54 protein-coding genes (1 of these 54 cut by a window edge) are annotated in these 57,671 nt (G+C 40.6%); 15 read left to right on the top strand and 39 right to left on the bottom strand.

Annotated features, from left to right (window positions below; all coding sequences use genetic code 11):
• Nucleotides 1-87: 87 nt before the first annotated feature.
• A complete protein-coding gene (locus HY035_10920; GenBank protein MBI3378891.1) occupies nucleotides 88-753 on the bottom strand; it encodes a SurA N-terminal domain-containing protein in 666 nt (221 codons plus the stop codon).
• 359 nt (nucleotides 754-1,112) lie between these two features.
• Between HY035_10920 and rfaQ the strand changes: the two genes are divergently transcribed.
• The 15 genes from rfaQ (at nucleotide 1,113) to HY035_10845 (ending at nucleotide 17,203) form a co-directional block, all read left to right on the top strand.
• On the top strand, nucleotides 1,113-2,402 hold the full coding sequence (rfaQ, locus tag HY035_10915) for a putative lipopolysaccharide heptosyltransferase III (GenBank protein ID MBI3378890.1): 1,290 nt from the start codon (nucleotides 1,113-1,115) through the stop codon (nucleotides 2,400-2,402).
• Between the two features lie 22 nt (nucleotides 2,403-2,424).
• A complete protein-coding gene (locus HY035_10910) occupies nucleotides 2,425-3,117 on the top strand; it encodes a class I SAM-dependent methyltransferase (protein MBI3378889.1) in 693 nt (230 codons plus the stop codon).
• The gene (locus HY035_10905; GenBank protein ID MBI3378888.1) at nucleotides 3,107-4,213 is read left to right on the top strand and encodes a glycosyltransferase family 4 protein; all 1,107 of its coding nucleotides are present in this window, start codon (nucleotides 3,107-3,109) and stop codon (nucleotides 4,211-4,213) included. Before HY035_10910 ends, HY035_10905 begins: the two co-directional genes overlap by 11 nt.
• A complete protein-coding gene (locus tag HY035_10900; GenBank protein MBI3378887.1) occupies nucleotides 4,201-5,010 on the top strand; it encodes a polysaccharide deacetylase family protein in 810 nt (269 codons plus the stop codon). Before HY035_10905 ends, HY035_10900 begins: the two co-directional genes overlap by 13 nt.
• Nucleotides 5,007-6,143 (top strand): glycosyltransferase family 9 protein, encoded by a 1,137-nt coding sequence (locus tag HY035_10895; GenBank protein MBI3378886.1) that lies wholly within the window; start codon nucleotides 5,007-5,009, stop codon nucleotides 6,141-6,143. Before HY035_10900 ends, HY035_10895 begins: the two co-directional genes overlap by 4 nt.
• Complete coding sequence (locus HY035_10890; protein MBI3378885.1) at nucleotides 6,130-7,071, top strand: class I SAM-dependent methyltransferase; 942 nt, start codon at nucleotides 6,130-6,132, stop codon at nucleotides 7,069-7,071. The genes HY035_10895 and HY035_10890 overlap by 14 nt, the downstream gene beginning before the upstream one ends.
• Complete coding sequence (locus tag HY035_10885; protein ID MBI3378884.1) at nucleotides 7,068-8,174, top strand: glycosyltransferase family 1 protein; 1,107 nt, start codon at nucleotides 7,068-7,070, stop codon at nucleotides 8,172-8,174. The genes HY035_10890 and HY035_10885 overlap by 4 nt, the downstream gene beginning before the upstream one ends.
• 11 nt (nucleotides 8,175-8,185) lie before the next feature.
• Nucleotides 8,186-9,394 carry a glycosyltransferase gene (locus HY035_10880; protein MBI3378883.1) on the top strand — a complete coding sequence of 403 codons (1,209 nt, stop codon included), beginning with the start codon at nucleotides 8,186-8,188 and terminating at the stop codon, nucleotides 9,392-9,394.
• Entirely contained in the window at nucleotides 9,391-10,521 is a 1,131-nt protein-coding gene (locus HY035_10875) for a glycosyltransferase family 9 protein (protein ID MBI3378882.1), read from the top strand. Before HY035_10880 ends, HY035_10875 begins: the two co-directional genes overlap by 4 nt.
• Complete coding sequence (locus HY035_10870; GenBank protein MBI3378881.1) at nucleotides 10,518-11,807, top strand: O-antigen ligase family protein; 1,290 nt, start codon at nucleotides 10,518-10,520, stop codon at nucleotides 11,805-11,807. Before HY035_10875 ends, HY035_10870 begins: the two co-directional genes overlap by 4 nt.
• A complete protein-coding gene (locus HY035_10865; protein MBI3378880.1) occupies nucleotides 11,804-12,826 on the top strand; it encodes a glycosyltransferase family 9 protein in 1,023 nt (340 codons plus the stop codon). Before HY035_10870 ends, HY035_10865 begins: the two co-directional genes overlap by 4 nt.
• Before the next feature lie 105 nt (nucleotides 12,827-12,931).
• A complete protein-coding gene (locus HY035_10860; protein ID MBI3378879.1) occupies nucleotides 12,932-13,651 on the top strand; it encodes a type 1 glutamine amidotransferase in 720 nt (239 codons plus the stop codon).
• A gap of 95 nt (nucleotides 13,652-13,746) precedes the next feature.
• Nucleotides 13,747-14,085, top strand: coding sequence for a P-II family nitrogen regulator (locus HY035_10855; protein ID MBI3378878.1), 339 nt, complete (start codon nucleotides 13,747-13,749; stop codon nucleotides 14,083-14,085).
• Between the two features lie 90 nt (nucleotides 14,086-14,175).
• Nucleotides 14,176-15,588: a type I glutamate--ammonia ligase gene (gene glnA, locus HY035_10850; GenBank protein MBI3378877.1), complete on the top strand. Its 1,413-nt coding sequence runs from the start codon at nucleotides 14,176-14,178 to the stop codon at nucleotides 15,586-15,588.
• Between the two features lie 307 nt (nucleotides 15,589-15,895).
• Complete coding sequence (locus tag HY035_10845; protein MBI3378876.1) at nucleotides 15,896-17,203, top strand: nucleotide sugar dehydrogenase; 1,308 nt, start codon at nucleotides 15,896-15,898, stop codon at nucleotides 17,201-17,203.
• Nucleotides 17,204-17,212: 9 nt separating this feature from the next.
• On the opposite strand, the gene HY035_10840 is transcribed toward HY035_10845, so the two are convergent.
• The 38 genes from HY035_10840 to HY035_10655 form a co-directional block, all read right to left on the bottom strand.
• Nucleotides 17,213-18,232 (bottom strand): undecaprenyl/decaprenyl-phosphate alpha-N-acetylglucosaminyl 1-phosphate transferase, encoded by a 1,020-nt coding sequence (locus HY035_10840; protein ID MBI3378875.1) that lies wholly within the window; start codon nucleotides 18,230-18,232, stop codon nucleotides 17,213-17,215.
• Nucleotides 18,216-18,779, bottom strand: coding sequence for an SIS domain-containing protein (locus HY035_10835; GenBank protein MBI3378874.1), 564 nt, complete (start codon nucleotides 18,777-18,779; stop codon nucleotides 18,216-18,218). The genes HY035_10840 and HY035_10835 overlap by 17 nt, the downstream gene beginning before the upstream one ends.
• 12 nt (nucleotides 18,780-18,791) lie before the next feature.
• Complete coding sequence (locus HY035_10830) at nucleotides 18,792-19,760, bottom strand: GHMP kinase (GenBank protein ID MBI3378873.1); 969 nt, start codon at nucleotides 19,758-19,760, stop codon at nucleotides 18,792-18,794.
• Entirely contained in the window at nucleotides 19,757-21,061 is a 1,305-nt protein-coding gene (locus HY035_10825; GenBank protein MBI3378872.1) for an HAD-IIIA family hydrolase, read from the bottom strand. The genes HY035_10830 and HY035_10825 overlap by 4 nt, the downstream gene beginning before the upstream one ends.
• A gap of 2 nt (nucleotides 21,062-21,063) precedes the next feature.
• Complete coding sequence (locus HY035_10820; protein MBI3378871.1) at nucleotides 21,064-21,906, bottom strand: glycosyltransferase; 843 nt, start codon at nucleotides 21,904-21,906, stop codon at nucleotides 21,064-21,066.
• A 4-nt stretch (nucleotides 21,907-21,910) separates the two neighbouring features.
• Entirely contained in the window at nucleotides 21,911-23,404 is a 1,494-nt protein-coding gene (locus HY035_10815; protein ID MBI3378870.1) for a radical SAM protein, read from the bottom strand.
• Between the two features lie 2 nt (nucleotides 23,405-23,406).
• On the bottom strand, nucleotides 23,407-24,201 hold the full coding sequence (locus tag HY035_10810; GenBank protein ID MBI3378869.1) for a YdcF family protein: 795 nt from the start codon (nucleotides 24,199-24,201) through the stop codon (nucleotides 23,407-23,409).
• A 2-nt stretch (nucleotides 24,202-24,203) separates the two neighbouring features.
• Nucleotides 24,204-25,415 carry a glycosyltransferase gene (locus HY035_10805; GenBank protein MBI3378868.1) on the bottom strand — a complete coding sequence of 404 codons (1,212 nt, stop codon included), beginning with the start codon at nucleotides 25,413-25,415 and terminating at the stop codon, nucleotides 24,204-24,206.
• Nucleotides 25,396-26,826 (bottom strand): radical SAM protein, encoded by a 1,431-nt coding sequence (locus HY035_10800; protein ID MBI3378867.1) that lies wholly within the window; start codon nucleotides 26,824-26,826, stop codon nucleotides 25,396-25,398. The genes HY035_10805 and HY035_10800 overlap by 20 nt, the downstream gene beginning before the upstream one ends.
• A 31-nt stretch (nucleotides 26,827-26,857) precedes the next feature.
• Complete coding sequence (locus HY035_10795) at nucleotides 26,858-28,306, bottom strand: B12-binding domain-containing radical SAM protein (GenBank protein MBI3378866.1); 1,449 nt, start codon at nucleotides 28,304-28,306, stop codon at nucleotides 26,858-26,860.
• The gene (locus HY035_10790) at nucleotides 28,307-29,806 is read right to left on the bottom strand and encodes a B12-binding domain-containing radical SAM protein (GenBank protein MBI3378865.1); all 1,500 of its coding nucleotides are present in this window, start codon (nucleotides 29,804-29,806) and stop codon (nucleotides 28,307-28,309) included.
• A 36-nt stretch (nucleotides 29,807-29,842) separates the two neighbouring features.
• Nucleotides 29,843-31,168, bottom strand: a complete 1,326-nt coding sequence (locus HY035_10785) for a hypothetical protein (protein ID MBI3378864.1) — start codon at nucleotides 31,166-31,168, stop codon at nucleotides 29,843-29,845.
• Nucleotides 31,169-31,196: 28 nt separating this feature from the next.
• A complete protein-coding gene (locus HY035_10780) occupies nucleotides 31,197-32,126 on the bottom strand; it encodes a glycosyltransferase (protein MBI3378863.1) in 930 nt (309 codons plus the stop codon).
• A gap of 10 nt (nucleotides 32,127-32,136) precedes the next feature.
• Nucleotides 32,137-32,586, bottom strand: a complete 450-nt coding sequence (locus tag HY035_10775; GenBank protein ID MBI3378862.1) for a dTDP-4-dehydrorhamnose 3,5-epimerase family protein — start codon at nucleotides 32,584-32,586, stop codon at nucleotides 32,137-32,139.
• Complete coding sequence (locus HY035_10770; GenBank protein MBI3378861.1) at nucleotides 32,586-33,698, bottom strand: radical SAM protein; 1,113 nt, start codon at nucleotides 33,696-33,698, stop codon at nucleotides 32,586-32,588. Before HY035_10770 ends, HY035_10775 begins: the two co-directional genes overlap by 1 nt.
• Before the next feature lie 22 nt (nucleotides 33,699-33,720).
• Nucleotides 33,721-35,637 (bottom strand): hypothetical protein, encoded by a 1,917-nt coding sequence (locus HY035_10765; protein MBI3378860.1) that lies wholly within the window; start codon nucleotides 35,635-35,637, stop codon nucleotides 33,721-33,723.
• A 14-nt stretch (nucleotides 35,638-35,651) separates the two neighbouring features.
• Complete coding sequence (locus tag HY035_10760; GenBank protein MBI3378859.1) at nucleotides 35,652-36,644, bottom strand: GDP-mannose 4,6-dehydratase; 993 nt, start codon at nucleotides 36,642-36,644, stop codon at nucleotides 35,652-35,654.
• Between the two features lie 30 nt (nucleotides 36,645-36,674).
• Nucleotides 36,675-38,114: a cobalamin B12-binding domain-containing protein gene (locus tag HY035_10755; protein ID MBI3378858.1), complete on the bottom strand. Its 1,440-nt coding sequence runs from the start codon at nucleotides 38,112-38,114 to the stop codon at nucleotides 36,675-36,677.
• Nucleotide 38,115: 1 nt separating this feature from the next.
• Entirely contained in the window at nucleotides 38,116-38,874 is a 759-nt protein-coding gene (locus tag HY035_10750) for a glycosyltransferase family 2 protein (GenBank protein MBI3378857.1), read from the bottom strand.
• Nucleotides 38,871-39,599 (bottom strand): class I SAM-dependent methyltransferase, encoded by a 729-nt coding sequence (locus HY035_10745; GenBank protein MBI3378856.1) that lies wholly within the window; start codon nucleotides 39,597-39,599, stop codon nucleotides 38,871-38,873. The genes HY035_10750 and HY035_10745 overlap by 4 nt, the downstream gene beginning before the upstream one ends.
• Nucleotides 39,600-39,653: 54 nt before the next feature.
• Nucleotides 39,654-40,010, bottom strand: coding sequence for a hypothetical protein (locus tag HY035_10740; GenBank protein MBI3378855.1), 357 nt, complete (start codon nucleotides 40,008-40,010; stop codon nucleotides 39,654-39,656).
• 66 nt (nucleotides 40,011-40,076) lie between these two features.
• Nucleotides 40,077-41,180, bottom strand: coding sequence for a DegT/DnrJ/EryC1/StrS family aminotransferase (locus tag HY035_10735; GenBank protein MBI3378854.1), 1,104 nt, complete (start codon nucleotides 41,178-41,180; stop codon nucleotides 40,077-40,079).
• Nucleotides 41,164-42,180, bottom strand: coding sequence for an NAD-dependent epimerase/dehydratase family protein (locus tag HY035_10730; protein MBI3378853.1), 1,017 nt, complete (start codon nucleotides 42,178-42,180; stop codon nucleotides 41,164-41,166). Before HY035_10730 ends, HY035_10735 begins: the two co-directional genes overlap by 17 nt.
• Nucleotides 42,177-42,878: an NTP transferase domain-containing protein gene (locus HY035_10725; protein ID MBI3378852.1), complete on the bottom strand. Its 702-nt coding sequence runs from the start codon at nucleotides 42,876-42,878 to the stop codon at nucleotides 42,177-42,179. The genes HY035_10730 and HY035_10725 overlap by 4 nt, the downstream gene beginning before the upstream one ends.
• Before the next feature lie 53 nt (nucleotides 42,879-42,931).
• Complete coding sequence (gene rfbF, locus HY035_10720; GenBank protein ID MBI3378851.1) at nucleotides 42,932-43,708, bottom strand: glucose-1-phosphate cytidylyltransferase; 777 nt, start codon at nucleotides 43,706-43,708, stop codon at nucleotides 42,932-42,934.
• A 49-nt stretch (nucleotides 43,709-43,757) separates the two neighbouring features.
• Complete coding sequence (locus tag HY035_10715) at nucleotides 43,758-44,687, bottom strand: NAD-dependent epimerase/dehydratase family protein (GenBank protein MBI3378850.1); 930 nt, start codon at nucleotides 44,685-44,687, stop codon at nucleotides 43,758-43,760.
• Nucleotides 44,688-44,699: 12 nt separating this feature from the next.
• The gene (locus HY035_10710) at nucleotides 44,700-45,866 is read right to left on the bottom strand and encodes a hypothetical protein (GenBank protein ID MBI3378849.1); all 1,167 of its coding nucleotides are present in this window, start codon (nucleotides 45,864-45,866) and stop codon (nucleotides 44,700-44,702) included.
• A gap of 321 nt (nucleotides 45,867-46,187) precedes the next feature.
• Complete coding sequence (locus tag HY035_10705; protein MBI3378848.1) at nucleotides 46,188-47,789, bottom strand: B12-binding domain-containing radical SAM protein; 1,602 nt, start codon at nucleotides 47,787-47,789, stop codon at nucleotides 46,188-46,190.
• Nucleotides 47,789-48,403 carry an HAD family hydrolase gene (locus HY035_10700; GenBank protein ID MBI3378847.1) on the bottom strand — a complete coding sequence of 205 codons (615 nt, stop codon included), beginning with the start codon at nucleotides 48,401-48,403 and terminating at the stop codon, nucleotides 47,789-47,791. The genes HY035_10705 and HY035_10700 overlap by 1 nt, the downstream gene beginning before the upstream one ends.
• Nucleotides 48,400-49,137, bottom strand: coding sequence for a 3-deoxy-manno-octulosonate cytidylyltransferase (gene kdsB, locus HY035_10695; protein MBI3378846.1), 738 nt, complete (start codon nucleotides 49,135-49,137; stop codon nucleotides 48,400-48,402). The genes HY035_10700 and kdsB overlap by 4 nt, the downstream gene beginning before the upstream one ends.
• A 22-nt stretch (nucleotides 49,138-49,159) precedes the next feature.
• Nucleotides 49,160-50,530 (bottom strand): hypothetical protein, encoded by a 1,371-nt coding sequence (locus HY035_10690; protein MBI3378845.1) that lies wholly within the window; start codon nucleotides 50,528-50,530, stop codon nucleotides 49,160-49,162.
• A 550-nt stretch (nucleotides 50,531-51,080) separates the two neighbouring features.
• Nucleotides 51,081-52,415: a glycosyltransferase gene (locus HY035_10685; protein ID MBI3378844.1), complete on the bottom strand. Its 1,335-nt coding sequence runs from the start codon at nucleotides 52,413-52,415 to the stop codon at nucleotides 51,081-51,083.
• A gap of 2 nt (nucleotides 52,416-52,417) precedes the next feature.
• Nucleotides 52,418-53,155 carry a hypothetical protein gene (locus HY035_10680; GenBank protein MBI3378843.1) on the bottom strand — a complete coding sequence of 246 codons (738 nt, stop codon included), beginning with the start codon at nucleotides 53,153-53,155 and terminating at the stop codon, nucleotides 52,418-52,420.
• Between the two features lie 23 nt (nucleotides 53,156-53,178).
• Complete coding sequence (locus tag HY035_10675; protein MBI3378842.1) at nucleotides 53,179-54,231, bottom strand: Ldh family oxidoreductase; 1,053 nt, start codon at nucleotides 54,229-54,231, stop codon at nucleotides 53,179-53,181.
• Nucleotides 54,232-54,245: 14 nt separating this feature from the next.
• Nucleotides 54,246-55,469 carry a Gfo/Idh/MocA family oxidoreductase gene (locus HY035_10670; GenBank protein MBI3378841.1) on the bottom strand — a complete coding sequence of 408 codons (1,224 nt, stop codon included), beginning with the start codon at nucleotides 55,467-55,469 and terminating at the stop codon, nucleotides 54,246-54,248.
• Between the two features lie 4 nt (nucleotides 55,470-55,473).
• Nucleotides 55,474-55,929 carry a YhcH/YjgK/YiaL family protein gene (locus HY035_10665; GenBank protein ID MBI3378840.1) on the bottom strand — a complete coding sequence of 152 codons (456 nt, stop codon included), beginning with the start codon at nucleotides 55,927-55,929 and terminating at the stop codon, nucleotides 55,474-55,476.
• A 301-nt stretch (nucleotides 55,930-56,230) separates the two neighbouring features.
• The gene (locus HY035_10660) at nucleotides 56,231-57,445 is read right to left on the bottom strand and encodes a B12-binding domain-containing radical SAM protein (GenBank protein MBI3378839.1); all 1,215 of its coding nucleotides are present in this window, start codon (nucleotides 57,443-57,445) and stop codon (nucleotides 56,231-56,233) included.
• Between the two features lie 79 nt (nucleotides 57,446-57,524).
• Nucleotides 57,525-57,671: the 3' end of an acyltransferase gene (locus HY035_10655; protein MBI3378838.1), read on the bottom strand. 246 nt of this gene lie beyond the right edge of the window; 147 of the gene's 393 nt are visible here — the last part of the coding sequence; its start codon lies off the right edge, out of view; it ends in the stop codon at nucleotides 57,525-57,527.

Genomic DNA, 57,671 nt, shown 5'->3' with positions numbered 1-57,671 from the left:
GCATAGTATAACCAAACCGGAGTTAATATTACAAATAGACTCAAGGGGTTATGGGAAGTCTTACCCTGCTATTTTCTGCGGCATATTTCAGGATATCAGGCTGGTATTAACTTTAATTTTTATCTGTTTCTTAATGCCTTCCACATAGGATTTCACGGCCTTTTGTCTCTTGTCAAATAAAAGCGCCTGCCTGAAAGCCTTTGCCGTCTGCTCATCTCCGGTTATCTGCCGGCTCTCATCCTCTGTGAGGTCAAAAGCCTCACCGATAAGCCTCTTCATTTTGACAAGCATCAATTCGTATCTCTTTATATTCTCGAAATATTCCGGTGTGATCCTGTTAATCTGTAATACCCTCATATATATATCCCGGTCAAAGGCACCATTTCTTGTAAAACCGGGCTCATTCCTTATTGCCTCTTCAAGCTCTTCATCGCTCACAGTCATGCCAATACTCCCGGCTGCAACCAGTAGCGCTCTTTCATCTATCAGAGAATCCAGCACCCCTTCTCTGAGTTTAAGTTTTTTCTCCAGCTCGTCATTGAATTTTTCCTTATATATATCCCTGTAAAAGCCTACTGCTCTGTCATACGCGCGTCCGTATTCCTCAACTGTTATCTTTTCCTTCCCAATCTCTGCCACAGGAACCGCTGTTGACTTATCAACTGTCCCGACACCCCAGAATATGAACGAGAGGATTACAATAAAAAACAACACATAGAAAAACTTTGCGTGTTTGCGCATCGCCCTTAGCATGTCAGCGCCCCCTTCTAAGCTGGTTCAGACAGTTATCCTGAAGATTCCGGTTTTTGCCTGAATCAGCCGTGATATTTTCCCTTTGCATGTATCTACCTTAAAAGATTTTCTCTAATAATTCAAGCCTATAGCCGAAAAATAGACATAGAAATTCCTTAAACTCCCTCTCCCTTGATGGGAGAGGGATAGGGTGAGGGTGAAAATGACCCAGAAGGTTACCCCTCCCCTCTGTCCCCTCACACAAGGGGAGGGGAGTTATGAGAAAGGAACATTTTCTAAATCGGGATTCGGCCATAGCGTGACAGTATAATTTTACCTCTGGAATGTGATACTATAAACATATTTCCTTTATTAAATCCATGAATTTCAGCGGCATAAAAAAAATCCTTGTCATAAAACTCCGCCATATCGGCGATGTCCTTCTGAGTGTTCCCGTATTCAGGGCATTAAGAGAAAATTTTCCGGCGGCTCATATTGCCGCCCTCGTGAATTCAGGCACGGAAGAGGCCTTAGAATCAAGTCCCTTTATTAACGAAATAATAGCCTTTGACAGAAGCATCAAGAAAATGAACTTTCCACAAAAATGTACAAAAGAAATATCATTCTTAAGAATGATACGCGGGAAAGGCTTTGACATGGCAGTTGACCTCACAGGCGGTGACCGGGCTGCGATAATATCCTTTGTCTCAGGCGCTTCATACAGGTTTGCGCATAACATCAGAGCTGGTTTTTGGGGGAAAAGACATTTTTATACCCACCTTGCCGTAAGAAACGATAACCAGCACACAGTACTGCAAAACCTTGATGTCGTGTACCAGTTCGGCATTAAAACAGACAATCTCTCCGTGGATATATCTATCCCTGAAGACGCAAGAATGTTTGCTAACCGTATCATGGAAAAGAACAGGATAGATAAAAATACCCCTGTTGTTCATGTCCATCCGACATCGCGATGGCTTTTCAAATGCTGGAAGGATGAATACATGGCAGCGGTTATAAACTGGATGACCGGAAAAGGCATAACCGTAATCGTTACATCAGCTCCTGACAAACGGGAAATGGAAAAGGCGAAAAAGATATTATCCATGGTCAGAACTTCAGGGGACTGTCCCAGATTTACGGGCGAAGCCGTAGAATCGGGACTGTCCCCGCGACTGAACTGTGGAGGAGTAGTTGACCTTTGCGGCAAAACAAACATTAAACAGCTTGCTGCAATATCAGAAGTGTCGGATTTATTCTTTGGCGTAGACTCCGCTCCTATGCATATTGCCGCAGCAGCCGGCACGCCTGTCGTTGCCCTATTCGGGCCAAGCGGCGCCTTTCACTGGGGGCCGTGGGATAATAAAAGCTCAAAGTTAAGCGCTAAGAGTTTAGAGTTTAAAACTCCTCGAGGGGACTGTCCCAGATTTACGGACGGAGCAAAGCGAAGTCGTAGAATCGGGACTGTCCCCGTGGGTCAAACAGAAGAGACTCCCTATCCAAAAAGGAATGGAATACAGACATTTGGAATTCATACAGTAATTCAACAAGACTGGAAGTGCATTCCATGCGGTAAAGATGGATGTGGCGGTAGCAAAACCAGCAGGTGCCTTGAGGAGATAAAAACGGAAGAGGTTATAAATATTTTAAAAGGTAAACTGGATATATAAAAATCCGGATGGTAAATTACAAATGAAAAACATGCATCAAGCTATATATGAATTACTGAGAGACAAGAAAAGCGGATATCTGCTGGATGCAGCCTGCGGCAATGGAGAGCTTGGGGCAGCGCTTGAAAAAGCAGGGCATCAGGTCTTTTGTATGGATAAATACGCCAATCCTCATAACATACAGCGATTTGTAAATGCTGACCTGAATGGTTTTTTCCCGTATAAGAATGAACAATTTGACTTTGTGGTCTGCGCTGAATCACTGCAATATTTAGAAAATCATGAGAAACTTTTCAGGGAATTCAGAAGGGTATTAAAGACAGGCGGAAGCCTTATAATCAGTTTCCCCAACATACTTACAGTATTTTCACGGTTGTACTTTTTGAGAAGGGGATATTTCCAGCACTTCAAACCGTTCAGGACCAAGCAGCACAAAGAATGGGACCATTTCATCTACAATATCCCATCATTTGTAGAAGTCTTTGAGCTTATAAGAAAGAACAGTTTTGAGTTAAGGGATGTCATTGCTCTTGACGTAAAACTGAAGAATTTATTGTTATATCCTTTTCTAAAAGCTTTATACCTTCCGGGTGTGTTCTTTGATAAAAATAGAAATACTGAAAAAGCAGAGATGATTAAGCGGCTGGCTTCCAGAGAGCTCCTGACAGGCAACCGGCTTGTAATAAGCTGTGTAAAGGTGAATCATGATATTTAGCATACTTCATACAGAGTCATCAACAGGCTGGGGAGGGCAGGAAAACAGGACGCTTCAGGAGTGCATCGGCTTGAAAAAAAGAGGAGCAAGAGTAATCATTCTGTGCCAGCCTGAAAGCAGGTTGAATAAACGCGCATTGGCAGAAGGCATTGAAGTGAGAACATGCAGAATGAAGAAGAGTTATGACATCTTAGCAATAAGTCATATACTTAAACTGATAAAAAGCGAAAATATTGACATAATAAGCACTCACAGCGGAAGGGACAGTCTCCTTGCAGGCATAGCAGGAAGGCTTTCAAGAAAAAAACCGGTAATAGTCAGAACAAGGCATCTGGCGCTTCCCATAACCTCAAGGTTTACATACAACCTGCTGGCCAATAAAGTTGTAACTGTAAGTGAATATGTAAAGCAGTATTTGATAGGTAGCGGCATTGCGCCAGAAAAGGTAGCGGCCATACCGACAGGCATAGATACAGATAAATTTAATCCCGAGAGAGTTAATGACAGCTTGAGGCAGGAACTGGGATTGCAAAAAGATATTCCTCTTATAGGCACAATAGCGATTTTAAGGAAAAAGAAAGGACATCATATCATCCTTGATGCCATTCCGTCAGTCCTTAAAGAAATACCGGATGCCGTTTTTGTATTTGCAGGGGATGGCCCGCAAAGGGATAATATTTTAAATAAGATAAAGGCGTCAGGATTATCCGAAAAAGTCTTCATGCTCGGATTGAGAAAGGACATTCCTGAGATATTGAAATCCATTGATGTCTTTGCACTGCCAACACTTCAGGAGGCGCTCGGAACATCATTTATAGAGGCAATGGCAATGGGCAAGCCGGTGATAGGAGCAGATGTGGGCGGCGTCGGTGAAGTGATTAAAAACGGGATAAACGGCTATCTTGTAAAACCGGATAATCCGCATGCGCTTGCAGAGGCAATTATAAAGATGTTGAAGGATAAAGAGACGGCAAGATTAATGGGAATGGAAGGAAGAAAGATAGTGGAAAAGGATTATACAGTGGAAAAGATGTGTGAAAGGATGTATGCCCTTTATCTGTCTCTCATAAAGGAGAATACTCAATGTCCTCAATGAGACCGATTCCGGTTTTAATGTACCATCACACCAACCACCATAAAGGGGATATGGTCACTATAACTCCGAAGGTCTTTGAAGGGCAAATGGAATACTTGCATAAAGCAGGCTATAGGACATTAAAGATAGGCGAACTCATTTCTTACATAAACGGAGAACTGACCTTAACTCAGAAAGCTGTAGTTGTCACCTTTGACGACGGCTGGCTTGATAATTATATGTATGCCTTTCCCATACTCAAAAAATACAAAATCAACGCAACTGTTTTCTTAATTACAAACAGAGTGGAAAATGCGTCTTTAAAAAATTCAAAATTCAAAATTCAAAATTCAAAACTGTTAATACCCACTCATAATGAATCAAAAATTCTTATAGAAAAAGGAGAAGCGCATAAGGTTGTGATAAACTGGGAACTTATTAAGGAAATGTCAAACAGCGGCCTTATCGAGTTTTATTCGCATACAAAAAGCCATGCTAAATGCAACAGCCTGTCTGAAAAAGAACTCATGGAAGAACTGAAAGAATCACGGGAGATTATTGAAAAACAGCTTGGCAGTCCAGGCCCCTACTTCTGCTGGCCTTACGGCAAATATAATGGCCTTGCCGTAAATGTTGCAAAAAAAACCGGATATAAAGCCCTATTTACCACAAATCACGGGGTCGTTGAAGCAGGCTCTGACCCGTTTGCAATAAACAGGATAATAGTTAAGGACAGCGTTGCCTGGTTTAAGAAAAGAATGGTAGTATATACAAACACAATCCTTTCAAAGTTATACCTCAAGATAAAGAAAAAATGAGAAACAATCCCATTGATGTCCTGCTGTTTTTGCTGCTAAAGATCGTAAAATTCTTTGATGGAAGGCAAACGGATTTAAAATATTTTGATCCCGAAGCGGTTAAAAACATTTTAGTTGTCTCATCAACGGCAATAGGAGATACATTACTTTCAACGCCGGCAATAAGAGCTGTCCGCGAGAGATACCCTCAGGCAAGGATAGTTGCTCATTTTAATATTAAAAACATGGGGCTTTTTGAAAATAACCCATACATAGATGAGATAATTCCTTATCATGGCGGATATAAAAAAATTTTCAGGACCATTATGAAATCCCGCAGACATAAATTTGACCTCGCATTGATATTTCACGGCAACGAACCTCAGGCAACTCCAATGGCATATCTTTCAGGGGCAAGATTCATCGTCAAAGTGCCAAGTACGAGTGAATACAGATTCCTGCTGTCCAACATAAATCAGACTTTGCTATGGGAAGACTTAACCCATGGTGTAGAGCAGCGGCTTAAAGTGGCGGAGCTTGCTGGCTGCAGGATTTCAGATAAGAGAATGGTTCTACCTATAGAAAAAGATGGAGAATCTGCTGTCAATGAGTTTTTAGAAAATAGCGGAATCAGAGATACAGATTCAATCATAGGCTTTCAGGCAGGCGCATCAACTCTCAGCAGGATGTGGTTTCCTGACAGATTTGCCGAATTGGGCAAAAGGCTTATTAATTCGTATTCTGAATTAAAAATAGTAATTACTGGTTCCCCGCAGGAATACAATTATTGTAAAAATATTGCAGATGAAATAGGAGAAAAAGCGATTGTGTCAGCAGGGAAGATTCCTCTAAAATACATTCCGGCACTGCTTAAAAGATTCAAGGCTTTAGTGACCGGAGACACAGGGGTCATGCATATTGCAGTTGCAGTCGGGACACCGGTTGTGGCGCTGTTTGCAGTAGCAGACCCAAAAAAATCAGGGCCTTATTATGATATGGAAAAGCATATTGTCATACAAAAAGAAAGGACATGCGAGCCGTGTGCAAGCAAAAAATGTAAACACCAAACCTGCATGGAAAATATAAGTATTGATGAGGTATTTGAGTCCATTGTTTCTTATCTAAAATCGGAGACAGGTAATGCACGATATTAATCTTAGAAATTGCCTATTGTGCGGTCAGAAAACAGTATTATTGTCCTCTGAAAACGATACTCTTCTTAAATGTATGGGCTGCGGCGTGGTCTTTGATGAATCAAGTATGCTCGGGGAAAGCTATTATGAAAATGAAAGAGTTCCCCATGTTGACGAAAAAAAAATAAAATCAAGAAGAAGAAATGCAAAGCAGCGCGTAAAACTTATCTGTAAGATGCTAAAAAAAGAATCATCTTTAATCGATATTGGTTGTGGAGAAGGACTTTTTCTGCAAGATGCAAAAAAATATGTAAACAATATTTATGGCATCGAGCCTACCAAGGCTTATGCTGCTTATGCAAAAGAAACCATGAATCTTGATGTACATCAGGGAACATTAGAAAGCTTTGAATGTCCTGATAATTCTTTTGATATGGTAACGATGTTTCATGTCTTAGAGCACCTTTCCTCGCCCTCTCAGGCATTAGGCAAAATTTATTCATGGCTTAAGAAGAATGGGCACATTGTTATAGAAGTCCCCAACATAGAAAGCCCCACTGCTCAATATAAGGGCTTAAACTGGGAGCTAATATATCCGGAACACAGATTTTACTTTTCGCCAACTTCTTTGCAGCATCTCCTTAAAAAGAATAATTTTGAAATTGTATCTATGAGATTCCGTGATTTTGACCAATATAGGACAGGAATAGGAACAAACCTAAGAAAATTGGGAATTACATTTGGTGTTAGAAAGAATAAAAAGCAAATAAAGGCTGCTGAAAAGCAAACGCAACCCCATGCTACCCAAAAACCTAAGGATTCTGTATTAAAGGGTATTCGCAAGACAATACAATTGCCGTTGAGAGCCTTTTTAGGCTGGCTGGTAATGAAACTAAAAAGAAGCGATTACATTTTAATAATTGCCAGAAAAATGGAGAAAAATCAATGAAGGCAGGGTTAGACGAACAGCATTCAAATCAACATAAAACCCTGAAAAAGGTTTTGTTAGTTTATTCTTCAAAACCTCCAATCATGCAATACCTTGCTTCTGCTTTTAGCCGTAAAGGGATATCCACGGAAATGGTTTATGCGGATGCGAACCATTGGTTTGATCGTCATATAATACATCCTGCCAATAAGATACTTCATAACTTACGCATACTTCCAAAGGATAAAAATGTTTTTTCTGATCATCCTCTCTCTCACAAAAATTATAGGAGTTCCAATCTGAGAAAAACATATCAACACTTTAATCCTGATCTGGTTCTCATTATCCGTGGAATCGGTTTTCAGAACGATGTATTAAATGAAATCAGGAGGAATACTCCCCTTTTTTGCTGGTGGATAGAAAAAGAAGAGCGTATAGAAGAAGCGCTCGGGGAAATAAATTTATTTGACTGGTATTTTTTTATAAACTCATCATGTGTTGATATGGGAATACAAAAGGGGTTTTCAAACATCAGTCTGCTCCATCATTCAGTCGATCCTGATACGTTTTATCCGATGGATAATATAGACAAGGAGATAGATATATGTTTTGTCGGCAATTGGTCCCCAAAGAGACAGCAGGTTATTGAAGCTCTGCTCGACGTTACTGACAATATTGTTATCTATGGCAGAAAATGGATAAAGAAGAATTTTCTAAACTCCGGAATAAAACAATGTGTTAAAGGTAAATATATTGATGGCTCTGCGTTGGTAACGTTATATAATAAAAGCAGGATTGTAGTGAACATTACAAACTGGGGCTTTGGGGAAGGCAAAAAACGCAGCGGGATGAATATGAGGGTGCTGGAGGTGCCTGCAACAGGCGCTTTTTTGCTTACAGACGGCTCGCGGGATATGGAGGCTGTTGCAACACCAGGCAAGCACATGGCAGTTTATGGAAGCATAGAGGATTGTGTAATATTGGCTAAGTATTATCTTAGCAATGCTTCTGAAAGAGAAGCGATAGCCAAGGAAAGTTGCCTGCATATCCGCACTAATTATACTTACGCCAATGTAGTTAACCGCATTATAGATACATATAACAGACTAATAAAACATCAATAATTGATTTTATTATGAAAAAGAAAATTCTTATCCTTGACACAGGCAAAGAATGGGGCGGAGGCACTAACAGTCTTCTTGAACTTCTCAAGAGAATTGATAAGACCAGATACAGCTTCACTTTACTGTTCTACAACAATTACAAGAAAGGAACCGATTCCGACATAAGGACAGAGGCAGAAAAACTCGGAGTAAGATTTCTGCTTTTAGAACAGGAGAAACAGCCTGTCTTTGTTAAGATAGCCAAAGAACTTTCAAGACTGACATTTTTTTTCAGCGGACAGTTAAAAAGATATTCCGTATTCTTCATTGATTATCACTTCAGAACTAAACAGAATGCAGAAAAAATCTCAGAACTTTTGAAAAATCTCAGGATAGACCTGCTTTATATGAACAATCAGCCGTCATCAAACTTAGAGGGGATTATAGCCGCTAAAATAACAGGCATACCAACGATACAGCACAGCCGGACTGAGGCCACGCTTAACTCCTTTGAAGTTAGGGCTGTTAACCAGTGGCTTAAAAAAATGATATGCGTCTCTGAGGGGGTGAAAAACAGTTTTATCAGGCAGGGTGTCGATAAATCAAAATGCGCAGTAGTTTATAATGGTATAGCTATTGAAACAGTCCCTAACGCATCGCGTCAGGACATAAGAAAAACATGGGGGATAGCTGACAAAGACATTTTAATAGGAACTGTGGGCTCTCTTATTAAAAGAAAGCGTTTCAGAGATTTAATAGAGGCATTTTCTGTCATTACAAAAAAGACCGAACATCCTGTTAAATGCATGATTATCGGGAAAGGCCCGGAAAAAGAAAACCTAATGACTAAAGTAAAAGAAAGAAATCTTGACAGCAGTATTATCTTTACTGATTTCCAATCAGATGCAATCTCACATATAAATGCATTGGATATTTTTGTCTTGACTTCCAAAAGCGAGGGATTGCCGCGGGTTATCCTTGAGGCAATGCTTATGGGAAAACCCGTTATAGCCTCAAATGTTACAGGATGCAATGAACTTGTTATTGATGGTGAGACAGGGTTTCTTGTGCCTGTGGGAAAGACAGGAGCAATTGCCGCCGCAGTCCTCGGGCTGATAGAAAACCCTGCATTGAGAAAACAGATGGGAGAAAATGCAAAGGAACGGATAATCAGAAACTTTTCTATTGAAAGATATGTTTCGGGTGTTGAAAAGGTTTTTGAAGAGGTGTTAGGGCATTGATATATATGATTTTAACCTATATCTTTTCGCCTCTGATATATATATTAATTGCCGCAAGAAAGAAGAATCCTGTTTCGCGGATTTTAGTGGTTCAGACAGCAAAAATAGGGGATTTAATCTGTTCAACGCCGGTTTTTAGAGAGGCAAGAAAGAAATATCCTGATGCGCATATCAGTGTGATAGCAAATCCTGTTACAAAAGAATTGTTGGAATATAATCCGAATATTAACGAAATCATAACTGTAAAAAAAACAGATTATAAAGGACTGTCGGGGAAACTTAAATTATCCGGCCTGATACGAAAAGGTAAATACGATATAGGAATCTGTCTCAACCCTAACATTCCGTTTGCAATTGCCCTATTCTGGGGTCTTGTTCCAATCAGGCTTTCTGTAATGCCGGACTTTTCAGGGTTCACATTTAAACTCGCATCAGTATTTTTCACACACCTTGAAAAACATGCAAGCGGAAGAATGGTTATAGAAACTTATATGCAAATGCTGAAAGCCATTGGAATTTCAAGCAATGACATTTCAAAAGAAGTCTACAAATCAAAAAATGCAGATGCAAAAGCTGAACAAATCATAGGCAAGATTGATAAACCCCTGATAGGAATTGCAGTCAGCAGTGGGAATAAACTTAAAGAACTGGGAGTAGATAAAATTGCCGGCATCGTTAATATGATACTTGATGATATTGACGCTGATATCGTGCTTGTCGGTTCCGAACACGAAATAAAGACTGCAGACGCGGTTTTACAGGCAGTTGGCAAGAAAGACAGAATTATAAATACCTTGGGCAAACTGCATCTGAAAGAACTTCCGGCGCTCATTGAGCGGCTGTCGCTTTTTATCGGTGTGGACACAGGAATAACATACATGGCTGATGCGCTCTCAATCCCTCTTATTAACATTGCAGGGCCTTCAGACATGAAAGACCAGAGGCCCACAGGAAAGAGTGCTGTAATAATACAAAAATCAGACTTGCCATGTGTCCCATGTTCTCATACCTTTAAGAGTCCTTATTATTGTAAAATAAATACCAGAGGATGCATAGAATCCATTGAGGCAGAGGACATATTTAACAGAGTAAAAGAATTTCTCCTATCACAAAAATATAATTTATGAATATACAAAAAAAAGTTCTTCAGATTGACTATGCAATATTATTTTGCTTAAGCCTCCTGATTTTTGTCCTTCCCATTGCTCACACAGCAACTATCCGCTCTTTTGCGCTTTTCACTCCTGCGGCGCTGCTCATATTCAGGTATTATTTCACAAAAGACTTCAGATGGATTAAGACATCTTTTGAGTTGCCGTTCATGGCATTCTTAATAGCTGCCGCAGCTTCTCTGATGACCTCTGTCGATTTCCGTGAAAGCTTAAAGGAGATAAGGGGTGAACTCCTTACGCCTATCCTGCTCTTTTATATCTCTTACTTGGCAGTAAAAAAGGACAGTGACGGGATACTGCTCACACGGGTTCTTTTCATTGGAAGTCTTGTATTCAGCATTGCTTCTTTCTATGCCCTGTATATGAAAGGCGGCTCGTTATTTGAGGCAACTTACCGCGCCGGAGGCTTGAGAGACCCCGGCGGCGGAGAAATAGCCGGTTTATACCACACAATGGTAATTCCATTTCTATTTTGGGGGATGTTCTATTTCAGAAAGGCATCGCAACGCATAGCTCTTTACGCATTATTTGCAATAAACCTTGCAGGCTTGCATGTTACTTTCACAAGAGCGGCATATCTCGCATTAACCGTCCAGGCAATTTTAGCCGGCATTTTATTGCTCAGGAAAAGACGCTGGCTACTGAGTTCCGTTATTTTTTTCGTCATTTTTTTGACTGGGTTTGCATATATAGAAAACAAGTTGATACGAAATCAGGACAATTTGAACAAAATGCCGTCATTAGAAGAGTATTCGAAAATGTCACCTGAAGAAATAGAAAAAGGGTATTCTGCAGATATGGGCGCCGGACACCGTCTGGCAATGTGGAAGACCGCAGCAGATGAGATATTGAAAAACCCCTTCTATCCTCATGGCTACAGCAGGTTCCTCTTCGGGAAAGCGGTAAGAACTGCCCAGAACAAACATTTCATCTATCCGCAAGTTCATAATACATTTATAGGGGTAACATTTGAGCTTGGCATCCAGGGGCTGGTGGTTTTTTTATGGATGATAGGCGCATTCGCTTGGGCCTGCTGGCGATACTGGGTTACCGCCAAGGAAGACATGCCTCAGTATTTCTCAGCATCGTTGATTACCATGATGGCAGGTTACTGGGTTAATAATTTTTTTGGGAGTTTCGACGGTGACGACAGCAAATTGCTTTTTATGATGCTGCTTGGGATAGGAATGGCTGTTATGCACAAACTTCCAAAAGAAAAAAGCATTGATAAAAAGGCATGATAACAAAAATCCTTTTTATACGCCGCGACAACATAGGAGACCTTGTCTGCACAACTCCGTCTATCCATGCTGTTAGAGAAAAATACCCTGACACAAAAATAGGTATTCTGGTAAACACTTATAATGCGGACGCTGTAATCAACAATCCGGATATAGACGAACTCTACATATACGAAAAAGCAAAACATGCCCCTGACAAGAACAAGTTTTCTGTGTGGTTAAATAATCTGAGGGTCTTACAGAAAATAAGGAAAGAAAGATATGACATTGCCATAGGCTGCGGTGCATATTCTCCACGGCTCGCAAGATATACGCTGCTTACCGGCGCAAAAACAAGAATAGGATACTTAAAAAAAGGCATGGAAAAATCAAAGTGCTATAGTATGCCTCTGTATGAACCCGGGGGAATACTCCATGAGGTTCAGAAGACCTATAATCTGTTGACTCCCCTCGGCATAAACGGTCAGCCTTCTGGATTAAGGATGTTTCCTGAAACCACAGAGGTAAATAAAGTTAAGGATTTCTTGAACTCATCAGGCTTTCTGAAAGAAAAGCCTGTCATCGCCTTTCATATAAGCAGCAGACGTCCTGAGAACAGATGGCCTGTTCAGAGATTTGTAGAACTTGCAAATCTTATATCTACAAATTACGCTGCTGCTATACTTCTCCTATGGTCGCCCGGCAGTGAAAAGAATGTATACCACCCCGGAGATGATGAAAAGGCAGAGATTATTAAAAATTCCTTAAAACCAGAACCTGCTGCATACAAAACCTCTCATATCAGAGAGCTTATTGCCGCCTTGAGCGTGAGCAGTCTTGTTGTCTGCTGCGACGGAGGAGCAATGCACATTGCTGCAGCTTTGGGAAAACCTGTTGTGACAATATGGGGTTCAACCAATCCTGATAGTTGGGCGCCATGGGGCACAAAACATGTCATCCTGAAAAAAAACAGAAATGCAGCTGACATTTCTGTTGAAGACGCCTTTGCTGCCGTAACCACACTTATAAAACAACAGTAAAAAACAAGATGTTCTGCTTATTAATTAATCACATATGCCTAAAAATAAGGCACTCATGCATCTTTAAGTCAAGAAAACCTTACAAATCAATGTATCGCTGCTGGCATGATTGTTGATGCATTAAGGCTGATGTCTGTTTTGATTTTAAAGAATGTAAAGACAGAAGGCCCTGGAACCATAGAGGACTTTCTCATAGAAGCAAACATTCATTATAATATTGTAGAACTTGAAACTGAGGCTGTTCCGGAGACAAACAACTTCGATATACTTGTAATGATGGGAGGCCCGATGAGCGTGAATGAGGGTGACATCTATACTTACATCAGCAAGGAAGAAGAGCTAACAAGAGAATTTATAAAAAAAGGCAGGAAAGTCCTCGGCATATGCCTTGGCGCGCAGATAATGGCAAGGGCTCTTGGAGCAAATGTCTATAAGGGAAAAGAACCTGAGATAGGCTGGTATAATATAGAGCTTACAGAGTCAGGGATAAAAGACAATATTATGAAAAAACTTGCATTACATCCGAAGGCAGGAGATTTCTGGAAAAAATTCAGCGTATTTCACTGGCATGGGGAAACCTTTGACATGCCGGAAGGCGCTGTGAGGCTCGCAAAATCAGGCCTCTATCCTAATCAGGCATTTAAATACAACGACAATGCCTATGCGTTTCAGTTTCACATAGAAGTTTCAAAAGAGATGGTTTATGACTGGCTTAAAAACGAGCCTGTGGACTTAAATAAAATAAAAGCAGAGACTGAAAAACTTTACGAGATATACCATGGCAGGGCCGTGAATTTTTATAAGGCATTTTTTGCGAAAAGTTAAGAGTTGAGAGTTAAAAGTTAGGAGTTAACGAATTAAAGACTTTTGACTTTTAACTTTTAATTTCTAACTTTTAACTCAGATACAGGAGGTGATATATGAAAAAGGTTGAGGCGATAATAAAACCCTTTAAGCTTGACGAAGTGAAAGATGCTCTGAACGAAATCGGCATACAGGGCATGACTGTCACAGAGGTTAAGGGTTTTGGCAGACAGAAGGGACACACCGAACTCTACAGAAGCGCTGAATATGTCGTTGACTTTATCCCGAAGATAAAGATAGAGGTGGTCACATCCGACAGCCTTGCACAAAAAGTGGTCGCTGTAATAGAAAAAACAGCGAAGACAGGAAAGATAGGCGACGGAAAGATATTCGTTTATCCTGTGGAAAATGTAGTAAGGATAAGAACAGGAGAGCAAGGAGAAGCAGCAGTATAATCAGTGTCAGTTATTAGTGTGAGTGTCAGAGAGTCTTTACTTGCTGACACTAAGCACTGGCACTAAAAACTAAATAAAAGGAGGAGAAAAATGACACCGAAAGACGTAATCAAAATGGCTCAGGAAAACAAGGCAGTCATGGCAAATTTCAAGTTCCTTGATTTTCCCGGAATCTGGCAGCATTTCGCAGTGCCGATTTCTGAATTAAAAGAAGAAATATTTGAAGAAGGCCTTGGTTTTGACGGCTCTTCAATAAGGGGATGGCAGGCGATTCACACATCGGATATGCTTATAATTCCTGACCCTGCAACAGCGTTTATGGACCCATTCATGGAGTATCCGACAATAAGCCTTATATGCAACATCGTAGACCCTATCACAAAGGAATTCTACACAAGGGACCCGCGTTATATCGCACAGAAGGCAGAGGCCTATCTTAAGTCATTAGGCATCGGCGATACAGCATATTTCGGCCCTGAGGCTGAGTTCTTCATTTTTGATGATATTAGATTCAACCAGACCTCTAACAGCGGTTATTACTTTATTGACTCTGTTGAAGGCATCTGGAATTCAGGCAAGGATGAGAAGCCAAACCTCGGATATAAGCCGAGACACAAGGAAGGTTATTTTCCCGTGCCTCCGACAGACAGTCAGGTAAATCTCAGGACAGAGATGGTCATGGAGATGCAGAAGTGCGGCATCTATATTGAGAGGGAGCACCATGAAGTTGCAACAGCAGGCCAGGCAGAGATAGACATGCGATTCGACTCTCTGGTCAGGATGGCTGATAAGCTGATGCTCTTCAAATACATCGTTAAGAATGTTGCAAAAAGGCACGGCAAGACAGTGACTTTTATGCCGAAACCTTTATTCGGTGACAACGGCTCCGGAATGCACTGCCACCAGAGTATTTGGAAGAAGGACAAACCTCTTTTTGCGGGCAACGGCTATGCAGGGCTGAGCGAGCTTGCGCTGTATTATATCGGCGGCATTCTTAAGCATGCGCCAGCGCTTGCTGCAATCACAAACCCGACTACGAATTCTTATAAAAGGCTTACGCCGGGCTTTGAGGCTCCTGTTAATCTCGCATATTCAGCAAGAAACCGTTCAGCATGCATAAGGATTCCGACCTATTCTCCAAGTCCGAAAGCAAAGAGGGCTGAAGTCAGGTTCCCTGATCCGTCATGCAATGGATACCTGGCATTTGCAGCAATGCTCATGGCAGGGCTGGACGGCATAGAGAACAAGATACACCCGGGCGAACCATTGGATAAAGACATTTATGATCTGGGGCCTGAAGAACTGGCGTCTGTTCCGACAATGCCTGCAAGCCTTGAAGAGGCCTTGGATAATCTTGAGGCTGACAATGAATTCCTCAGGAAGGGGAATGTATTCACAGAGGATGCCTTAGACACATGGATAAGCTACAAGAGGTCAAAAGAGGTTGACGCACTAAGGCTGAGACCGCATCCCTACGAGTTTTTCCTGTACTACGATATTTAAACCAGCTAAACCAAAGGAAGAACCCTGCAGCAACATGCTGGGTTCTTCCTTTGCAGATATCCACCGCATATTACTAATCAGTTCATAAGTAAAGACACATAAAATTTTATCTGTCATGCCCGAAGTTTTTAATCGGGCATCCAGTTCCTTAACTGTCTGGATTCCCGCTTACTGACTGCGGGAATGACAACTGTCCAGCCATTTCTTGATTTTCCTACAGCTATATATTAAAATTCAGTGCGATACCAAAGGTAATTCAGAAGGGATAACAGCTTGTTCTATTTTTTGGAGCTGAGTTAATTAGAAAATGATTGACCAAATACTTAAAGGTGAAAAGGCAATTGCCATTGTGGGCCTTGGATACGTAGGCACGCCTCTGGCTGTTGAATTTGGGAAGGTAGTTGGAAAAGTCATAGGCTTTGACATCAAAAAGCAGCGGACAGAGGAACTTTCAAACAGTAATGACATAACAGGTGAAATTACAGCAGAAGATTTAAAGAACAGCCGTATAGATTTCACATCGGACCCCAAAAGGCTCAGAGAGGCATCTGTAATCATAATTGCTGTTCCTACACCTATCGACAAATACAAGATACCTGACTTGAAGCCTCTCGAATCAGCATCACGGATCGTCGGAGAAAATATTCAGCGAGGCTCTGTTGTAGTATACGAATCCACGGTGTATCCCGGAGTAACAGAGGATATCTGTGTGCCCATCATTGAACAATATTCCGGAATGAAATGCGGAAAAGACTTCAGAATTGGCTATTCTCCGGAAAGGATAAACCCCGGAGACAAAGACCACAATCTGACCAATATAATAAAAGTCGTAGCCGGAGGGGACAAAGAAACAACAGAACTACTTGCAAAGATATATGGACTTGTCGTAAAGGCAGGCATTCACAAAGCCCCTGATATCAGGACTGCCGAGGCTGCAAAGGTCATAGAAAACATACAGAGGGACCTCAATATCGCCCTCATTAATGAACTCGCCATTATATTCCACAAACTCGGGTTGGATACCAGAGCTGTTCTGGATGCCGCATCAACAAAATGGAATTTTCTAAGGTTTGAGCCAGGGCTCGTAGGCGGCCATTGTATAGGTGTTGATCCGTATTATCTGACTTTCAAGGCACAGTCTATCGGTTATCACCCGGAGGTAATCCTGTCAGGAAGGCGCATCAATGACGGCATGGGGAAATATATAGCAGAACAGGCAATAAAACATCTCATAAAATCAAATAAGGCGGTGAAAGGCAGCAAAATCCTCATTCTCGGATTTACATTCAAAGATAATGTGAAAGACATAAGAAACACGCGTGTAATAGATATCTATAACGAACTGAGGGAATACGGCGTTGAGCCTCACGTCCACGACCCTCATGCCAGTCCTGATGATGTGTCAGGAGAATATGGCATCAAGCTCATGCAAACCCCTGAAGAGAAACGCCCGTTTGACGGAATAATTGTTGCCGTCAAACACAAGGAATACACCGATTATTCTATGGAATATCTTAAGGGCCTGTGCAACAGTAATGCATCCCTTATAGATGTTAAAGGAATATACGGGAAGGATGAGGCATTGAAGGCAGGACTAAACTACTGGAGGCTTTAATCAGAACAATTACTGTCTTCTCCTTACAAGCGAGTCAGCAAAAAAGCTAAACAATAGAGACACCAACAGCGTTACAACCAGATATGAAGTGGATGTCCTTCTTATCAGTAAAATTGCATACCCTCCAAGAAATGCACTTAATGTCCATAAAAAAATAACTGCACTTACCGGAGACACTCCTCTTCTAACAAGTAAATGATGAACATGGGTTTTGTCTGCCTTAAATGGATTCTTAATACTGAACACCCTTACAAAAACAACTCTCAGGGTGTCAAATATCGGAATAAAGAGCACCAAGACAGGAAACATCGGCTCTATAGGAAATTTTGCATTTTGTGTAAGGAAAACAGAAAATACCGCGAGTGAAAATCCGAGGAAAAGACTTCCTGAGTCTCCCATAAATATCCTTGCCTTCGGAAAATTGTACCATAAAAAACCTCCAAGGGCGCCGACAAATGCAAGAGAAATAACTGCCAGCATATAATTACCTGAAAGATATGCTGCAATGCCGATAAAAATAAATGCTATTAAAGATACGCCGCCTGCAAGTCCATGTAATCCATCAATAAGATTTATTGCATTGGTAACTCCTGCAATACCCAAATACGTAAAAGGGATGCTCAATATCCCAAGCTCAACTTTTCCATAAGAACCATACGTCCCTATAGAATTTATAACTACACCTCCGCCAAAGATAACAATAGTGATAGCTGTAATTATTCCCAAAAACTTTACCTTCCAGCCAACCTGCCTCCAGTCATCTATCCCACCCATAGTTATAAGAAGAAGCGAGGCCGTCAGATAAGCCGCAATCTGTCTGTCAATCTGCAAAAAAAGAAACACAGGCAGAATACCTATAAAAAATGCTATGCCGCCCCATCTCGGAGTAGGATATTTGTGAATTCTTCTTTTGCCGGGCTTATCAATGCAGTCAAACCTTACAGCGAGACGGATTACCACAGGGGTAACGAAAAGGGTTAAGAGGAACGGGATTAAGAAATATATGTAGGACTTATCTATTAATTGCATTGAACCACTGCATTACGCAGTGCAAAATTATTAAATGTGCGTCTTCCACCTTCTGCATATCCTTACTGTTAACAACAAGAGATTTCTGTGCTGTGCCTTTTAACCTGCCTCCGCCGTAACCGCAGATACCGAATGTCTTTCCCCCCTTTTCATTGGCATATCTGACAGCATTGAGTACATTCCCTGAGTTGCCGCTTCCCGAAATTCCGATGAGCAAATCCCCTGCATTCATAAAATTTTTAAGCTGCTCCACAAAAATACTGTCATAGGAGACATCGTTAGAATAAGCCATTATTGTCGGAATGCTGTCATTCAGGCAGATCACTCTGAATCTTTTCTCCTTGCCAAAACTCACGCCTTTGTTGATATCACATGCAAAATGAGATGCAGTAGCAGCGCTGCCGCCATTGCCGCAGATGAATATATTTGACTGTTTTTCATATGCGCCGGCAAGCTCGCCGACAAGGCTTTCAAACTCCTTTGCATCAATCATATTAATGATGCCTGTAAGTTCTAAAAGGTAATTTTTCAAAAATACCGATGGCATAAAATATCCTTTTTACTCATAAAAAATTATCTTTGTGCCTTCCCTGTCAATATTAAACGGCAATCCTTTGCATCCAATATGTTTTTTCAGGTTCTCATGGCTATTTGTATAGAATAACAAAAAACCAGCGCCTCCTGCACCAAGAAGCTTTCCGCCGGATGCGCCATGCTCCACTGCTTTATCGTATAAAGCATCTATATCTTCATTTGAGATCCCTCTCGCAAGCTCCTTTTTATACAGCCATCCTTTATGCAACAAACCTCCTAATGAGTCTATATTCTCCTTATTCAATACAGCTCTCAGTTCATCTGCAAGCATAACCATTTTTCTTAAATTCTGGAATTTTTCTTCGTCCAGCATATTCCTTTTCTGCTCATTGAGTATATCACCTGCTTTCCTTTTACCGCCAATATAGTAGAGACAAAGCCTGTCCTCAAGTTTCTCCCTTGCCTGTTCTGTTAATAATATCGGTGAGACATCCACTGTTTCATCTTTATTGAATTTTATGTAGTTTATATTCCCGTATGCAACGGCATACTGGTCCTGTTTCCCAATAGGCTCTTTCAGTATATCTATTTCTATCTCACAGGCCTCTGCTGCAAGCCTCTCTTTTGGTACAACTTTCCCTTTATACGCATACAAAGCATTCAAGAGACCTACTGTAAAAGCGCTGGATGAGCCAAGCCCAGTGCCTGCAGGGACATCGGCAAAACTCGCAATTTCAACCCCTTTTTCAAGCTTCACCTTTCTCAGACACTCCCTGACTATCGGGTGCTGTATCTCATCAACATTTTCTACATCCTCTGTCTTTGAATATTTCAGGCGTATCTTGTCATGAAAATATGGATGTATGACGATATACATATATTTGTTAATAGCAGCGCTGACAACAGCGCCGTAGCCGTTCTTTGAATAAAACTCCTTTAGATCGCTTCCGCCTCCGGCAAAGCTCACTCTAAATGGCGTTCTTGTGATAATCATGATGATATCTCTTTTTTACTTAAGATAAAATCTACTGCATCTCCAATATTATCAAATATATAATCAGAACTGACTTCAAATTTCCCGTCTTTCCCGGCATTGCCTGTCCTTACAAGTATTGTCTTCATGCCTGCATTCTTACCTGTCTGAATATCGGCAGTCCTATCTCCTATAAACCAGGATGACTCAACATCAACATTATACTCTTTTACAGCTTTGCTTATCATGCCTGTTTTTGGCTTCCTGCAATCGCAGTCAATCTTGAAATCAGGATTTTCACCCGGATAGCCCTTATCGGGATGGTGCGGACAAAAGTAAATATCATTAAGATATGCCCCTTCCCTGCCGAGCAAAGTCTCAAGTTTATTGTGGATTTGCGCTATTACCGAAGTATCGCAAAGGTTTCTGGCGACAACAGGCTGGTTTGTGATAAGAAAACTCAGGTAGTCAGAGCTATTTATTTTCTTAATTGCCGAGGCCGAAAAAGGCAGCAGCTCAAGGTCTTCAACTCTGTGAAGCAAGTCAACCTCCTTTACAATAGTTCCATCCCTGTCAATAAAAATAGCCGGCCTTTTATTCTTTTTTGAAAACATCTTAACCTTACCGCCCATTATGTCCCTGCTTACCTTCCCAAGTCTTTCTATGGTTCCTATATCCTTTATGTACTCAGCGGTCTTATACACACTGATCACTTCTCCTGACTGTAAAACTGGGGGAAAAACGTCTTTTCCGAAATCCGAGGGTTTATCCTGAGGAATGTAATCAAAGATGTCAGGGCTTAAAATATACACAGCAGCGTTAACCAGATTTCTGTAATACTGCTTTTTATCATGGGGCTTTGAATAAAAAGCCGTGACTATGTTGTCGTCGTCAATCTCTACAAGGTCACTGTCGTGGGGATGGTCATTAGGATGTACAATTATGTCTGCTATAGAATGAGTCTTCACATCAAAATCCATAAAGGACTTCAAATCAATATCTAAAAATACATCCCCATAAAACACCATAAACCTTTCGTTGAGCCTGTTTTCAAGTTGTTTAACAGCGCCGGCTGTGCCTAAGGGAGACTTCTCTATTACATGGGTGATATTAACCCCGAATTTTCTGCCGTCACCAAAATAATCAGCAATAACCTCTGACAGATGGCCTGACAGTATATAGATATTTTTTATTGCATATTGTCTTGCGAGGTTAATCTGATGCTCCAGCAAGGGCTTGCCTCCGACCTCAACCATGGGTTTGGGTGTATCCTTAAGCCCGAGGCGAGTCCCCTTACCGCCCGCTATGATGACTAAGTCCATAATCATAGCTCCCTATCACCAAGTTTGGGTTTTATATGCTTTATCCTCTCCGCAATCTTCAAATTCAACAAATAATCCAGAAAGACATCAGGGAGACGGCTGACCAAAAAAAAGAGAAGCAGGCTCAAAAATCTAAGGTGCAAGGGCCATATGAGTCTGCTGTATCGCTTTCTTGCAATATAATTGTTTCTCCAGTGCATATGGCCCCTCTTCTCGTTATGTAACGCCGGCATTCTGTAATAAATTAGATTTTCCTGAAGATTATGCATCTTTTTGTTATGAGCCAGAAACCTGAGCCATAACTCAAAATCTTCCGACTTGTAGAGCCTGTCATCAAAGAGACCAACTTCATCAATATCTTTTTTCCTGAACATAACAGATGGATTTGCGACAGCCATTGTAAGCAGAAAGCTTCTTTGTATCTTACTGTGAAACTCAGGATATTTTCTTTCTCCTGTTATATTATCGTCCTTGTCAAGCAAATACATATTGGAGCCCGCAACACTCACATCAGGATTATCCCCAAAAAAACCTAATTGTTTTTCAAATCTGTCCGGGGCACAATAATCATCGCTGTCCATAAGGGCAATGTATTTCCCTGAACTCTCAAGGATTGCCCTGTTGCGGGAACCCGCAACACCCAGCCTTGTCTCATTCTTCAGGATTCTCACCCTGTTGTCCGAACTTTCGACACCTGATAGAAATCCCATGTTTTTCTCCTGCGGCTCCACTACTATTATAAATTCAAAGTTTCTGAACGTCTGGTTTAATATGCTGTTGATGCACGCCTTTAAAAAAATAGGGTTTTCATTATAAGTCGCCATTACAACTGACAGGTCATGCATAAATTTATTTCCCGGGAATAAGAAACCTCAAAAATCTCTTCGCTGCTTTAAACGTTCTCCTTATCTCTGACGGATGGCGCATCTGCTGAAACAGCTTATATAAGATATATCTGGGCCTCAAATAATATCTCCGCCTTGCATAATCACACCATTTCGTTATTTCATCAGAATCCATATCAGGCATTCTCAGCACACTGTTGTGACAGCCGTCTTCAGTCACATAATCAGAAAAATCTTTAATCGTAAGCAGTCCCTCGCTCTTTGCCCATTCATAATCCTTTGTGCCCGGATACACCATCAATGGGAAAAACTGCATAGTGTCATCCATCATTTTCAATGCCGCCTGCAAACTCTCTTCGAGAGTTTCTCTTGTCTCGCCCCTGTTGCCGGCCATAAAACAGCCATGCACCAGAAGCCCTGCCTTCCTTGTGTTTCGTGAAAATTCAAGTATCATCTCAGGAGTAATCCTTTTATTTATATTTTTCAGAATATCCTTGTTAGCGCTCTCATATCCTACTGTCACAAGCACACAGCCTGCCTTTTTCATCCATTCCATAGTCTCGTATCTTAAATCTACTCTCACATTGCAATACCATTTAAGCCTGATACCTCTCTTTATCATCTCCTTGCATAACTCAATTGCACGGCTCTGACTTCCCGTAAACGTATCGTCTTCCATCCCTACTTCTCTTGCTTCCGGCATATTCTCCTTTATCCACTGGAATTCATCGGCAATACTCTGCGGTGAACGCATGCGGTATTTAAGCCCATGGATTGTTTGCGGATAAACACAGAAAGTGCACTGTGCAATGCAGCCGCGCGCAGTCATTATCTGCACTTCAGGATAATCGCTTGCCGCAAAAAAATACTTCGTTGAATCAAGATGTTTCTTATACACCTTGCTTACAAAAGGGAGTGCGTCAAGATTTGCGATAAGCTCCCTTCTTTTGTTTACATGGACACTGCTGTCAACTCTGTAGGCAATACCATCTATGGAACTTAAAATGTTATTCCTGTATGCAGCATCAGACTGAACAGTGCGCAGATTTGCCTGTGATAGTTTCTGCGCCAGTTCTTTTACCGTATAATCAGCCTCTCCCACTGCAACGGCATCAATTGCATAATTTAATTGCAATGTATCTTCCGGCAAGGCGCTCGGATGAGTCCCCATTAATACTACAAAAGAACCAGGCAATATTTTTTTTATCTCCGCTCCTGTTTTTACATCACTGTATATGCTTGGCGTACTCGTATCAATGACAACCATCTCTGGCTTAAATTCAGCAACAATCCTAAGAGTGGCTTCAAGGTCATATCCATAGGCGCAACTGTCAATCACCTTTACTTCATGCCCTGCATCTTCAAGCACACCTGCGGCGTAGCATAACCATATAGGATAATAGATAGTACCGCTCCTGGTTATAGCAGGACTTCTTGACGTCCTTGAAAAGCGTCCGTATTCTGTTTTGAAAGGCGGGTTAAGACAGAGGATTTTCACTTTCAGTTAACCTGTTCCGGAAACACGGAATCAGTATATCCCTTCAATCTGTAGGCAACTAAGCCTGTCCATTCATGAAAAGCAACGTTAAAACTGCCTATATTCCCCAATGTGGGCAAAAATGAAGTTAAAGTTAAAGCATTATCCAGTTTAGTTTTGTAATCAACAGGATACGGGATAACATTTATCCCCTCTTTCTTAAAACATCCTAATGAACGCGGCATATGAAAAGCAGAAGTAATAAGCACCCATTGTCCCTTCTTATCAGGCAGCATCTTAGCCATTGCGACTGCATGTTCGTGCGTGTTTCTTGAGTTTCGTTCAATCAGTATTCTCTCTTTATTTACACCAAGCGATATTGCCAGTTTTTTCAGATAATCTGCTTCCTTAAGATTTTCGCCTTGGTTTAAAGATCCGCTTCCACCGGTTATAATCAGCTTTGCTTCGGGATATTTCTGAAGCAGGATAATTCCTTCTATTATCCGGTCAGACTGCTCCGTGAGTTCAATAAGCCCTTTTCTCGAAGATTCCATATTAACCATGCCTGCCAGAACAATGACACCGTTTATTTTTGAAGGAATTGCGCCTGCAGGAATTCTATTTTCAAGTGAGCGCATCATAATGCCTGGCAAGAGACCTGACCCGGCCACAAATATTATCAGCAGCCCCAGCCCAATCAGCTTCTTTCCAGCTGAAGGCTTTTTGAAAAGCAGCAGCCATCCCAATACAAGCAATATCAGTATCACATTGAATGGATTTACTATAAACCAGAGAACTTTAGATAACCAGAAGAACATAATCAAATCTCCAACAATGAAAGAAAAACATCTTCTGTCTTCCTGACATTCTGCTCTACAGTAAACTTCTCAAGAACCCTCACTCTTCCATTTTTACCCATTTGCAATCTTATTCCAGGATTTTGAATTAGAAGCTTTATCGCCTCACAAAGAGCATTAACATTTCCGGGAGGAATTATGATTCCTGTTTTACCATCATCCACCACCTCGGGAATTCCTCCAATACTGGTGGCAATTACAGGCACCTCCATTGCCATGGCTTCTACAGCAGCCATTGAAAAGGATTCTATCGTTAAAGACATTAACGCAAGGATATCCAATACTTTTAATACCTTTGGAATATCATCCCTAAACCCTAAAAATAAAACCTCCCTATCCAGCCCCTTAGCGCGCACAAGCTCTTTAAGGTCTGCTTCCTGAGGCCCGGTCCCGCATATAACACAAACTACATTGGTGATGCCCTCAGCCTTAAGTCTTGCAAGCGCTTCAACTAAATATCTATGCCCCTTATCCTTCTCAATGACGCCAATGCTGCCTATAACAATATTCTCTTTTTTCAATCCCAGCTCATTTCTGATATCTTCGGATACATTCTGAGGATTGAAGATATCAGCATCAATTCCGTTATAAACTGTTATTGCTTTCTGAAATCCCCTCTTATTTACAGCAAAAAACTTTTTTACCTTGTCCGATACAGTCAATATCCTGTCAAGGAGCATTAAATAGAACATCCTCATTGTCTTTCCCAGCGTATCTTCTTTAAAATCATCATGACAGTGCGCTACAACTTTCACTCCGGCCATTTTCCCGGTAATCCCCCCTATGAATTTGGATATGTTGTCTGCGCAGTATATCAGGTGGATATTATTTTCTTTTAAAATTTTATTTAATTTAAAAATACTGCCGCCCAAAGCCAAATGCCAGAGGAATGATATTACAAAAAAAGGGCTGTGAAGGCTTATCTCTCTTGGATAAATATTTGCGATCTTACTGCTTAATGGGATTTGAACATTGTCTATGCCCGCCTCCTTTAATCGCCGGACAATTACGCCCTCATGCGCATAAACCAGAAGCGGACGGAATATGTCCCTTCTCAGATGCGTAATCAGGTAAAGCGTCAAAAACTCCCCGCCTCTTGGCGGTTTTGCTCCATTCATAAGGAAGAGAATGTTGTATTTTAAAACGTCTTTGTTATTAATGTTTTGATATGACATATCGCTTCATAAACCCTATAAAATTACGGAAATAAGCCGCTGCTTCAGAAATACTTCTTATTGATTTCAGCCTGCTGAAAATATATTTAGGCCTGAGATAGAACTTGCGAAGTCCCTGTTTTGAATAATATGCGATTTCATCCGACGTAAGCCATGGATAACTGAAAACTGGTTTCTTCATTGGATCATAAAGGCTCCAGTCCTTTGTTAAAAGATAATTATTCTCCTCAACATACTTATAAAAGTCAGTGCCCGGCGCAGGCACCGCTATGCCAAGCGTTATAAAGGTTGTATCAAGGGTTGTTAAAAATGAAGTGGTCTTTTCTATGCTTTCTCTGGTCTCTCCGGGAAATCCCACAACACAGAAAACAATCGTATCCATGCCATGATTTTTAATCATGGATACCGCATCCCTTATCTGTTCTGCAGATATATTCTTCCTTATGTTCTTAAGCACAGCAGGGTCCACGCTTTCCATGCCGATTGCGATAGTATGACAGCCTGCCCTCTTCATCATCTCAAGAATTTCAGCATTAACACGGTCAGCCCTTGTCGAACAATTCCATGTAAGATCAATGTTGCTTCTTATCATCCCTTCAAACAATGCCGTTGCCCATTCCATATCAGCAGTCAGGGTAGCGTCATTGAACATGACCTCTCTAAAACCAAGACTTTGAACCCATCTGAGTTCCTTCAGAAAGTGCTCAACAGACCTCTTTCTGAGTACAGGCGCTCCAAAGAATGCCGGCTGACAGCAGAAACTGCAGTTGTTAATACATGCCTTCTGCCCCATCACCATCGTCTTGGGAAACCGCTTTGCTGTAGGATCCCTGTATAATTCCTTCTCTAATTTATCATGCGCCGGGAAACCCAGATCATCGAGATTCTGCATTGGAGGCTGAATATCCGTTTTTATAATTTTGCCATCAGGTTTTCTGAAAAATATTCCCTTTGCATTTTCAAGACTTGTCAGATTCCCTGCTATATTCAATGCCGCTTGTTCCCACTCATTTGAATAGATAATAGCGTCCAGATATTCAGACTCTTTAAAAGTATCTTCAGGCAATGCCATCACATGCGTGCCCAAAGCAACCGTTACTACTGACGGATTAACCTCCTTTGCAGCTTTTGCTACCAGTAAATCTTTGTAAATTGTGCACGTAGATGTAGAAAAGAAAACAACATCTGGAGATTCTTTTTTTATGATTTCTCTTATATCATCTATAGTTTTCCTTGACGCATTCGCATCTATAAGGACATTGTCAAACCCTTCTTTTCTCAGATAGCCTGAAATCATCATGAGGTCCAGAGGCGGTTTGCGGAAATCACTCTTATTGCTTCCGTTACCCCCGAATATCCTCTGGTTTCCAAACTTCGAAACAGCCGGCGGCTCAATTATCAATATCTTCATACAATATGCTCAAATGCTGTAAGCGGAATCTTTATTTAGAAATAATCGCAAGATAACGCCTCAAGGCTCTCCATTTATCAAAAATGCTAAAACGAACCCTCGGATAAAACCTCGAATTACTGTAAAGCCTGTAGGCGCTGTCGATAATTTTTAAAAGCGGCCCCGGCAATCTCTTTAACAGGGGAGCAATCATTGCAATATTTTTCTTTTGCGCCATAAGCGGGAAAAGCGCTTTAAAGGGATACAGAAATCTCTTTACATCATCCGGATATTTCATTTCACTGGTATGATGACTTGACTTGGGCGAGGTAAAATGTTTATCTAACAATCCACTTTCAATAGCATAGTTTGTCAAATCAACGCCGGGAAGCGGCATGAATAAATTTGCAGACACATGTTCCGGCTTACAAGCCCTATTTAAGTTTAACGTTTCCTGCATATTCTCAATTGTTTCTGTTGGCAATCCAAGAATATTAATAGTTCCGACTTTAAGACCTGCGTCATGGAGAATCTGACAGCTCTTCAGAATTTGCTCGTCGGTTAGATTTCTTTTTAAAATCTTGTTCCTGAGGTCTTGGTTGCCGCACTCCACAGCTACACGGACAGAATAACATCCCGATGACTTAAGCAATCCTGCAATCTCGACAGTAACAAGATTGGGCCTGACATAGCACATATAAGGGAGTCCTATTTCCCATGGATACTTCTCAGCAAACTCTGCCAGCCATTCCTTATTAATTATAAAGATATCGTCTTCAAAGATGATCCCTTCCAGAGGATATTCTTTTCTGCTTTGACGGATTTCTTCCAGAAAATAATCTACCGACTTATGACGGACAATGTGTCCCTTGCCTCTGTACATACTGTTGTATTTATGGTTGAAGCAATAAGTACACTGATAGGGGCAGCCTCTGCCGGACATAAACATCTTGATTTTAGAATTCCTGAGAAAATCGTCCTTGTCATATATAATTTTTCTGTCAGGGAAAGGCAATTGGTCTAACGGGTCAATAAGGTCAAGCAGCTCTCCTCTCGAATGCCCTCCGTTTCCAGATCTCGTAACGAAATTGTGCAATGGCATTGGGTTTCCTGAGCTGTTGTATTTGTTTACAAAATTGACAATAGACAAGTCCCCCTCGCCTATGCAAACTGCATCAAACGGGTTATCATTAAAATTACACAGGTTCGGGTCAAATGTTGCAGCAGGCCCGCCGATAACTATCGGGGCGCTGATATGCTGTTTGATATAGCCGGACAGATCAATGTAATGTTCCTTTACACATGACATAAAGCTAAGCGCTATAAAATCAGGGCTTTCTCTTTTAAGCGCCTGTACAATTTTGTCTTTATTTAACGGGTCGTTCTGAAAGAATACCAATGAGGTCTCGTGCCCGGCATTTTTCAGGGAAGCGCTCAGAGCCATAATAGAGAGCTGTTCGTGAAGTCTTGCCTCGGAAATGACAAAGGTTACTTTCTTCATTTATTTCACCCGCTTAGTAGTTAGAGCTGTCGGTGGAGAAGGGATAATCCATCTAAAAATTATTTTTACCCTCTCGGCAAGATTTTTTGATGCAATCACTTTCCTCATTATACGATTTACAATAGGAAGCATCATTACAGATGACGGCGTTGAATAGAGCGCTTTTAAAAATATTTCTGCTGCATATCCATGCAGCATTCTGTAAAGTTTAGCGATTATATTTATTGTCAGTACAGTAAAATATATTCTATTCCGTTGGGCAAAACTGAACTTCAAAATACTTTCATGCGTATATTCAAGCAAGTACCGCTCGTCTTTTATAAGTCCTCCATTAACTACGGTATCATATAGCACAGTATGCCTGTAAGGATAGAAGACTGAACACTGCATTTTATCAATATTCAATCGTGCATTTAACCTAACAGTATCTAATAATTCTTTTTTTGTTTCACCAGGTAATCCAACCATATTGAAACTATATACGTAAATCTTTTTCCTTTTCAAAAGCGATACGGCATTTACAAGTACTTGTTCGCTAACATTCCTTTTTAAAACTTTATTACGCATGACTTCGTTGCCGCTTTCTATCCCTATCCCGGCACGTACGCATCCTGATTCAACAAACGCATCGACTATCTCTTCATCCACCAAATTAGGCCTGATGTTGCACCAATACGGCTTATTTATTTCGTTCTTATATCTGGAGGCAAAATATAGAAACCACTGTTTTTTTAGCGGTAAAATGTCATCGTCAAAATATAGGGTATGTATTTCAGGGAATTTATTTACAAAATTTTTAATCTCGGATATTGACTTTTCAACGCTTTTGAACCGAATATAACCTGCCTTGTTCTCTTTATAAATACTTGAAAGCTTATGATTACAGCAGTATGAACACTGATACGGGCATCCCCTTGAAAGCATCAGGCCTCCTATGCCCTGCGAGCCTTCGTCTAACTTCATATAATTAAAAATATCCCAGTCAGGGTCAGGGAGTAAATCCAGATCCGCTACCGTGGCTATACCATTGCTAATTACTGTGTCATCTTTTCTATACCATATTCCTCTTTCATGCGCTATTACGCCACGCTCTGTCCATGCATTTATCAGCGCCTCCATGGGATATTCTCCATCCCCGCAGACAACAACGTCACTTTCCGATGACAGCAAGGCATCTTCCGGGTTGATGGTCACATGAATTCCCCCGCATACTGTCAGGATGTCTCTGTTGAATTTCTTTGTCCACGCAACCATCTTTTGAACCAACGGGAAGCTGTGCGTAGTTGATGTAAAACCAACTATCGCCGGACGAAACTTTTTTATCTTCTCATTAAAATCAGCTTGGCTTAAATTTTTATCGCGGACCGTCAATAGAGATACTTCAACATCTTGGACATTCTGCTTAAGATAGGATGCAATATGCGCCAATCCATAATGAAAATAACCTTTATGCCACGACCTTTCTGAAATGTCAGGAAATACTAATAAAACCTTCTTCATTTTTTTGCCCCGCGACAGCATATAGATTGTGCCGGCTCATGACAGTTTTGCGGCAGCCCGGCGTTCCGTCTCGCAGTTTCTTGCCCATGCCGCTTCAAAACCGAACCACAGCCAGTAATTATTGACAAAGGCTGGCATGAACATTTGCTCAACAGTATAACTGAAAAATATCGCTATTAATACTATCCCTAAATCTTTTGAAGGTGCGTCCTTGTAGAGTCCCTTATGCAATATCTCACTGGAGTTGCGATAAATAGAAAGGATAAAAAACATGAGTGGAACTAATAAAACCAATCCTCCCAGTGTTAATACGTCAACAAACATAATATGACTGCGAATGCCGGAAAAACCTAAACCGAAAACAGGATTAACACGTTGAATAGCGTGTGCCAAAAGCATACCCCTATTTTTTTCCTCCCAGATATCATCTACGGCGTATCCTCCATAATGTCCTTTTTCTATAAGACTGCCTATAACATCCCACTCGCCTATGGAAGGAATAAATTGATTTACTGTAGACAACAGTCTTAATAACAGTCCTGTACTAAAAGAAAAAATAAATATAATTAACAGGGCAATCGAAATAGCAAAAAGAGGCCTTTTATATTTAAACCAACCTTTTACAAAAAGATATATCATACCGCTCAAGAGCGATACAACGGCCCCTCTTGTTGAGGTTATTATAATATTGTAAAACAGAAAAAGAGATGCGAAGGCATAAAAATACCTGACCTTTCCACCGCTATTCTTAAAAAAATAAATGCCCGCCAATATCAAGGGGATAAGCATTGAAGGGAAATTAGTCGGTCCCACGCCCGGGACTGAAAATCTTGACAGCCATGTTGCCGAGTTTCCCGCCCACATTTTCCCATCTATACTGAAGACATCATAAAAACCTTCAATATCAGCCATTATTTTAATATGTAACACCGTAGCATAAGCAGAAAAAATAATGCCTAATAAAAATAAAACAAATACGGTTTTTTTAATATCTTCATTATCTCTGAATATGGCAAATACGCTTAAAGACAGCATTATCGGTATGAATAAATAGAAAGAATATTTTATTACCATCAAAAAACCAGAATCCAGCTCATGCAATAGCACCGTAAAAATACTGGCGACAAAATACAAGAATGCCGTAACAGCCAACTGTTTGCCGGTTTTAGATATTTTTTCCCCATGTTCGGTTTTTATTGAAACGACTAATTGATATATTGCGGCAATATAAAATAACGGCAATAAAAATACATAATTAATTTTTGGACTATATATATCCAGACCTAACAATCTTAAAAACCAGAAATGGTCATAAATATAAAAATGAATTATAGCAATCAATACGATTATTGCAATACTCATAATATTTTTTTAAAAAAAGTGTAGATTATTACCTGATTCTCAGGAGATTCCTGAAAAAACTCACCGCTTTATATGGGAAAAATGATAAAAAATACACTAAAACAAAGGAACGCACACTCGCTAAATGTTTCAGCGCTAATTTCCTCGACTCATGCCCATTCTCTGATTTCCATTTAGCAACAGCGAGGCCTTTTTGCAGCCTCATCCTAAGCTCTATAAGCTCCATCTCATATTCCTTCCTGAAGTCTCTATAGAGCCCGGCTAATTTCCCGATTATATATTCAAGTTCCACAGGAATATCCGCCGCAAACTTCAGAGAGCGATTTTCCCCATGCTCTCTATACCTTGCGGTAACAACAGGCAAATATTTCACATTCCAATTATGCGCTATTCTCAGAAACAAATCCGTATCTCCCGAGTGATTCAGCAAACCGTCAAACCATTCATTTAAAGAGTAAAGCGCCGCCCTCGAAATCATCGCCGTCTGCAAGTTAATGCTATAATGCCTAAGCAGCTGCCTGAAAACATTTCCACTCGGCTGAATATTACTCATTCTTCTTATATTGTTATTCCCTTCTAATATCTCAACATTTGTATGAACTAAACCGACCTTTTCGTCTATTTCAAACTCGGCGACCTGCCATTCAAGCTTCCGGGGCAGCCACATGTCATCACAATCAAGAAATGCTATGTATTTGCCATTTGCCTGCTGCACCGCATAGTTCCTGGCTTCATAAAGGGGAACTGTCTTCTCTCCCTTGAAGTATCTCAGCCGCTCATCGTAACTCTTAGCAATGTCCGGGCTATTATCGGCAGAGGCATTATCCCAGAAGATTATCTCCCAGTCCTTATAGGTCTGTGAATAAATACTGTCGATAGCCTCAGCAAGATATTTCGAACCGTTAAGACAGTTCATTATCACGCTTACCGTAGGATTTTTCATCGTTTTATTAGCCAATTTCTTAGGGTCAACCGTGTTTCAGGTTCCAGTCATAAGGTATCTTTTTGTCAAATGGACTTAGGCGCTCAATTTCTTGAGGGTCGTGCGGAAGTGTAGCGCAGTTTGCAATTACTGAGGTCCCCTCTGCTATGCCCTTAACTCCATTCCAAACAAGCGGGGGAATTGTGATTAATTGATAATTTTCAGAGCCTGTAAAAATCTCCATCAACTCTCCCCGCGTCGGAGAGTCATGTCTGTCGTCATAAAGAACTAATTTAATCTTCCCAACCGGCACAGCATAATTGAGAGTCATCTTCTTATGTATATGCCATCCCTTTATCGCCCCGCAATGAACAAATGAAAAATAAATTTCGCCAAATTTTTCAAAATGAGAAGCATCGCAGCGAAGCATATGCATAACCTTGCCCCGCTCATCAAGTATCTGCCTTAAAGGTGTAATTTTCACTCCTTCTATCATTATATTCCCCCTTTCCATTCCGGAGCAAATTTTTGCCCCTTTTGAAGAAACGACGACTTTCTGTTCCAGTTTGCATGAGAGGACTGATAGCAGCGCTTACATTCATCCCACATAGCCTGCGGGTCATTTACAGCAGAGCGAAAGTCCGCAAACTCAGCTGAGTTCCAGGCATCTTCAAATTTTTCATATTTTAAGACGTGAAACATCTTTCTTGATATGGATTGACATGGCCTGACATACCCGTCACAGCCAACAAAAAAATCACGCCACCCTACAAAACAGTCTTTATGAAATTTGTCGCCGGCAATATCTTCACCCTCGATATAGGGCAGTTTAATCTTAACCCCTAATTCATTGCCTCTCCTTATTGTTTCTGCAAAAACACTTCTAACCTCTACCGCGCTGTCCCGGAGTACCTCTTTTTCAAGGTTTTCACCAAAGGCAGTAAGATATACCGCCTTTACTTCTTCTATACCTATATCGTGAGCAAGCCCAACCATATCGGGCAGTTCGTGAAGATTGCTTTTCATCAGCGTGAAAACAAAATTTATATACGGATAGCTCACTTTCTTCTTTTTCCTCTGTTGAACTATCGCTTTAAGGTCAGAAACAATATTATTAAAGTTTGAGTTCCTCCTGATCCTGTCATTGGTTCCCGCAACAGCGCCATCAAGACTTACAGCCATAATATCAATTTTATAGTCAAATAAATAATCCGTAATTCTTTTTAAAGTAGTGCCGTTAGTAACAAAATATTTTCGCACCGGATAGTTATTAAGAAAACTTACAATATCCTTAAACTTGGGGTGGAGGGTCGGCTCCCCCCATCCGAATAAAGTAACCTCTTCTATGCATTCAAAAATCTCTTTAAATCTATTCAGATATTCTATATTCAAAAAATTATAAGAAAAGTTTTCCTCGTCTCTCCCGCACATAATGCAGTTTAGGTTGCATGCATTTGTAAGCTCTAACACAAGTCTGCGCGGATAGGAACGCAGCTTAACGGCATTGGCCTTAATTTCAGAAAGATTTGTTTCGCTGTTTTTCTTTTGAATAGCGGTTAATCCCTCATGCCTGAATAAATCTATAGTTTTAGCCCTTAAAACAGTCAAGCGCCTGCTACCTCTAATCCTGTCATGAGTTCACCTGATAAAGATATGCTCTATAGCCCTCTATCTCTCCCTCCAGACGATAGCGCCTACCGTTGATGGTTGCTACAGGGATTATTTTTTTAATGTGCAGCAATGAATCCACCGTGTCTTTATACTGTTCGTTTCTCTGAGCGTCTGTAAACAATATCATATCTCCCTTGTTCAGAGCTGTCACCAGCCTGTCAGGACTTCTGCATATCTTGAATTCCAGGCGCTGGTATCCGATTTTATTCCGGTCTATCGGGAAATCTCTCTGGCAAAAGAACAGCGTTTTATCCTTATCAAACTGATTGCCCTTATTTACAGCATCCAGTAATTGTATATTCAAATCTTTTACGCTATCAGCGAAGCCATATCTATATGTATACAATGAGTATACCGAAGGAGACACCGATCTGACATTCTGCCATATTATCTGCGACAAGCTGAACAATAAAACCAAGGCGATAAAAATCTTTTTTCTGTAGCCCGAGAGATAATTCAAAAAACAAGAGAGATTAAACAGTACAAAGAGTATCATTAATGCAAAAATCATTGCCTGAACAGCGGCCGCCTTTCGCGTTACGAATAAGAATAAGAAAGACAGCAAAAAAATAAGATAGGTTGATAATACGTGTGTGATAAATTTGCCCTTGTCTCTCTTTAGCTTCTTAAAGTAGGCATATATTGAAAATAATATCCCGCCGACTGTAAAAAATGACAATAAATTGTTCGCTATAAGGTTATTTATCCATTCTCCTGCATTCAGCAAAAATCCGACATTCCTGCTGGAAACTGAACTGCGAAGGCCTAAATTCAAACTCTGCGAAAAATCGTACACCGAGTGCACAAGCTGATTGCTTGTCAAAAACGGCATATCAAATATTAGGAAAAAAAACATAAAGATAGGGGATAACCGTGCAAACTGAAACAGATAATCCATTAAAACACCCTGTCCTTGATCACTTCGCGAAAATTTTTGCTTTATCCGGAATAAAAATTTTATTGCCGCACAATATAAAACTATTCCGGCAATCGCAAGGATTAGACTGACAGCAATTCCGGATTTTTGATTTAAGAACAAAACAATTTCGTATGCCCTCTTCTTCAAGGCAGGCAGTCCGCTGATAAAAACCGGGTCAAAAATCGGCTCGCCATTCTCAATTAATATAGCAATGGCGTTTCTTATCGCTAAAAGCTGCACGAAATATAATATAACGACAGAACCGATAACTGCCCAAAATGTATATTTTAAATTTAATAACTCACCCTCAATTTCTTTTCCTTTGAGCATCACTGCATATGTTATGGGAAACAGCATAAAGGCGCTCCACCATTTTACTGCAGCTCCCAGAGCAGCGGCTGTCAATGCAACCAACAGCCATCTCCTGTTTGCCGTCTCATAAAATAAACACGCAGCAGAAAGAGAAATAAGAATGCACAACAAAACAACATTCGGGTCAGGTTTAATAAATGAAAAATACTGAACAAAAAGAGGCGAACTCATCATTATAAGAATAAACAATGAGGCCCCCGCAGAATTGCCGGTATACCGTTTAAATAGAAATCTTATCACAACAAATGAGGATAGCCCGCATAATAAATGAATAATTACAAGAAAATAATAAGCATGAATCGGATTTGGGTTTGATAAAAATAATTCATATACCTTAAAGAACGGTATTAAGAGCCAAAGTTCGCTTCCGTAGTCTGCATGCCCGCTGTTGAGCATCTCTATGCCGGTATAGTTTAAGTTCAGCAGAAATCTCTCAACCTGGTAGATTAAATCATGATGAAAAAAAGCAAGCCAGTTAAAATCCCTGAATGGGAATATCCATGAATACAATTGCAAACCAAAAACAACTATTAATAAAACAAAAAATAATACCGGTTCTATATATCTTAAAGCGCTCTCCTTCATGCAATATCTTTCAGCTACATGTTATATATTGCCGACTTGTACAGCCTCAGGTTTTCCTTCAGCGAGAACCATCCGACAGTTTCTCTGAGCCCCTGCTCTAAAGTCACAGCCGGCGACCATTTGGTGAGGGATTTGATTTTTGTGTTATCGCCAAGTAATCGTTCCACTTCGCTTTTCCCCGGCCTGACCCTGTGATTTTCCTTCAATATCGCGGCGCCAGGGTTAATCATCTCTATAAGTTTCCCTGCAATATCGGCTATGGATATCTCTGTCTGCGTTGCAATATTGATTTCTTCGCCTATGACATTATCTGATTTCGCTATTTCGATAAATCCTTCAACAGTATCCTTAACAAAAACGAAGTCTCTCGTCGGATGCAGCGCCCCGAGTTTTATCTCTCTCTGGCCGTTCAGAAGCTGTATGATGACTGTTGGGATGACAGCCCTGGCAGATTGCCTGGGCCCGTATGTATTAAAGGGCCTTGCAATGACAAGCGGCAAATTAAAACTCCGGTGAAACGATTCAGCCAATGCGTCGGCAGCAATCTTAGTGGCTGAATAAGGGGATTGCGCCTGTTTGGGATGGTTTTCGTCTATCGGCACGTATCTGGCCGTCCCGTATACTTCGCTTGTTGAGGTGTGAATGAGTTTTTGACATCCGCTTTCAACAGCGGCATGACAGATATTCAGCGTGCCCTTGATATTGGTATCAACATAACTGCCGCATGCCTGATACGAATAGGGGATTGCTATTAAAGCGGCAAGATGAAATACTACATCTACATTTTTAAGAATGCCCATACAATAATGAGGGTCCCTCACATCCCCCTTAAGAACTTCAATATCATTCAGGCAGTCAATGCTCTCAAGCCATCCCCAGTAATTAAAAGAATTATATTGAGACAATGCTTTGACCTTTCCGCATTCCCGAACGAGTCTTTCGGTTAAATGCGAACCTATAAAGCCGTCCGCTCCTGTTATCAGAACCGTTTTTGAATTTAAATCCATAAACCTATCTCCGTCATCAGCGTATTTTTTCTATTTTTTATGAAACAACTCTTTAATTTTCCAGCCAATTAGGGTTAGCCCGCCTATCATGATTACTTTCAGTTCCTGCAGACTGCGAATCTGGGTAAGATATTTAAAAATGATTCTTGGCCGTAGATAGAAGCTCCAAAATGCTTTTTTATTCCATTGTATCAATTCTTCCTTGGTGAGGCCGTGGGGAATAAAAATCGGTTCTCTGAACACACTCATCTTCTTCCAGTCTCTATCAAATGTACCGTATTTCTCGGCAATTTGATACAGCTCGGTACCGGGGAATGGAATCATAAACTGGGTTTTAAAATCATCCACCTTTATTTTTTTATTGAACTTGATAGTCTCCTTAATAGTCTCTATGGTTTCAAGGGGATGCCCTATTATATTAAAAGAAATAGTTTTAATCCCGGCTTTTCTGGTTATCTTTACAGCCTGCTCTATCTTTTCAAGCGTCACCTTTTTTTTCTCAAAATCATGAATCTTTTGCGAGCCCGTTTCAACACCAAAGGCAATGGACCAGCAGCCTGCTTTTTTCATCAGACGGAGAGAATCAGGGTCAATCGAATCAACTCTTGCCAGACAAGACCATGTAATGGGTAATTTCTCCTCTATGATTTGATTGCATATCTCCCTCAGCCTTCCTTTGTGTCCGATAAAATTGTCATCTGCTATCCTGAAATGACAGATACCATATTTAAAATGCATCGTCTTTATCATGTCCAGAACATAACCAGCGCTATGGAGTCTCATTTTATTGCCAAAGACCTTTCTATCACAATAGATACATTGGAAAGGACATCCGCGCGAAGTAATAATAGTGGCGGTTCTCCCGCTGTGCATAGTCCAAGGCGGGGCAAAATAGTATTTTCTTATATCAGGAAGCAGATCCCATGCCGGAAGCGGCAGGGTATCGATATCCATAATAAAATCCCTGCGTTGAGTAACGGTGACTTTATCACCATCACGGTAAGCGAGGCCCTGAAGACCTGAGAGTCCCGTCATGCCGCTCTTTCCAAGTGAATTCAACAGGTCTATTATAGTACTCTCGCCTTCTCCTATAACACCAATATCTATAGCAGGGAATAGCTCCATTGTTTCGAGAGGGACCGCAGTTATATGAGGGCCTCCTAAAATAGTGATAATATCAGGCCTGACACTTTTTACTTTTTGAGCTAAATCTGAAGCTCCAAAAATATCTAAAGTGCACGCTGTTATTCCGACATACTTCGGATTCTTCTCTTTTATCAGTGCAATAACATCATCATTGCTTAATCGCAGGGCAAGGGCATCTATGATTTCCGCATTATAACCATTTTGTTTGACAACCGCCGCAAGCCAGCATAACCCGTTTGTCAATTCAATATAACCGAATTTTGACAAATAGCCGAATTCTTCATCCAGCGAATGATAAATCCTTATAAAAACAACATCCGTCATTCTAATCCGCCTCTCGCCTGCTTTTAACGGCCTTTTTGTATTTTAACATTTCATATACCATATGAACTGGAGTATATAAACTCACCGTAGATTTCCCCGCAGTTCTATCAATATATTCAATAGGCATTTCAACAGGCAAGATGCCTTTTCTCCTCAGTTCCAATATTATCTCTGCATCAATAAACCATCCATTTGAGATTAAATCTAATTCTTGGATATGACTTCGCTTGAAAATCTTAAAAGAAAAATTTACATCCCGCACATCTAAGCCAAAAAAAACCTTTAAAAGTAACTTATAGCCTATATGATATAGCTGCCTGATGAATGCCCCTTTTTTGTTCATATTATAATACGACCATCTGAATTTTCTTTCTTTTGCGCCAATTCTATATCCTATCACACAGTCGTTTTCCAAAAGTATAGGAATAGCCTTCCTGAAATATTCAGTATCAAACGGGCTGTCGGCTTCCAGATGACATATCAAATCCTTCCGGCATTTGGCATAACCCAATCTTAGGGCTGAGCCCATGCCTTCTCTTCTTTCCTGATGAAATGCATAAACATTTCCCCGGTCTTTTATAATCTCGTTAATCCTCTGCCATGTCCCGTCTGTGCTGCCGCTCTCAATTATTATTATTTCGTAATTCATCAAAAGCTTTTTAAATACATCCTCAGCCCGGCTGATAATTTCTGCGACATTATCCTCTTCGTTATACATGGGGATAATGCAGGATATTGACAATTCGCTATCTATTTTCATTTCCTGCCCACTATAATTACGGATGGCCCAAAAGGCAAATTTATGTATTTTAACAGGAACGCCTCAAGATATAAATATGCCTTTAAAATACTATTGAGAGTCTTGGGAATACCTGCCAACTTTGCATATTGTCTCATGAATTTATTCTCTAACTTTACAACTAAATAAAACACAGGCAACATAATCATATTCCAATAAGAAGCCTTCAAAATCTCGAAACCGCATTTCTTACATTTATTAATCAATTGACTGCGCCTATATCTCCTAACCCCGCCTACGCTGATATTATGTTTTGACTGTAAAAAATTGAACGCTGCTTCGTCAATAATAATAATGCCTCCTTTTTTTAGCACTCTGTACGATTCCATTATGGCTGCATCATCACTCTTGACACCCTCGTTGTATAAGACACCTAATGTTGTTATCAGGTCAAAGGATTCATCTTTGAAGGGCAGGTTACATACGTCGGCGCAGAGCAAGTTCTGATGTCCTCTCGTCTTGGTGAGAGTTATTGCAATTTCCGAAGCATCTATACCCACGGGCACAGCATGTTCCCTAATATCGTTCAGGACAATTCCCGTTCCACATCCGATATCTAAAGCAATTGCACTATCCGTTTTCTTAAAAAACTTGGCAATAAGATTACGAACAATTTTCCTCCTTCCAAGAAACCACCAGTAAAACTGTTCATACAAAAAATTATCTTCTAAACTTTTCTTATCCAAAGATAAACCATACCGTAATTGACATGCGGATTAAGGAGGCAAAAACTCAACATTCTATTTCATCGCAATTAAAAATATGCCTGCTAAACATAAGGCTATGCCGATTACATGCTGCAGACTGAGGGATTCCTGCAGGACAAAAAAACTTCCGGCAATTGAAACGACAAAAAAAAGCGATTGCGCAATCGGAAGAGCCACATTGAGTTTATACTTTGACAAAATGTAAATCCAGAGCAGGAATCCCAAAACATATAATGACATGCCGGCTATAAATTTGAATTCAAAGATAATCTGAAATGCCCCTTCAAAACTTATTTTTTTATCTGTGAGCGCTGATTTCAAAATTACCATGCCTGCCGCACTGAGCAGGACATGCACTGAAAAAATCATTATGGTAAATAAATTATTCATAACTTCACCTCAACAGTTGATTTATCTTATCTATTGACCTCAAACCACAGGCATAACTCAATTTAATCAAGATTTATCTACAAACAGGTTTATAGTTCTTATAACCTTTTTAACAGCTTGTTCGGTCAGTTCCGGATACATAGGCAATGCGATTATCTCGCTGCACAATTTCTCGGTCTTCGGCAAATTGCCGCGCGAATAACCTAAATATCTATTTGCTTCCTGCAGATGCAAGGGGACATGGTAATATACATTAGTCTGTATTTTGCATTTCTCCAGATAATCCATCATCTCATCTCTTCTGCCGCCTATGCACATTGAAAACACATGGTAATTACAAAACACATTATCAGGGATATGTTGAAAACTGAAATGCCTCTCATCAAGGCCTTCTCTATATTTTTTTGCTATTCTGTTGCGAAGGCCATTCATCTCATCCAGATGTTTGAGTTTTTTTCTCAGGATCGCCGCCTGCAGTTCGTCTAACCTGGAATTTATTCCGTTTATTATAATCCTATCCTTATCTATCATTCCATACATCCGCATAAGTTTTATCCTTCCCGCAATTTCAGAGTTATTGGTAACTACCGCCCCGCCGTCACCGTAACAGCCCAAATTTTTAGTCGGATAAAAGCTAAAAACCCCTATATCTCCTATAGTGCCTGCCAGAATATTCCCGATCTTGCTGCCGTGAGCCTGCGCGGCGTCTTCAATTATCGGAATATTTGGTGGAATAAGCGATCTCAATTTTTTAACGTCAACCACATTGCCGAAAATATGCACGGGGACTACTGCTTTTGTTTTATGCGTAATGAAATCAGGAATCCGTTCTATATCAATTAAAAATGTTTTCTCATCAATGTCCGCAAAAACCGGCTTTGCCCCTGCTGCGATAATTGCGGAAATAGTAGGAATAGCCGTAAATGGAGTTGTTACAACTTCATCGCCCTCTCCTATCCCTAACGCTTTTAGCGACAATATCAGTCCGTCCGTAGCATTTCCAACGCCTATTGTATGTTTACAGCCCAGGTAGCCGGAAAACTCCTCTTCAAAAAGTTCTACTTGCTCTCCCAGCGTATACCGGCCTGATATAAGAACTTTCTTTATAGCCGCATCTATCTCCTTCTTGTATTTCTTATATTGAGATTTTAAATCACACCGCCAGATCATCGCGCCCTTCCGTGCTTATCTGTTTTTCAAAATACTTTATAGTATTGGTCAATGATTTTTTTAAATCATGCAATTCAAATCCTCCAACCTTATTTTTAATTTTACTGTCGGAAAATTCTGCTTCCCCTGTATCAATATGTCTTATAGCATCCGGAAATGATTTCACTACGTATCTCCCTTTGCCGGCAATCTCAATAATAGCCTCCAAAAGATTTTTTAAAGAGACTCTTAACCCAGCAATGTTGTAAGCCTCAAAGCCTTTGAAATCATGCATGCCAAATTCAAGTATAATTTTTACCAGGTCTTTTACATATACCAGATTTTTGTGTCTGAACTCATCCCCATATATTTCTACAGTCTTCCCGTTAAGAATATCCCTTATGAAAGAACCGACAAGCCCTACATCATCACCGGTAACCCTCTGGTTTTCGCCGAAACAGTTAGCAATCCTCAGGCTTGCGGCACTGAAACCGTATTTTTTACCGTAAAACTTAAAGTAACTCTCTGCTGCCATCTTATTTATACCTTGCGGATCAATCGGGACCTGAGGCGTTTCTTCTGTAATAATCCCGGCGCCTTGCCCGTATTGCCCCCGTGAACCAAGGTAAATCAATTTTTTGTCCTCTGTTCCTTTGAGTGCATTGATTAGATGAAGATGGGAAAGAAGATTAATCTGAATATCAAGAAGCGGATAGCTGACGCCAAAATTGTGAGGCGTCAGAGCCATAGAATCAATAATAAACTCAAACCGTTCTACTATTTCTTGCAGCGAAGCAATATCCTCAATACGGGAATCGTATAGCTCAATTTCACTTAAGATTGATTGAATATTCTCTCTGCTTGCGCCTGTATGCTCAACAAATCCATCTATTATCCCGACTTTTGCTCCGCATTTAACAAGCTCTTTCGACAGATTGCTGCCGATAAAACCCGCTCCACCGGCTACCAATACCTTTTTGTCCCGATAAAAACTTAGAATCTCCTCTCTATGCTCCATCATTCTTGATTTTTAAAGTGACTGCTATATGCTATCTCTGCTTTCTTATAGTCGTCTATTCTCCCGATATCGAGCCAATATTCGTCCAGAAGATATTTTGCCACAGGCAGGCCCTTTGCAAGCATAGTCTTAATGAGATCATCCATACCAAAATACTTATTCTCTGGAATCAAATTAAGGACAGGAGGTTTCAGCACATAGATGCCAGCAATAATTTCGTTCTTAATATTTGGTTTTTCTTCAACCTGATAAACAAAATTCCCTTTGCTGTATACATTGCCAAATTCAAACGGCGTAATGATTTCCTTGGTAACAACAATAAATTCAGAATCAATAGCACAAGCAAATTGATAGAGTTTTGTAAAATCGGCTGTTGTCAGGATATCCCCGTTCATAACCATGAAGGGCTCTTTTAAGCTGTCTTTCAGCAAACTTAACGGGCCGCAGGTCCCTAACGGCATCTCTTCCTTGCTTATCACAAGCTTAACGCCTAATTTCGATCCATCGCCAAAAAAGTTCTCTATATATTCCGATTTATAGTTAGTGGCAAGAATAATCTCGTCAAAACCGTGCATTTTCAATCTGTTGATTTGAATTTCCAGTATAGATTTCTCGCCGATCGGCAATAGCGGCTTAGGAATAATTTCTGTGAAAGGCATTAAACGGGTTCCAAGCCCCCCTGCTAAGATAACTGCCTGCATAGTTCAGTCCTTAGATTTGTAGCTTATCTTTGTCATAAAAGTTCCCGCCGAAATCATCTTTTCCATGGCGGATTGCCGGAATCCCATAGCTTGTTAAGATAGTCCTTATCACGCGCTGTATCCATACACTGCCAGAACCCTTCATGTTTATAAACCTTCAGTTCGCCTTCTGATGCAAGTTTCTGCAAAGGGCCAAACTCAAAATCGCAGTTTTCTTCCACCGTAACATAATTAAACAGCCGCCGGTCAGACACAAAAAACCCGCCGTTAATTATTCCCGAGCTTAATTGCGGTTTTTCTTCAAAGTGGACTACATCGTCGCCGTCTATTTTCATTTCGCCGAACCTTGAAGGAGGATGGACTCCGGTAACAGTCCCAATTTTTCCATGTTGTACATGAAACTGCTCTATCTCCTTAATATTGACATTGCTCAATCCATCGCCATAAGTAATATGAAATATATCGCTCTTTACATATTGCTCGACACGCTTAATTCTTCCGCCTTTCAATGTATTCATGCCTGTATCCACAAAGGTTATTTCCCAGTCGGCCTCATCGCTCACTCCATGTATTTGAGGAGATTCTTCTGGATGCATTACGAGCGTAAAGTCACTTGAGAGCATCCGGTAATTATAAAAATAATTCTTTATGTATTCGCCGCGATAGCCCAAAGCAAGTATGAAACGATTATAGCCAAAAGATGCGTAATGCTTCATGATATGCCACAAGATGGGTTTGCCGCCTATCTCAACCATAGGCTTCGGCCTTGTCTCAGTCTCCTCACTGAGACGGGTGCCTTTACCGCCGCATAATATAATTACCTCATTCATATTTAGTGTCAAGCCTGCGGAATCACCATAATTTCTAATTGCTTCATTCTCATAGCTGTTGGTTTTTGTAGTATTCTATAGTCTTTCGTAAACCTTCGTCAACAGAAACGGATGGCGACCATTGCAACGTCTTCCTTGCTGAAGTTATGTCAGCAAAAAGCTCCATGTTTTCCCCATGCCGGTAAGGACGCGCCCCGAAAACAGCCCTGCCCTTGCCAATGAGATGCGCAACTTTATTGATCATATCCCTTATGCTCATTGGGATACCGGAAGCGATATTAATTATCTTGCCATTAGCCCCATCAGTCACAGCAGCTTTAATTATGCCGTCTATCACATCATCAATATAGCAGAAATCTCTTAACTGCTTTCCGCCAGTAGTTTCTACGGATTCATTCCTCAAAAAAGCGGTGATAATTTGAGGAAGAAATCTTTTTTCATCCTGTCCTGGGCCGTAAACAAGAAAAAGCCTCAATACCACGCCGGGGAAGCCTTCGGTATTAGACAGCATCTGTATAAAATGAGATGCGGCAGTTTTTGCAAAAGAATAAGGAGAAATGGGAGATTCCCTCATATATTCTTTTTGCGGTGCAGGCGCATTGCCATACTCGTCACTGCTTCCTATCTGAACAAAACCCTTAAGCTCCTCCTTATTAAGACAATCAATGAGATTCATCAACCCGATAAAATGGGATTCTATAAGCCTCCGCCCCCCTTTAAAATAAGCTGTATGATCTATATAGCCTCCAAGATTGAAAACATAATCAAATGATTTATCACGAAGAACAGCCTGCAGCTGCTTTTTATCGGAAATGTCAGCATGAATAAATTCCATATCCTTTGAAAAGGATTTTCCCGCGCTCAGCCCGATACAAGTAACAAAATGGGTATCTTTCAAACACCTCACAGCGAGATGCCTTCCAATAAAGCCGGTCCCTCCAACAATTAGAATTTTCTTTTCTCTGATAGATGCTTCCATAATTATTGCAGCCTACCCTCTATTACATGCGTCATAAATCAATTTTGTAGTTAAATCAGGACTAAAGGCGCCTATATTCTCCTTAAAACGACAAACCATCTCATTATCAGCCGCCTTGTTCATATAGCGCTCTAAGGAACTTAATGACAAGTTATTGATGTGACAAGTAAAAGCATTAGGAATTATTGAAGATCTTATGTGATAATCGTCAAAAACTCCCATCACAGGAACTCCGGTCAATAAAGCTTCATAAATAACAGTGCTGCACGCTCCAACCACTAAATCAGCTTCCTTAAAATCCTCTTGCAGAGGAAGCGAAGATATTTCAATTTTATGCAATGCCGCGGCTGCCAATACCCATAAATAATCTGTCGGCTTGAGACGTTCATAAGGATGAAGACGAAGCCGTAGAATAATGGAATTATTAAGTCCCTGCCTGAGCAGCTTAAATAGCGCCTTTAATACAACGCTATCATGGACTATAGCGGCATTGCTGACAAAAATGATTGTCCTCTTGTTATTCTGAGAGCTATGATTCACAGAAATGTTGAGCGAGGACTTCCAACTCTTGAATCTTGGGCTGCAGCATTTTAAAAATCTTGTATGCGGGTAGAAAGGCTCCAGAGCTGCCCCGATTTCATCACTATATACAAAAAAAATATCCGGCAATGGACAGTCTGCCTTCACCTCTGCTTCTTCCGGGAAATACCAAAGTTTTTCAGGCACAATTAAAGCATGCTGCGCAGTCGCTCCAAGCAATCCCTTTTCTTTTGCAACCGTCCAAATAACTTTAGAGTAAAAGTGCATTTCATGCAATGCCACAAATAGCTTGTAATCTTTAGACATAGCAATTTTATTTGTGAGATGATAAAAATCCCAGACAAAATACCACGATTGCGCCAAAAGCCATGATGCAAAGATTATCAGTGCATCCATATATTCCTTTGTCAGCTTTTTGCGCGACAATTGCTCTTTAAAATCACCTGCTACGCCTGCCAATAATTTTAGGAAGAGCGCGCTCTTAACGAAATAATTCAACACAGAAAACCGAAATCCCGAACTATTTTTTTCAGCTGAATGAGAAAAAACCAATTTATCAACAGGTTCCTCTGCCGTTTCGGCCAAATAATTTGTCTTGAAGTCATTTGCTCCATCGGTAATATTTTCAGGAATAATCAACAGAGCAGGAGAATTATTATTAATATAGCGGTAATAAAAGCCCTTATACCTGAAAAATTTATAAAGCCCTCTGATGCAAGAGAAACCGAGAGAGAAAGAATATGCAAATAACCTTGGGAGAATAGTCCTTTTATTATGGACAGGATGCCAGAATATTGATATCTCAGGATTTCTGACGCTCGCAGGAGATGTCCATATTAAAAAGTGCAGCTCCTTAGGCAACCTCTTGCTTAAGCGCACATTCAGAGCAGCGCATTCAGCGACTAATTTTTTAATGCCTTCCTGTAATTCCGTCGATTTCATTCAGTGGGGTTTGCTAAGTTATTGCTTGAATGACTGAATTCTTGCTCTACTATTCCGCCACAGTTCTAATAGAAAGTATTCAATATTAAAATTGTAGAAATCTATTCTGATCCGCAGGGCAGCTATCTTATAAAGGAAAAATTTCACAAAATATCTTATTTTCGATTTTAGATTCATTTTAGTTAAATAAGGTGATAAGTTCCATGACGCTACTCTGAATATGGTAAAAATTTTATGCCGGGATTCAAATTTCTTTGCATCGCTTATCCAAGGATAATACTTAATATTTTGATATCCGACTGTTTCACTGTATTCCTTATCGTCTATCTCTACCCACTCAAGCAAACTTTCAGGGGATTTGTAACCATATTCTGATACGGCAATTTCATAAAGTTTTGAGCCGGGGAACAAGCGAAACGGGGTCACCAAAGGCTGGCATGTCGGATATCTTTCTTTCAGCATAACAACAAATTGGTAAGTCTTCTTTATCTCATCTTCTGTTTCTCCCGGCATACCCGCCATAAAACTCAGCCTTGGAATAATCCTGGTTTTGGATAATATTTCAACAGCTTTAGTAATTGATTCCACCTTCAACCTCTTATCCAATCTGTCCAAGGTTCTCTGACTGGCGCTCTCCACCCCCATAACTGCCATTACCATTCCCGATTGCTCTAATTCTTTTATAAAACTCTCATTGATATAGTTTTCATGAAAGTAGTCTGCCCGAAGCTGAGGCCTCCATTTAATCTTGATATTGTTGGAGCGGAGCAGTTCTACAAATCTATAAATTCTTTGTTTATTGCCGAAAAAGTTTTCGTCCACCATGTGGATATAATTAGCTCCGTACTCTGACTGCAGATACTGTATCCTTTCCACTATTTCCTCAGCCGGGAGCATTTTGTATTTTCTTCCCAAAATCACATTAATGCAAAAGTTGCACCGGAAATTACAGCCGATAGAAGCATTTAACGGATAAACAATGTCAGTTTTATATTCATCGGCGAACGAGCTGTCAATAGCAATGTTATTATTTCTCGAGTAGAGTTTGTGATTCATTATTGAGAAATCGATATGGGGGATATTTGTAAAGTCATCCGGGATTTGATTGGGAAGAGTGCGATGGGCTCTCCCGCTCTCCTTATAACAAAGGCCTGTAATCTCTGAAAGGTTCGTATTTTCTGCCATGGCATTTGTAATCTGGACTATGGTAGATGCGCACTCATTGACTACACAAACATCAATCGCATTATCCAACACGGTCTGTTCAGGAAATAGCGTAGGATGCACTCCTCCCCATACAATTTTTACATCCGGACGAGCTTTCTTAATCCCTGACGAAACGAGATAGGCCCATTTAACCTGAATAGTCATGACAGAAAAGCCGATAAAAACCAAATCATCGCTAATCAGATTCAATACTTGCTGAATAGCATCATCAACATTTAAATATCTGCCGTCCACAATATGGACATCAAATTGATTTTGATGCAGAATGGTGCCCAATATCTGAACTGCATTAGCAGGAAACATTCCCGTATTTTTGAGGGGAGAGTAGAAATAAATACCGGGATTGACCAGAATGACGCTACCGCCATTAATATTGTTCTGTGCCTTCTTCATTATATCAGCTTTAATATATCCTCAGGTTTTGATGCCCTCATCACCTCAGATTTGCAAGCACCATAACCCCAGTCAGCATGTATATAATCTATGCCTGCCCTTTTTGCACATTCCATGTCTACGTCCATATCTCCTACGTATACTGTTTCAGATGGATCCCTTTGACACTTCAGCATTGCCCTGAAAAGCGGGTCCGGATTGGGTTTGCCTCTGCTTTTGCCGTCAGAACATTCAACCACGTCAAAAAGGATGTCAAGCTTTTTCAAAATCTCAAGGGTTCTGGTTTCATCTTTTGAGGTTACTATTCCTATCCTAAGACCCTTTTCCTTAATCTTTTTAATAACCTCAGGGCTGTTATCATAAAAATCTATCAAATCAATACGGCATGAGCTTGAGACATCATATACCCTTTTAATCCTGTCTGCCAGAGCGCTCAGATCCAGTTCTGCCATGATATCATTGAAAGGACGGCCTATAAGCTTTAAATAATTCTCAAACGGCACATTCAATTCAAATACGGTCTGCACGGCAAACCAGCTTAATTCCATATTCCTCTTTGAGTTAATTATTACTCCATCCAGATCGAACAACACAAGCTTATATTTAGAGCTCATTTTGCACCCTCCCGCTTCTTCAGCACCGATTCCACACGCAAAATATCATCGGCAACATCCACCGGGATTGAACCGTTATCAGAGATTTCTACCATCTTAATTTTATACCCGTTCTCTAAATATCTAAACATTTCCACGCCTTCAGATAACTCAAGGTATCCCCTGCTTAGAGATGAAAACTTTAAAATCACATCTCTTTTTATCGCATATAATCCAATCTGCCTTTTATATTTGGGGTTAGATTCTTTTGGATACGGAATAGGAGACCGGCTATAAGCCAGCGCATAGTCATCTATGGAGGTAATAACCTTGACAACATTCCCGTTCACAATATCTCCCATATCCGTGATTGCTGAAAATGCATTTACGATATCTTCTCTGTCATTCTTCACTATTTCTGAAATAACCCTGTCTATGCCGTACGGGTCAATCAGAGGTTCATCACCCTGAATATTAACAAAGACATCGCCGTCAATCCTGCCGGCAACTTCTGCCACCCTGTCAGTCCCTGTCTTGTGATTCTCTGAGGTCATTGTGGACTCGATACCATACTGATGACAAACGTCATAAATCTTATTGTCATCTGTAGCAACTATTAGCCTGTCTATATTTTCCGTCTTTCTTGCCTGATTCCAGACATGCCATACCATCGGTTTTCCGCAAATCAACGCAACCGGCTTCCCGGGAAATCTGGAAGATTTATATCTACATGGTATTACCCCTATAACCTTCATGCCGTATCTCCTCCTTGCAGGTTCACTTATTGATAAAATATGCCGCTAAATCCACTTTTTCATCTTCCTGGAATAAATGTCTTGTCCATATTGAATCAGGAATTCCTTTTGAAAAATGATTTTCGACAAGCCAAGCGAATGCCCGCTGCAGATTATCCTCCGAGTTAACATAATAACATGAACTAATCTCAGGTCTTGTGGAAGGCTCAATCGTTTGGCACGGTATATGACAATACTTACCCTGCCTATCATATAAAAGCACCGGGACTTTATTCTGTAATGCTTCCTCTATTGTTGTGGATGAATAACTTATCAACATATCCGCAATCGAAAGATACTCGTCGAAAGTTCCTTCCGTATGAATACTGTAACAGTCGCCTTCTATGAGCAAACTTTTAAGATCCTCTTCAGATAAATAAGGTTTAGGTCTAAAACGTATAATTAAATATAAATCCTTTATCCGTTTAATAGAACTAATCAGAGAATTAAGACTACTGATATATTCATCCACGGTCTGATAAACATAGAACCTGAAATCGATTCTTTGCCGCGGCGTGTCGGCGTGAAGCAATATGATTTTGTTGCCGGCATTTGGAACAAGCTTCTGTATTAATTGTTTGCTTTTTTTACTTCCATTTACTCTTGAAAAAAGGAGAGGGCCGGTAATAATTTGTATGCTATCCGTTGGTATTTTCTTGAGATATTCCATAGCCCACGGAGACTGCACGGCAATATATCCATAATGAGTGTCCATAAGGCCAAGACTATGTTCTTTCCAGCCCATCATTTCAAATTCATTTTTGGGAGGCACATGCGAGCCATGCGTTATCAAAAGAGAGGGAATATTATTCAGAGAGGCAAGTTCTCCCAAGTTATAATAAATATCCCTCCCCATCTGTGAAATAACCATATCCGGCGCAAGGCAGTCCATTGCCTTATTGATATATATGCTCTGCACATAAACTTCACAGAGGTACGGCAGAATATCCTTTTTAATCCTTCGGAAAATTATTTTCTTGAAGCAAATCCCCTTAAACTCAAAGACCGTATCAGAGCCCTCAGCGTTTTCAATGCTTGATGTTACCGCTGTTAACTTTTCTAAAAACAGACTACGCCCCTTTCTGTAGAAAAAATCAGGCAGGGGGAGATATCCGTCACTGCTACCAAAGGAGAATATTTTTTTTAGAAAAGGGGTATTTTTATTACTCAAATAAATTATTTTGCAATCATTCCATTTATCTTTAAATTGTCTTAGCACCCTTCCAAGATTGTAACCCATGGAAGTTGCCAAAACAGTTTTATTTCTTTTTGTTCTTCCTTTCATTAAATTTACGGCCAAATGAAATATGATGAACTTGGCAAGATTAACAAGGTATTTTTTTATTTTTCCCAAAAATAAGTAATGAGCGGATGCCTTTCCTTGAAATAAATTAAAGCCGATCCCATATTTTTCAGCGACCAGTTCCGCAATATCCGCGGCGCAGCCTTCATTAACCGCCATCATAGGACTCGCTATGTGCCTATTATCTCTGCGGCATGCAATAATTCCTTTGATATTCCATTTGCAATATGTCATGTCAATAACAGTAATTAACCAAAGAATATATTGAACATAGTTCCTGACATATAACAGGAAAGAGACGGCATAACCTTTCTTTATTCCAATTTCGTCCTCTATATGAAATAATGCCTCGCAAAATTTGTAAATATCTTCTGTTCTCGGCAGAGCTTGTTCATGGCCCTCTTTGCCGAACAAGTCATTCGTATTAAAAAATGAAATATTAAGATGTTTCAGATAAACCTGAGCCTCGGGCTGAATGGCAAGAACAATAATGTTATCAGTTCTCAGCTCATCCAGCGATCTCTGTGCAATAAATGATTCGATTTCGTCCTTAAATTCAAATATGATTAATGTCTTACCCACGCTTTACCTTTTTGCTGGTTCAACCCCAGGAACCAATCAGCTTTTCTGCCATTTTGAAATCCTTATCTTCCCGCACTTCTATCGGAGAGTAAGGGTTATCTATTTCGTATATGCCCACTTTTTCACCGAATAAGGACCCCTCTCTAAGAAACTCGGGGTGTGTAACACAGCACAATCCTCTTAATCCTATATATGTAGAGTCCTTGAATTGTCTCGGGGTCAGTCCTTCCTCTATTTGTTCAATCCTGCCTTCTCTCTCCTTCCATATGGACTTATTCTCGCGCCTTGCAGCTACTATGCTGTCCAAACCGTTTTTAATTAACTGCTCAATCATATTATCAATAAGGTTAGGAGGCCGGAAGGGAAAAGTTATCTCAAGAGAAACCATTATATCTGGAAATATCTTTAAAGACTCCATCTTATCGAGCGAGTGCTGAAGAACCCTTTCTACATCAACATAATCCTCAGAAAGAGACGAATCCCTGAGAAAAGGAACCTCTGCTCCCATGCCTTGGGCTAATACGGCTAATTCAGAACTATCGGTAGAAACAATGGTCTTCTTGATGTATTTAGACTGCAGTGCCTTCTCTATTGTATAGCCTATAAGCGGCTTCTGCTTAAGATGCTTTACGGTCCCGCGCACAGGAATTATCGCTACGACATTAAGGTTCTCTATATCCAGATGTCTTGCAGCGCGGCTTTCCATGCTCTCTAAAATTCTTACTACATTCCTGCACCGTTCCATATCGCCATTCTGATGGACACCGTGATAGTGATAGACACTTGCTTCGGGCTCATAAATAATCTTGTATCCTTTATGAAGCATACGCTGTGCCCATATCCTGTCCTCAATGTTGGTAATAGTTTCATTAAATGGGACTTCTTCCCAAAGGTCTCTCCTTATCATGCTGTTGGCATTATGGAAGAAGCTGTCCAATGTCTGCACCTTTTTATCAAGCCCGAAGATGATTGAAAGGTCTCTCTTGTCAAAATCAGAGGTAAAAGACATCGGTTCCTGCCTGCCATAAACACCGGCAACATTTTTATCTTCAAAGTTTCTTAATAAGCTGTAGAGCCATTTGTCATCAACAGGTATACAATGCCCTGAAAGACAGACTATATACTCGCCCCTTGACTCGCGAATCCCCATATTAAGGGCTAAACCGGGGCTGTAATCTTTACATCTTACCACCTTTGTTATCTCAAACTGTGATGCCTTTTCCACTGTATTGTCAGTGCTCTCATTATCCACGAGTATAACCTCAAAATCCTTATAACTCTGCTTGAAAACAGACCTGAGGCACGGAACTATCCACCTTTCTTCATTCTTAGTCCTGATGATAATTGAAACCATTTTTATTTCCTGTCTCCCGATTTCTTGATAATATCGTCATATTTAACTTCATATTCTCCCGCCGATGATTTTGTCCGCATTACATAGTCGGCAAGCATGATATCCTCTTTGGTTTTGATGATGATTGCGGTTTCTTTGCTGACAGGATAATACCCAATCTTTCCACAGAACAAGGCATATCCCTGCCTGTCAAACGTATCCATGAAGGTTTTGTTTCTCCACATCATGATTGAATACACAAAGGGCTGGACAGGTTTTAGATCCTGCGTCTGGGCAAAAATTTCGGCAGTATTGAAATTAACCGGCCTGCCCTCAAAAATACAGTGAACCTGTTCATTCTTAACAGTTATAAGCGTGTCAAGATTCTCTTTAACAAAATAATTTATTACATTCCGTATCTCATCGCCTGTCTGCAAAGGAGATGTCGGATTCACCCATGCAACAATATCAGACGGATGTTTTGCCATGAAATCATATACGACATTGTCCGACTTGGTCGTGGAAGAACCGAGTTCAGCAGGCCTCAAATAGAAATCAGCGCCGTAACGCTTTGCAATCCCGGCAAAGATTTCATTATCCGAATTCACAACTACTCTGCTGAACACGCCTGATGCCTTTGCCGCCTCTACGGCATAAGAAATAAGCGGCTTGCCGTTTATAAGGGCCAGGTTTTTCATCTTAAGGCGCGTGCTTCCGATTCTCGCAGGCACCATTGCAATGATATTAAGATTCCCTTTCATTGACACCCCGTTCATAATCGCTTTTATTCAAAAAATTTAATCCCATGCTTGTCAGCCAACGCCTTAAAGGCATTTAGGTCATGTTCTTTCACCGGTATCCCGTTTCTCAGGCGTTCTGCAGCAGCCTTCTTTTCAGGGTCGCCCGAAACCATGATTGCATTATTACTGTCAGTTCTTGGTTCGTTGCGGACATCGTCCATAAGTTTCTGCATTCTCTTCTTGAATACATCAAGAGGCTGAAACGCACCAATCTTAATAGCCATATAGAGCTGTCCGAGATAGCGCTTCTGGGAAAGCGGCGTCTTATACATGTCTGAGATATCCCTGCCCACAGGCATTCCTGTAAGCAAACCGCACAGTATATCAACAATCATTGCGAGGCCGAATCCTTTATAGCCTCCTATAGGAAGCAGTTGAGTTATTTTATGGGGATCGCTCGTTGGGATTCCTTTATCATCAGCGCCGCTCAACAGCGGAGCATCTATATTTTCCTGCCTCAGCTGTAAAAGTTTGTTCCATGTTATAACCGACGGAGCCGAATCATAACAGAAAGGCTCCGCTCCTTCGCATGGCACGGCCATCGCTATGGGATTAAGCCCGAAAAAAGGACGCGTCGTATTAGGAGTATTTAACAACGAATTTGCATGTGTAAAAGCCAAGCCGATAAAGTCCTTCTTTGCCGCTTCGAGGGCAAAGAAGGCGGATGTCCCGCAATGGGTTGAATTATATACGCTTACGACACCCGCCCCCGCTCTGTTTGCCATATCCATAGCCTTATGCATGGCCTCGATGCCCGCCGCATGTCCGAAGGTATGGTCTGCATCGAAAGTTCCTGTAGCAGATGCGGTGCTTTCAAACCTGTACTGGGGGTCGGGATTTATCCTGCCTCCTTCAACCGAAGCAACATAATGCGGCAGCAATCTTATTCCGTGAGAATCAACTCCCCTTATGGAAGCGTTCAGCAGCCCTCCCGCCACATGCTTAATCACATCATCCCTTACCTTTACAGCCTTTAATGCCGATTCTAAAAATCCGCTTATTTTATCCGCGCCGAATCTTTTAGTGCTGTCCGCCAATTTGGTTCTCCTCCCTATTCCAGAGTTATAGATTTGCCATGATTAGATTTTACATTTATCCACTTGCCGTTTTCGGCAAGACTCTTATTTACAGCTTCAATAATTGCCGTCGGGATAATGGAGTCTTTGAAAGTCGGCCTTCTGCCTTCAAGTCCCGCAATGTTCAATGTCCCTGACTCAATACCGCATACATCAGCGAGGAATTGAAGCACACTTTCAATTCCATACCCGCGAAATGACATGTCGCCTGCGGCAGTTCCATACATGGAACAAAAATCAGGATTGGGCTCTTCTATTCCATTATCATCCGTGACTATTCGTATCCCGCGATTTTTCTGGTCAGCCTCGTATCGCCCTTTTGTGCCGATTACCTTTATCCTCTGGTCTGACATCGCGGAGGTGTTTTCAGGATCAATCCAGTTGGTGAAAAAAGAAGAGGTAAAAATATTGCCGGACGCCGCCTTCCATTCAACAACGGCCTGAATCGCGTCATACACGTCTATCCCGCGAGAAACAAGAAAATTCTTCTGCCCTGCAGCCATGACCCTTAAAGGCACAGCCCCTGTTGCCCAGTAGATAATATCCGCATAGTGAATGCCGAGATACTGGAATATATTAGTTGTTTCAACCCATTTTTTGAATTTTTCTGTCGGGATACTTTTTCTCTGGCTGTATTCAACAATAAAATACAGCGGTTCCCCTATTTTGCCGCTTGAAATGGCATCTTTTAATCTAAGATTTGAGCGGTCAAAACGTTTATGAAACTCTACTGAGCAGTAAACATTATGCCTTTCTTGAAGTTCAATGAGTTCTAATGTTTCTTTCAGGGTTGGAGCAATGGGTTTTACCACAAGCGTATGCAATCCGTTTTCAACAGCATGGCCTGCAACAGTCCTGTGCAAATCATCCGGCACGGCAACAATGGCACAGGCCGGCTTGGGAATATCATTTATCGCTTTCTTATATGCTTCGGGGTCGTTCGCTTTATTCTGAGGATAATAATTGATATTTACGGCAAAGCCATATAGTTTATCCAGTGCTGCTGCTTTTTCTCTTACAGCATGTACGCCGTCCGGTCGTGTCCCTGCAATATATACATCGCCTTTAAACCCTGATTTTTTCCATTCGTATATCGCCGGCAGTATCGTTCCGTAGCTGTCTGTGCCTCTTCCGCATACATACATGCCGGTACCGATAACAAGGATGTTTAATTTTTTCTTATCAAAAATATTTGACATTGAATTATATTTTAACCTTGACAACAATTTTCCGCACCTGCTCCGCCTTATCTAAAAAACATCCGGGCCTGTGCGCATCGGACGGATAAAACACGGCAAACATGCCTGGCGTCAAGACAAGCTGGGACATGCCTTCGGCGCTATGATAAAAGATTACATCATTCTCCTCTGAGTAAGGAGTCATTACCTTCAGTCCCTCTGTTGGCAGCCATCCGATCGCCTCCTTGCCTGAAACAATATATTGTATATCAATGTATCGCCTGTGGCTTTCCAGTTTTTTATTTTCCGGCAAGTCTGTCGTGTAACTTTGCACCATCGCATATATTTCGCTGCCATTTATTTCATACTTACCATCGGGAGTATCCTGATTAAACACTTCAGTTATAAATCTGAAACCTTCATAAAGTCTCGTTCCCTCATTAAAATAAATCCACTTATTTTCAATCCGGTCTGCTATCATTATCTTGACTGCATAAGCCTGTGATGAATGTTTTTTATGGAATAGATATAACTATTTTCTTATAACCGACAATATTTTCCTATATATAGAATGACCTAAACTATAACATTTCAATCTTAATTCCAAAAGAATAAGCATTATATGCCCTATGCCGGTTTGTCTTACTATCTTATTTGTAATTACATTTATCATCCACGGATATAGCCGGGGCATATATCTAATTTTTGTGTCAAATAAAAGGAAAATTCTATTAAGATAAGTTCTTGAGACCTTAGTCGTCTTATTAGACCAATACTCGCTATCATTGACAAGCATACCTTCTTTTTTTGCCATTTCGTATACTAATGTGCCCGGGAATAAAGATTAATGAGCGTACAGAAATAGAACGGGGCCATGGTAATCTTGACAAGAACTTTAGAGTGGTAATCAAATCCTCCTCTAATTCCCACGGATTGTCAACTATGATATCATAAGTAACGCGCAAGCTCTTTTTGTACTGATTGGCAAGTTTTGCAGCTCTTATAATTTCATCATTATTTTGCACTCTTTTATACATTGCCAGAGTTCGGGCGCTTCCGGACTGAATGCCAATCCTTGTCGCACTCAATCCTGCATCAACTAAAATTTCAAGCTTTTCTTTTGTTAAAGATTTCGCCGTTGCTCCTGATATGCTTAAAGGCATACTGATATTCTCTTTGTATTTTCCGCAGAAATCTCTTATTTCCTCTGTTGAGTAGGAAACGAAAAACATATCATCATCAATCCATATGTTATTAATAAAAGGGGTTTTCTTCTTTATCTCTACCAATTCTTTATATAGATTATCAAGACTTCTCTTCCGAATCCTCCGGTCGCCTTTATGCAATTCGTTCAACCTGTAATTAATGCAGTATGCGCAAGCATGAGGACATCCCCTTGAAGCTATAGTGAGATAAGTGGTTCCAAGAAAGTTTCGTGCAATTTCATCATTCATCTTTAATATATCGTCGCCTACAAGTAAATAATGAGATTTGCAGTCAAAATCCTGAAAAGGAAGCTGATCTAAATCTCTAACAAGAGGGCTTGGAGGGGTTGAAAATATACTATTATTTCGTTTCGACCAAATCCCTGCGATATTAGCAATATCTTCGCCTTTTTTAATTTTCTCCAGCAGGGTTACAAATGAGGTTTCCCCCTCACTGATGCATATCATATCAGCAAATTTAAGACTTTCGTTTGGAGCAACCGTAGGATGTGCACCTCCCCAAACTATAGGAATATTGCATCGGTTTTTTAAGGATTCTGTTAATGATGCAACCGTATTAATAAACATCGACATCAAAGTAATGCCGATAACTGAAGAATCCCCGGCAATTTCAGCAACCTGATCAACTATTTTTTTGTTGTATTTTTCCCAATGATCGATAGGAAGGAACAATAGATTTACTTGATATCCCTTTTCTTTTAATAACGCAGAAAGTGTTCTAATTCCAAATGCGTAAGGATATTTATAAGGACAGATTAGTGTTATTTTCATCTCAATCTCCTTTTATGATACATTTTTACCGCTTTTCGATTTGCTATAAAATTTTAGCAACGGCCGCTCGTTAATTAACTTACCTGTATCGTATTACTTCACAAGGCACACCAACTGCGATAGCATATTCAGGGATGTCTTTGGTAACAACCGAACCGGCGCCGATTATAGCGCCATTCCCGATTTTGACATTGCCCAATATGGTAACCTTGGAGCCGATCCACAC

The organism is Nitrospirota bacterium, from assembly GCA_016195565.1.
GTDB lineage: Bacteria > Nitrospirota > Thermodesulfovibrionia > Thermodesulfovibrionales > UBA1546 > UBA1546.
This window is presented reverse-complemented; position numbering and strand designations above follow the sequence as displayed.

What these genes read in the sequence shown, in the direction of transcription:
- HY035_10845 (MBI3378876.1), top strand. Translation starts at nt 15,896, where the DNA reads ATGATTGACCAAATACTTAAAGGTGAAAAGGCAATTGCCATTGTGGGC.
- rfbF (MBI3378851.1), bottom strand. Translation starts at nt 43,708, where the DNA reads ATGAATGAGGTAATTATATTATGCGGCGGTAAAGGCACCCGTCTCAGT.
- rfaQ (MBI3378890.1), top strand. Translation starts at nt 1,113, where the DNA reads ATGAATTTCAGCGGCATAAAAAAAATCCTTGTCATAAAACTCCGCCAT.
- HY035_10830 (MBI3378873.1), bottom strand. Translation starts at nt 19,760, where the DNA reads ATGATTATCACAAGAACGCCATTTAGAGTGAGCTTTGCCGGAGGCGGA.
- HY035_10725 (MBI3378852.1), bottom strand. Translation starts at nt 42,878, where the DNA reads ATGCAGGCAGTTATCTTAGCAGGGGGGCTTGGAACCCGTTTAATGCCT.
- HY035_10810 (MBI3378869.1), bottom strand. Translation starts at nt 24,201, where the DNA reads ATGTTCTTCTGGTTATCTAAAGTTCTCTGGTTTATAGTAAATCCATTC.
- HY035_10860 (MBI3378879.1), top strand. Translation starts at nt 12,932, where the DNA reads ATGATTGTTGATGCATTAAGGCTGATGTCTGTTTTGATTTTAAAGAAT.
- HY035_10670 (MBI3378841.1), bottom strand. Translation starts at nt 55,469, where the DNA reads ATGTCAAATATTTTTGATAAGAAAAAATTAAACATCCTTGTTATCGGT.
- HY035_10840 (MBI3378875.1), bottom strand. Translation starts at nt 18,232, where the DNA reads ATGCAATTAATAGATAAGTCCTACATATATTTCTTAATCCCGTTCCTC.
- HY035_10805 (MBI3378868.1), bottom strand. Translation starts at nt 25,415, where the DNA reads ATGTCATATCAAAACATTAATAACAAAGACGTTTTAAAATACAACATT.
- HY035_10685 (MBI3378844.1), bottom strand. Translation starts at nt 52,415, where the DNA reads ATGGTTTCAATTATCATCAGGACTAAGAATGAAGAAAGGTGGATAGTT.
- HY035_10755 (MBI3378858.1), bottom strand. Translation starts at nt 38,114, where the DNA reads ATGACGGATGTTGTTTTTATAAGGATTTATCATTCGCTGGATGAAGAA.
- HY035_10735 (MBI3378854.1), bottom strand. Translation starts at nt 41,180, where the DNA reads ATGATCTGGCGGTGTGATTTAAAATCTCAATATAAGAAATACAAGAAG.
- HY035_10760 (MBI3378859.1), bottom strand. Translation starts at nt 36,644, where the DNA reads ATGGATTTAAATTCAAAAACGGTTCTGATAACAGGAGCGGACGGCTTT.
- HY035_10865 (MBI3378880.1), top strand. Translation starts at nt 11,804, where the DNA reads ATGATAACAAAAATCCTTTTTATACGCCGCGACAACATAGGAGACCTT.
- HY035_10775 (MBI3378862.1), bottom strand. Translation starts at nt 32,586, where the DNA reads ATGATAGAAGGAGTGAAAATTACACCTTTAAGGCAGATACTTGATGAG.
- HY035_10785 (MBI3378864.1), bottom strand. Translation starts at nt 31,168, where the DNA reads ATGAGTATTGCAATAATCGTATTGATTGCTATAATTCATTTTTATATT.
- HY035_10715 (MBI3378850.1), bottom strand. Translation starts at nt 44,687, where the DNA reads ATGGAAGCATCTATCAGAGAAAAGAAAATTCTAATTGTTGGAGGGACC.
- HY035_10870 (MBI3378881.1), top strand. Translation starts at nt 10,518, where the DNA reads ATGAATATACAAAAAAAAGTTCTTCAGATTGACTATGCAATATTATTT.
- HY035_10800 (MBI3378867.1), bottom strand. Translation starts at nt 26,826, where the DNA reads ATGAAGATATTGATAATTGAGCCGCCGGCTGTTTCGAAGTTTGGAAAC.
- HY035_10680 (MBI3378843.1), bottom strand. Translation starts at nt 53,155, where the DNA reads ATGAAAGGGAATCTTAATATCATTGCAATGGTGCCTGCGAGAATCGGA.
- HY035_10820 (MBI3378871.1), bottom strand. Translation starts at nt 21,906, where the DNA reads ATGCATGACCTGTCAGTTGTAATGGCGACTTATAATGAAAACCCTATT.
- HY035_10665 (MBI3378840.1), bottom strand. Translation starts at nt 55,929, where the DNA reads ATGATAGCAGACCGGATTGAAAATAAGTGGATTTATTTTAATGAGGGA.
- HY035_10910 (MBI3378889.1), top strand. Translation starts at nt 2,425, where the DNA reads ATGAAAAACATGCATCAAGCTATATATGAATTACTGAGAGACAAGAAA.
- HY035_10855 (MBI3378878.1), top strand. Translation starts at nt 13,747, where the DNA reads ATGAAAAAGGTTGAGGCGATAATAAAACCCTTTAAGCTTGACGAAGTG.
- HY035_10730 (MBI3378853.1), bottom strand. Translation starts at nt 42,180, where the DNA reads ATGATGGAGCATAGAGAGGAGATTCTAAGTTTTTATCGGGACAAAAAG.
- HY035_10740 (MBI3378855.1), bottom strand. Translation starts at nt 40,010, where the DNA reads ATGAATAATTTATTTACCATAATGATTTTTTCAGTGCATGTCCTGCTC.
- HY035_10750 (MBI3378857.1), bottom strand. Translation starts at nt 38,874, where the DNA reads ATGAAAATAGATAGCGAATTGTCAATATCCTGCATTATCCCCATGTAT.
- HY035_10890 (MBI3378885.1), top strand. Translation starts at nt 6,130, where the DNA reads ATGCACGATATTAATCTTAGAAATTGCCTATTGTGCGGTCAGAAAACA.
- HY035_10885 (MBI3378884.1), top strand. Translation starts at nt 7,068, where the DNA reads ATGAAGGCAGGGTTAGACGAACAGCATTCAAATCAACATAAAACCCTG.
- HY035_10790 (MBI3378865.1), bottom strand. Translation starts at nt 29,806, where the DNA reads ATGAAGAAGGTTTTATTAGTATTTCCTGACATTTCAGAAAGGTCGTGG.
- HY035_10880 (MBI3378883.1), top strand. Translation starts at nt 8,186, where the DNA reads ATGAAAAAGAAAATTCTTATCCTTGACACAGGCAAAGAATGGGGCGGA.
- HY035_10920 (MBI3378891.1), bottom strand. Translation starts at nt 753, where the DNA reads ATGCTAAGGGCGATGCGCAAACACGCAAAGTTTTTCTATGTGTTGTTT.
- HY035_10660 (MBI3378839.1), bottom strand. Translation starts at nt 57,445, where the DNA reads ATGAAAATAACACTAATCTGTCCTTATAAATATCCTTACGCATTTGGA.
- HY035_10705 (MBI3378848.1), bottom strand. Translation starts at nt 47,789, where the DNA reads ATGAAGAAGGCACAGAACAATATTAATGGCGGTAGCGTCATTCTGGTC.
- HY035_10905 (MBI3378888.1), top strand. Translation starts at nt 3,107, where the DNA reads ATGATATTTAGCATACTTCATACAGAGTCATCAACAGGCTGGGGAGGG.
- HY035_10700 (MBI3378847.1), bottom strand. Translation starts at nt 48,403, where the DNA reads ATGAGCTCTAAATATAAGCTTGTGTTGTTCGATCTGGATGGAGTAATA.
- HY035_10895 (MBI3378886.1), top strand. Translation starts at nt 5,007, where the DNA reads ATGAGAAACAATCCCATTGATGTCCTGCTGTTTTTGCTGCTAAAGATC.
- HY035_10835 (MBI3378874.1), bottom strand. Translation starts at nt 18,779, where the DNA reads ATGCCATCGGTATTTTTGAAAAATTACCTTTTAGAACTTACAGGCATC.
- glnA (MBI3378877.1), top strand. Translation starts at nt 14,176, where the DNA reads ATGACACCGAAAGACGTAATCAAAATGGCTCAGGAAAACAAGGCAGTC.
- kdsB (MBI3378846.1), bottom strand. Translation starts at nt 49,137, where the DNA reads ATGAAGGTTATAGGGGTAATACCATGTAGATATAAATCTTCCAGATTT.
- HY035_10900 (MBI3378887.1), top strand. Translation starts at nt 4,201, where the DNA reads ATGTCCTCAATGAGACCGATTCCGGTTTTAATGTACCATCACACCAAC.
- HY035_10795 (MBI3378866.1), bottom strand. Translation starts at nt 28,306, where the DNA reads ATGAAGAAAGTAACCTTTGTCATTTCCGAGGCAAGACTTCACGAACAG.
- HY035_10765 (MBI3378860.1), bottom strand. Translation starts at nt 35,637, where the DNA reads ATGAAGGAGAGCGCTTTAAGATATATAGAACCGGTATTATTTTTTGTT.
- HY035_10825 (MBI3378872.1), bottom strand. Translation starts at nt 21,061, where the DNA reads ATGGACTTAGTCATCATAGCGGGCGGTAAGGGGACTCGCCTCGGGCTT.